59 protein-coding genes and 1 other RNA gene (2 of these 60 cut by a window edge) are annotated in these 57,671 nt (G+C 42.7%); 51 read left to right on the forward strand and 9 right to left on the reverse strand.

All coding sequences use genetic code 11. The features are described 5' to 3' along the window. The 14 genes from JJ692_RS05320 to JJ692_RS05385 all read left to right on the forward strand — a co-directional run. Positions 1–1,036 carry the 3' portion of a glycosyltransferase family 1 protein gene (locus JJ692_RS05320; RefSeq protein WP_034621438.1) on the forward strand. Its footprint begins 95 nt before the window's first position, so 1,036 of the gene's 1,131 nt are visible here — the last part of the coding sequence; the start codon falls outside the window, past its left edge; its stop codon occupies positions 1,034–1,036. A gap of 14 nt (positions 1,037–1,050) precedes the next feature. After that, positions 1,051–2,154 carry an EpsG family protein gene (locus JJ692_RS05325; RefSeq protein ID WP_024426091.1) on the forward strand — a complete coding sequence of 368 codons (1,104 nt, stop codon included), beginning with the start codon at positions 1,051–1,053 and terminating at the stop codon, positions 2,152–2,154. 27 nt (positions 2,155–2,181) lie between these two features. Beyond that, entirely contained in the window at positions 2,182–3,204 is a 1,023-nt protein-coding gene (locus JJ692_RS05330; RefSeq protein WP_206534302.1) for a glycosyltransferase family 2 protein, read from the forward strand. An 11-nt stretch (positions 3,205–3,215) separates the two neighbouring features. Beyond that, positions 3,216–4,238 (forward strand): polysaccharide pyruvyl transferase family protein, encoded by a 1,023-nt coding sequence (locus JJ692_RS05335; protein WP_241258049.1) that lies wholly within the window; start codon positions 3,216–3,218, stop codon positions 4,236–4,238. 28 nt (positions 4,239–4,266) lie between these two features. Beyond that, complete coding sequence (locus JJ692_RS05340; protein WP_206534304.1) at positions 4,267–5,781, forward strand: MATE family efflux transporter; 1,515 nt, start codon at positions 4,267–4,269, stop codon at positions 5,779–5,781. A gap of 20 nt (positions 5,782–5,801) precedes the next feature. After that, positions 5,802–6,395, forward strand: a complete 594-nt coding sequence (locus JJ692_RS05345) for a sugar transferase (protein ID WP_133744547.1) — start codon at positions 5,802–5,804, stop codon at positions 6,393–6,395. Then, entirely contained in the window at positions 6,358–7,044 is a 687-nt protein-coding gene (locus JJ692_RS05350; protein ID WP_206534305.1) for an acetyltransferase, read from the forward strand. Before JJ692_RS05345 ends, JJ692_RS05350 begins: the two co-directional genes overlap by 38 nt. Further along, complete coding sequence (locus JJ692_RS05355; protein WP_206534306.1) at positions 7,044–8,222, forward strand: DegT/DnrJ/EryC1/StrS family aminotransferase; 1,179 nt, start codon at positions 7,044–7,046, stop codon at positions 8,220–8,222. The genes JJ692_RS05350 and JJ692_RS05355 overlap by 1 nt, the downstream gene beginning before the upstream one ends. 149 nt (positions 8,223–8,371) lie before the next feature. Next, complete coding sequence (gene nikA / locus JJ692_RS05360; RefSeq protein ID WP_024423515.1) at positions 8,372–9,994, forward strand: nickel ABC transporter substrate-binding protein; 1,623 nt, start codon at positions 8,372–8,374, stop codon at positions 9,992–9,994. Positions 9,995–10,012: 18 nt separating this feature from the next. Further along, entirely contained in the window at positions 10,013–10,957 is a 945-nt protein-coding gene (nikB, locus tag JJ692_RS05365; RefSeq protein ID WP_024423514.1) for a nickel ABC transporter permease subunit NikB, read from the forward strand. Beyond that, positions 10,954–11,787: a nickel ABC transporter permease subunit NikC gene (gene nikC, locus JJ692_RS05370; protein ID WP_024423513.1), complete on the forward strand. Its 834-nt coding sequence runs from the start codon at positions 10,954–10,956 to the stop codon at positions 11,785–11,787. The genes nikB and nikC overlap by 4 nt, the downstream gene beginning before the upstream one ends. A 4-nt stretch (positions 11,788–11,791) precedes the next feature. Further along, positions 11,792–12,607, forward strand: a complete 816-nt coding sequence (locus JJ692_RS05375) for an ABC transporter ATP-binding protein (protein WP_187470515.1) — start codon at positions 11,792–11,794, stop codon at positions 12,605–12,607. A 13-nt stretch (positions 12,608–12,620) separates the two neighbouring features. Further along, entirely contained in the window at positions 12,621–13,436 is an 816-nt protein-coding gene (nikE, locus tag JJ692_RS05380; RefSeq protein WP_034621460.1) for a nickel import ATP-binding protein NikE, read from the forward strand. Between the two features lie 136 nt (positions 13,437–13,572). After that, positions 13,573–14,898 (forward strand): MATE family efflux transporter, encoded by a 1,326-nt coding sequence (locus JJ692_RS05385; protein WP_206534307.1) that lies wholly within the window; start codon positions 13,573–13,575, stop codon positions 14,896–14,898. A gap of 20 nt (positions 14,899–14,918) precedes the next feature. Here JJ692_RS05385 and yvfG read toward each other — a convergent pair whose 3' ends face one another. Next, complete coding sequence (gene yvfG / locus JJ692_RS05390) at positions 14,919–15,134, reverse strand: protein YvfG (RefSeq protein WP_024423509.1); 216 nt, start codon at positions 15,132–15,134, stop codon at positions 14,919–14,921. 70 nt (positions 15,135–15,204) lie between these two features. On the opposite strand from yvfG, the gene rpoN reads away from it, so the two are divergent. Together rpoN and JJ692_RS05400 are read left to right on the forward strand one after the other, a co-directional pair. After that, a complete protein-coding gene (gene rpoN / locus JJ692_RS05395; RefSeq protein WP_206534308.1) occupies positions 15,205–16,503 on the forward strand; it encodes an RNA polymerase factor sigma-54 in 1,299 nt (432 codons plus the stop codon). A gap of 171 nt (positions 16,504–16,674) precedes the next feature. Then, positions 16,675–17,412: a FadR/GntR family transcriptional regulator gene (locus tag JJ692_RS05400; RefSeq protein ID WP_034621467.1), complete on the forward strand. Its 738-nt coding sequence runs from the start codon at positions 16,675–16,677 to the stop codon at positions 17,410–17,412. A gap of 30 nt (positions 17,413–17,442) precedes the next feature. Here the strand turns inward: JJ692_RS05400 and JJ692_RS05405 are convergent, their stop codons facing one another. Next, positions 17,443–18,879: a sigma-54 interaction domain-containing protein gene (locus JJ692_RS05405; RefSeq protein ID WP_206534309.1), complete on the reverse strand. Its 1,437-nt coding sequence runs from the start codon at positions 18,877–18,879 to the stop codon at positions 17,443–17,445. 198 nt (positions 18,880–19,077) lie between these two features. On the opposite strand from JJ692_RS05405, the gene JJ692_RS05410 reads away from it, so the two are divergent. The 13 genes from JJ692_RS05410 (at position 19,078) to JJ692_RS05470 (ending at position 32,577) form a co-directional block, all read left to right on the forward strand. Further along, the gene (locus tag JJ692_RS05410; protein WP_122631931.1) at positions 19,078–20,271 is read left to right on the forward strand and encodes an ornithine--oxo-acid transaminase; all 1,194 of its coding nucleotides are present in this window, start codon (positions 19,078–19,080) and stop codon (positions 20,269–20,271) included. A 139-nt stretch (positions 20,272–20,410) separates the two neighbouring features. After that, positions 20,411–21,784: an amino acid permease gene (locus JJ692_RS05415; RefSeq protein ID WP_241258051.1), complete on the forward strand. Its 1,374-nt coding sequence runs from the start codon at positions 20,411–20,413 to the stop codon at positions 21,782–21,784. 309 nt (positions 21,785–22,093) lie between these two features. Beyond that, on the forward strand, positions 22,094–23,131 hold the full coding sequence (locus tag JJ692_RS05420) for a sugar-binding transcriptional regulator (RefSeq protein ID WP_024423502.1): 1,038 nt from the start codon (positions 22,094–22,096) through the stop codon (positions 23,129–23,131). Between the two features lie 31 nt (positions 23,132–23,162). Next, positions 23,163–24,170 (forward strand): type I glyceraldehyde-3-phosphate dehydrogenase, encoded by a 1,008-nt coding sequence (gene gap / locus JJ692_RS05425; RefSeq protein WP_024423501.1) that lies wholly within the window; start codon positions 23,163–23,165, stop codon positions 24,168–24,170. A gap of 213 nt (positions 24,171–24,383) precedes the next feature. Then, positions 24,384–25,568, forward strand: a complete 1,185-nt coding sequence (locus JJ692_RS05430) for a phosphoglycerate kinase (protein WP_024423500.1) — start codon at positions 24,384–24,386, stop codon at positions 25,566–25,568. Positions 25,569–25,598: 30 nt separating this feature from the next. After that, complete coding sequence (gene tpiA / locus JJ692_RS05435; protein ID WP_017359213.1) at positions 25,599–26,360, forward strand: triose-phosphate isomerase; 762 nt, start codon at positions 25,599–25,601, stop codon at positions 26,358–26,360. Continuing rightward, positions 26,353–27,888 carry a 2,3-bisphosphoglycerate-independent phosphoglycerate mutase gene (gene gpmI, locus JJ692_RS05440; RefSeq protein WP_024423499.1) on the forward strand — a complete coding sequence of 512 codons (1,536 nt, stop codon included), beginning with the start codon at positions 26,353–26,355 and terminating at the stop codon, positions 27,886–27,888. The genes tpiA and gpmI overlap by 8 nt, the downstream gene beginning before the upstream one ends. Before the next feature lie 30 nt (positions 27,889–27,918). Continuing rightward, the gene (eno, locus tag JJ692_RS05445) at positions 27,919–29,211 is read left to right on the forward strand and encodes a phosphopyruvate hydratase (protein WP_003212752.1); all 1,293 of its coding nucleotides are present in this window, start codon (positions 27,919–27,921) and stop codon (positions 29,209–29,211) included. A gap of 258 nt (positions 29,212–29,469) precedes the next feature. Continuing rightward, the gene (locus tag JJ692_RS05450) at positions 29,470–29,739 is read left to right on the forward strand and encodes a hypothetical protein (RefSeq protein ID WP_024423498.1); all 270 of its coding nucleotides are present in this window, start codon (positions 29,470–29,472) and stop codon (positions 29,737–29,739) included. Between the two features lie 58 nt (positions 29,740–29,797). After that, a complete protein-coding gene (locus JJ692_RS05455) occupies positions 29,798–30,565 on the forward strand; it encodes an ATP-binding cassette domain-containing protein (RefSeq protein ID WP_025094039.1) in 768 nt (255 codons plus the stop codon). After that, complete coding sequence (locus JJ692_RS05460) at positions 30,537–31,934, forward strand: hypothetical protein (protein ID WP_206534310.1); 1,398 nt, start codon at positions 30,537–30,539, stop codon at positions 31,932–31,934. The genes JJ692_RS05455 and JJ692_RS05460 overlap by 29 nt, the downstream gene beginning before the upstream one ends. Next, positions 31,931–32,299 (forward strand): zinc metalloprotease, encoded by a 369-nt coding sequence (locus JJ692_RS05465; RefSeq protein ID WP_044333909.1) that lies wholly within the window; start codon positions 31,931–31,933, stop codon positions 32,297–32,299. Before JJ692_RS05460 ends, JJ692_RS05465 begins: the two co-directional genes overlap by 4 nt. Further along, complete coding sequence (locus tag JJ692_RS05470) at positions 32,296–32,577, forward strand: hypothetical protein (protein WP_024426069.1); 282 nt, start codon at positions 32,296–32,298, stop codon at positions 32,575–32,577. Before JJ692_RS05465 ends, JJ692_RS05470 begins: the two co-directional genes overlap by 4 nt. A gap of 25 nt (positions 32,578–32,602) precedes the next feature. On the opposite strand, the gene JJ692_RS05475 is transcribed toward JJ692_RS05470, so the two are convergent. Next, on the reverse strand, positions 32,603–33,067 hold the full coding sequence (locus JJ692_RS05475) for a GNAT family N-acetyltransferase (RefSeq protein WP_122631927.1): 465 nt from the start codon (positions 33,065–33,067) through the stop codon (positions 32,603–32,605). 15 nt (positions 33,068–33,082) lie between these two features. Further along, positions 33,083–33,547 carry a hypothetical protein gene (locus JJ692_RS05480; RefSeq protein ID WP_206534311.1) on the reverse strand — a complete coding sequence of 155 codons (465 nt, stop codon included), beginning with the start codon at positions 33,545–33,547 and terminating at the stop codon, positions 33,083–33,085. A gap of 118 nt (positions 33,548–33,665) precedes the next feature. On the opposite strand from JJ692_RS05480, the gene JJ692_RS05485 reads away from it, so the two are divergent. Further along, a complete protein-coding gene (locus JJ692_RS05485; RefSeq protein WP_122631926.1) occupies positions 33,666–34,298 on the forward strand; it encodes a MarC family protein in 633 nt (210 codons plus the stop codon). 55 nt (positions 34,299–34,353) lie between these two features. On the opposite strand, the gene JJ692_RS05490 is transcribed toward JJ692_RS05485, so the two are convergent. Next, on the reverse strand, positions 34,354–34,890 hold the full coding sequence (locus tag JJ692_RS05490; RefSeq protein WP_024426065.1) for a GbsR/MarR family transcriptional regulator: 537 nt from the start codon (positions 34,888–34,890) through the stop codon (positions 34,354–34,356). A 268-nt stretch (positions 34,891–35,158) separates the two neighbouring features. Here JJ692_RS05490 and JJ692_RS05495 point away from each other — a divergent pair, with 268 nt between their 5' ends. From JJ692_RS05495 to JJ692_RS05510, 4 genes are read left to right on the forward strand one after another with little or no spacing between them, the layout of a single operon-like run. Then, entirely contained in the window at positions 35,159–36,307 is a 1,149-nt protein-coding gene (locus JJ692_RS05495) for a betaine/proline/choline family ABC transporter ATP-binding protein (protein ID WP_206534312.1), read from the forward strand. 13 nt (positions 36,308–36,320) lie between these two features. Further along, positions 36,321–36,974, forward strand: coding sequence for an ABC transporter permease (locus JJ692_RS05500; RefSeq protein WP_025094045.1), 654 nt, complete (start codon positions 36,321–36,323; stop codon positions 36,972–36,974). Between the two features lie 13 nt (positions 36,975–36,987). Next, on the forward strand, positions 36,988–37,905 hold the full coding sequence (locus JJ692_RS05505; protein ID WP_041107821.1) for an osmoprotectant ABC transporter substrate-binding protein: 918 nt from the start codon (positions 36,988–36,990) through the stop codon (positions 37,903–37,905). 21 nt (positions 37,906–37,926) lie between these two features. Next, positions 37,927–38,616 carry an ABC transporter permease gene (locus JJ692_RS05510; protein ID WP_024423486.1) on the forward strand — a complete coding sequence of 230 codons (690 nt, stop codon included), beginning with the start codon at positions 37,927–37,929 and terminating at the stop codon, positions 38,614–38,616. 80 nt (positions 38,617–38,696) lie between these two features. Here JJ692_RS05510 and JJ692_RS05515 read toward each other — a convergent pair whose 3' ends face one another. The 3 genes from JJ692_RS05515 to JJ692_RS05525 form a co-directional block, all read right to left on the reverse strand. After that, the gene (locus JJ692_RS05515) at positions 38,697–39,017 is read right to left on the reverse strand and encodes a catDE operon transcriptional regulator CatR (protein ID WP_073207472.1); all 321 of its coding nucleotides are present in this window, start codon (positions 39,015–39,017) and stop codon (positions 38,697–38,699) included. Between the two features lie 81 nt (positions 39,018–39,098). Beyond that, complete coding sequence (locus JJ692_RS05520; protein WP_073207468.1) at positions 39,099–39,500, reverse strand: helix-turn-helix domain-containing protein; 402 nt, start codon at positions 39,498–39,500, stop codon at positions 39,099–39,101. A gap of 130 nt (positions 39,501–39,630) precedes the next feature. Then, positions 39,631–40,035: a helix-turn-helix domain-containing protein gene (locus JJ692_RS05525; protein ID WP_024426060.1), complete on the reverse strand. Its 405-nt coding sequence runs from the start codon at positions 40,033–40,035 to the stop codon at positions 39,631–39,633. A gap of 154 nt (positions 40,036–40,189) precedes the next feature. On the opposite strand from JJ692_RS05525, the gene JJ692_RS05530 reads away from it, so the two are divergent. The 8 genes from JJ692_RS05530 (at position 40,190) to JJ692_RS18920 (ending at position 46,790) form a co-directional block, all read left to right on the forward strand. Further along, positions 40,190–40,420, forward strand: a complete 231-nt coding sequence (locus JJ692_RS05530; protein ID WP_145925725.1) for a helix-turn-helix domain-containing protein — start codon at positions 40,190–40,192, stop codon at positions 40,418–40,420. A gap of 32 nt (positions 40,421–40,452) precedes the next feature. Continuing rightward, positions 40,453–40,743 (forward strand): AbrB/MazE/SpoVT family DNA-binding domain-containing protein, encoded by a 291-nt coding sequence (locus JJ692_RS05535; protein ID WP_024426058.1) that lies wholly within the window; start codon positions 40,453–40,455, stop codon positions 40,741–40,743. Positions 40,744–40,928: 185 nt separating this feature from the next. Beyond that, on the forward strand, positions 40,929–41,162 hold the full coding sequence (secG, locus tag JJ692_RS05540; protein WP_003212746.1) for a preprotein translocase subunit SecG: 234 nt from the start codon (positions 40,929–40,931) through the stop codon (positions 41,160–41,162). 124 nt (positions 41,163–41,286) lie between these two features. Further along, complete coding sequence (locus JJ692_RS05545) at positions 41,287–42,033, forward strand: alpha/beta hydrolase (protein WP_024423480.1); 747 nt, start codon at positions 41,287–41,289, stop codon at positions 42,031–42,033. A 19-nt stretch (positions 42,034–42,052) separates the two neighbouring features. Then, complete coding sequence (gene rnr, locus JJ692_RS05550; protein WP_024426057.1) at positions 42,053–44,395, forward strand: ribonuclease R; 2,343 nt, start codon at positions 42,053–42,055, stop codon at positions 44,393–44,395. 139 nt (positions 44,396–44,534) lie between these two features. Further along, the gene (gene smpB, locus JJ692_RS05555; RefSeq protein WP_012011279.1) at positions 44,535–45,005 is read left to right on the forward strand and encodes an SsrA-binding protein SmpB; all 471 of its coding nucleotides are present in this window, start codon (positions 44,535–44,537) and stop codon (positions 45,003–45,005) included. 174 nt (positions 45,006–45,179) lie between these two features. Then, positions 45,180–45,542, forward strand: a transfer-messenger RNA (tmRNA) gene (gene ssrA, locus JJ692_RS05560). A 744-nt stretch (positions 45,543–46,286) separates the two neighbouring features. After that, complete coding sequence (locus tag JJ692_RS18920; RefSeq protein WP_073207462.1) at positions 46,287–46,790, forward strand: hypothetical protein; 504 nt, start codon at positions 46,287–46,289, stop codon at positions 46,788–46,790. Positions 46,791–47,163: 373 nt separating this feature from the next. On the opposite strand, the gene JJ692_RS05570 is transcribed toward JJ692_RS18920, so the two are convergent. After that, the gene (locus JJ692_RS05570) at positions 47,164–47,400 is read right to left on the reverse strand and encodes a hypothetical protein (protein WP_135031203.1); all 237 of its coding nucleotides are present in this window, start codon (positions 47,398–47,400) and stop codon (positions 47,164–47,166) included. Positions 47,401–47,639: 239 nt separating this feature from the next. On the opposite strand from JJ692_RS05570, the gene JJ692_RS05575 reads away from it, so the two are divergent. From JJ692_RS05575 to JJ692_RS05610, 9 genes are all read left to right on the forward strand, one after another. Further along, entirely contained in the window at positions 47,640–49,241 is a 1,602-nt protein-coding gene (locus JJ692_RS05575) for a histidine kinase N-terminal 7TM domain-containing diguanylate cyclase (RefSeq protein ID WP_024426055.1), read from the forward strand. 256 nt (positions 49,242–49,497) lie between these two features. Beyond that, positions 49,498–49,953 carry a DUF6376 family protein gene (locus JJ692_RS05580; protein ID WP_073207454.1) on the forward strand — a complete coding sequence of 152 codons (456 nt, stop codon included), beginning with the start codon at positions 49,498–49,500 and terminating at the stop codon, positions 49,951–49,953. A 106-nt stretch (positions 49,954–50,059) separates the two neighbouring features. Next, positions 50,060–50,365, forward strand: a complete 306-nt coding sequence (locus JJ692_RS05585; RefSeq protein WP_024423476.1) for a metal-sensing transcriptional repressor — start codon at positions 50,060–50,062, stop codon at positions 50,363–50,365. 72 nt (positions 50,366–50,437) lie between these two features. After that, on the forward strand, positions 50,438–50,644 hold the full coding sequence (copZ, locus tag JJ692_RS05590) for a copper chaperone CopZ (RefSeq protein WP_024423475.1): 207 nt from the start codon (positions 50,438–50,440) through the stop codon (positions 50,642–50,644). 80 nt (positions 50,645–50,724) lie between these two features. Beyond that, on the forward strand, positions 50,725–53,160 hold the full coding sequence (locus tag JJ692_RS05595; RefSeq protein WP_073207451.1) for a heavy metal translocating P-type ATPase: 2,436 nt from the start codon (positions 50,725–50,727) through the stop codon (positions 53,158–53,160). Beyond that, positions 53,157–53,291 carry a hypothetical protein gene (locus JJ692_RS19110; protein ID WP_257802443.1) on the forward strand — a complete coding sequence of 45 codons (135 nt, stop codon included), beginning with the start codon at positions 53,157–53,159 and terminating at the stop codon, positions 53,289–53,291. Before JJ692_RS05595 ends, JJ692_RS19110 begins: the two co-directional genes overlap by 4 nt. 375 nt (positions 53,292–53,666) lie before the next feature. Beyond that, positions 53,667–54,944 carry a cation:dicarboxylate symporter family transporter gene (locus tag JJ692_RS05600; RefSeq protein ID WP_024423473.1) on the forward strand — a complete coding sequence of 426 codons (1,278 nt, stop codon included), beginning with the start codon at positions 53,667–53,669 and terminating at the stop codon, positions 54,942–54,944. Between the two features lie 18 nt (positions 54,945–54,962). Next, positions 54,963–56,408, forward strand: coding sequence for an aspartate ammonia-lyase (aspA, locus tag JJ692_RS05605; protein ID WP_024426050.1), 1,446 nt, complete (start codon positions 54,963–54,965; stop codon positions 56,406–56,408). A 116-nt stretch (positions 56,409–56,524) separates the two neighbouring features. After that, positions 56,525–57,671, forward strand: the 5' portion of a protein-coding gene (locus JJ692_RS05610; RefSeq protein ID WP_206534313.1) for an ATP-binding protein. 170 nt of this gene lie beyond the right edge of the window; 1,147 of the gene's 1,317 nt are visible here — the first part of the coding sequence; it begins with the start codon at positions 56,525–56,527; the stop codon falls past the right edge of the window.

Here is a 57,671-nt window from a genome sequence, read left to right on the forward strand (position 1 = left end):
AAATGTCCTTCAATTCGATTTCATTACCCACCGACAGGACGTCTGTGATTATGATGAGGAAATTCGCCGGCTTGGGGGACGCATCTTTTACGTCCCAAGTATTGGGGCGTCCTCTCCGGTTGCTTTTGTGAAAACATTGACCAAGACAATTAGGCAAACAGGGCCCTATCAGGCAGTGCATGCACATACGGATTTTCAGACGGGTTTTTCCGCACTTGCTGCCAAACTAGCGGGTGTAAAGGTGCGCATTTGCCATTCACATAATACAGCGTGGAAGCAGTCGCCAAACTGGCTGGATCATATGATGCTCAAAGGATTTCGCCAGCTGATCTTTGCATTCTCTACACAGCTTGTTGCATGCGGCGAAGATGCCGGTGTCTTTTTATTTGGACAGAAAAAAATGCAGAACGGGCAAGTTGAGGTGCTTCCAAATGGGATAGATTTATCCCTTTTTTTTCAGCCTGATCCAGACGAAAAGGCAGAGATCAAAAAGCAGCTTCATCTTTGCGGAAAAAACATGGTCATTGGTCATATTGGGCGGTTCCATGAGCAAAAAAATCATGTTTTTTTTATAGAGCTGGCACAGACCTTAAAGAAGCAAGGGGTTTCATTTCAGCTTGTCCTCGTAGGAGATGGACCACTGAAGCAAGTAGTCGAATCGTATGCAGAGAAGGCAGGCTTGATGGAGGACATTGTCTTTACAGGCGTCGTATCAGACGTTCCACAATATATGAAAGCATTTGATGTATTTGTGATGCCTTCCCTGTTTGAAGGTCTTCCGCTTGTATTAGTGGAAGCACAGGCGTCTGGTCTGCCTTGTGTGATTTCAGATCATATTACAGAGGAAGTAGATTTAGGCTGCGGGCTTGTGAAAAGGATGTCTCTGCGAGATTCCGCGCATGAATGGATGAAGGCGGTGCTTGAAGCATATCATGCAGAACCTCCTCTTCAAGAGACCATTACCTCTCAGCTTGAACAAAGAGGATTTGATGTGAAACAGAATATTACACGTGTGATGAATCTATATGGACTGTAAGGAAGGAAGGGCAGATGGCGGTTTATTTGGTGAACATGATCATGGTCTATTTATGGTCGAGCTTTGCCGCATTTTACGGCAGGCGTGATGATACCATTCAAAGCGGATGGCGGCCTAATAAGCTTCTGGTGTTTTTTCCGTTTCTGTTTCTTTGTATCGTAGCTGGTATTCGCTATAAAGTAGGAACCGATTTTGTCACATACGGCCAGATGTATGAGTTCTCCATCAACTACGAAAAGCCTTGGCATATATTCGGCTTCGGTGTGGAGAAGGCCGCAACGGATCCAGGGTTTACGTTTATTTTATGGATGCTTAATCAACTGTCTCATGATCCGCAAATCATGTATATCTCAGTCGGAGCCATTACTTATTTTTTTATCATCAAGACGCTTATTCAATATGGCCGTCCATTTGAGCTGAGTATGCTGCTTTTTCTTGGAACCTTTCATTATTATGCGTCATTTAATGGCATGCGCCAGTATATGGTGGCAGCGATTCTTTTTTATGCCATCCGGTTGGTGATCAATGGTCAGTGGAAATTGTATTTTCCGCTCGTCCTTGTATGTTCATTGTTTCATTCATCCGCTCTCATCATGATTCCTGTGTATTTTATTGTGAGAACAAAGGCTTGGTCTTGGATGATGCTGGTCTTATGCCTGGTGTTCTTAGGCTTAACCGCTCTTTATGACCGTTTTGTCTCGGTGTTTGTCGTGATGCTGCAAGGCAGTTCATATGGTCATTACGAGGAATGGCTCACAACGAATACGAATGGAATGAATGTGACAAAAATCGGTGTCTTGATTTTGCCGCTTCTGCTTGCTTTCTTTTATCGAAAACGACTTCGTGAGCTGACGCCTGAGAGTGATTACATTGTGAATTTTTGTTTGCTTGGTTTCTTGTTTGGCATCCTTGCAACGAAGGATGTCATTTATGCAAGATTTCATATTTATTTTGGCTTGTATCAGCTCATTTTACTGCCATATTTCACACGCATTTTTGATCAGCGGTCTAATGTGTTTATGTATGTAGGGATTGCTGTTTGCTATATTCTGTACAGCATCATGCTGATGCCGTTCGATTCTTCGGTTTTGCCGTATAGAACGATATTTAATAAGTAGATTTGAAGAAAGGTGGGGCATGCTGTAATGCCAGCTATCAGTCTATTGGTCGCAGTTTACAATACGAGTCAATATGTGGAGCAATGTCTTCAATCAATTGCAGATCAAAGTTTTTCCGATATAGAAGTCATTCTTATCAATGATGGATCGACCGACCGCAGCGGTGAATGGCTTGAAGCATTTGCTGAGCGTGATGAGCGTTTCCGGGTAATCCATCAATCCAATCAAGGATTAGGCGCTGTGAGAAACCGGGGCATCGAGGAAGCGAAAGGGACGTATCTCGCCTTTGTGGATTCAGATGATATTCTCGCTCCTCATTACTGTGAAGCTATGTATGAAAAAGCCGAAATGACCGGGGCAGATCTTGTTGTGAGCGAGTATTGGATTCAATTTGAACAGTCAAAGCGAACGATAGCAACGACGCTGTTAGACAAGCGCTCAGCCGAAAAAACGGATGTAATCAAAGCGTTATTACACGGAGACTTGACTGGATTCTCATGGAATAAGCTGTATCGGCGTGCCTTTATGGAAAAACACCACATTCGATTTCCGCTGCGGGGTGAGCTTGAGAACATTGAAGATCAATATGTGACGCTGCGCTGTTTTTCTTTAGCACGCAGTATCGCTTTTGTTCATGAGCCTCTTTATTATTACAGGGTTCATCTGTCATCTATTGTACAGCGATATCAGAAGCAGTATTTTCATCATGGACTGATCTTTTATCATGCACAGCGCTCTTTTTTAAAAGAGCATGATGACATCTCTATGTATGAGAAAGCATTAGACTTTTTTATCGTCAATCATACGCTTCATTGTATGCTCAACGAATGGAAGAGCCAAAATGATCTCTCTCTTCAGGAAAAGCTTGATCACATGCGTGAAATGGTCACACATGATGCCTTTCAGCATGCCGTCAAACAAGTGGAACCATCGAAGCTCACAGTACGAAAACGAATGATTTTATTTCTTGCTAAGTGCCGATTGGTTTATCCGCTTTCTGCCGCGGCTTCTAGCTATCAAAAATGGATCGAATATCAGACAAGGAAATAGGGGTGATGGGATTGACAGTGCAGCAATTGAAGGCAAAAACCGCAGAGTGGCTGCTCTTAAAGGTCAAATATCCGCTTGAGTATAGACTGAGCCGCCAAAGGCTGCCAGAGCTGAGTCATCAGAAGAAAATCATTCTCACGCTGCTGCCGGGCCATGATAATTTAGGGGATCATGCGATTGCCTATGCGAGTTATTGTTTTTTAAAGAAACACTTTCCAGCCTATGACATCATAGAAGTGGACATGAAAGAGATCTACCGCCTTGCCCGTCCGCTAAAGCGCAGCCGGCATCCAGAAGACATCGTCTGTATGATCGGTGGGGGCAATATGGGGGATTTATACCGGTACGAAGAATGGACGAGACAATTTATCATCAAGACCTTCAAGTCCTATCCCATGATCCAGCTGCCTGCTACTGTACATTTTACAGAAACAAAGAGAGGGAAACGAGAGGAACAACGCGCCATTCACACGTATAGTCAGCATCCAAGACTGCTCCTCATGGCAAGAGATCAAACAACCTATGAATGGATGAAGCTTCATTTTCCTGATCAAGATGTGTGGAAACAGCCTGATATGGTGCTGTCATTAGACGAATCATCAAAGGATGAAACACGTGAAGGGGTTCTGCTTTGTCTGCGTGAGGATCAAGAAGCGTATCTCACAAAGGAGGAGCGCCAGCAGCTGCAGCAGCATATCCAAGAGACATATGATCAAGTCGGTTTGATCACAACGACAATTGGCAGACGAGTCGATCGAACAACTCGCTTAGAGGAGTTAACGTCTTTGTGGACGGAGTTAAAACAAGCGCAGGTCGTCGTGACAGATCGTCTGCATGGCATGATCTTTTGTGCGATCACTCATACACCGTGTGTTGTCCTTAGATCGTTTGATCATAAGGTGATGGAGGGTTTTGAGTGGGTGGCTCATCTTCCGTTTATGACCCTTTTAAAAGAACCAAATGAGGCCGCTGTGAAAGAGGCCGTTCATCAGTTGATGAAAACAAGCGGTCAAAAGGGAGAGGAAGCTGGATGAGGGCTCTTAAACGCTGCGTGAAAGCACAATGAATCGAGCATTTCTTTATAATGCCAGTGCGAACTTAATCACATTTGTCCTGATGATGCTTATGTCTGTTTGTTTAACACCTTATATTGTTCATACGCTTGGAGTGGAAGCATTCGGCTTAATCCATCTGACGCAAAATATGATCAACTATTTATCGGTCATTACGGCTTCGTTAAGTGCGGTTGTTGTGCGATTTTTTTCTGTGGCGGCTCATAAAGGAGAGATGGAGAAGGCGCAGCGCTATCTCGCTTCCTATTTCGTCAGTTCGTTTTTACTATCTATTAGTCTCTTTTTGCTTTGTCTTTTCGTGTCTCATCAGCTGGTTGAATGGCTTCATGTACCTGTTCATCTCGCAAAAGACACACAGACCGCCTTTATTTTAGGGGGTCTTTTATTTATGCTCAATTTCGTCATGTCTGGCATTGGGGCTGCACCGTTTTATGCGAATAAGCTCTATGTATCAAGTATTGGACAGGCGATTCAAATGTTTTTGAGGGCACTGATGATTGTCATCCTGTTTACATGGACGACACCAGCCATTTGGCATATCCCGCTTGCGGCCGTCATTGGAAGCTTAGCGGCTATGGGAATCGGTATCTATTATTTTAAGAAACTCATCCCTTGGTTTTCGTTTAAGTGGAGGCACGTCTCATTATCGTCTAGTCTCACACTTGTTCGATCAGGGGTCTGGCATTCATTTGAGCAAATGGGGATTTTGTTGTTTTTACAAATTGATTTATTGATGACCAACTTGCTCATTGGAGCGGAAGCAACGGGCCAATATGCGGCAATTTTACAGTTTCCATTATTATTACGCACACTGGCAGGGACACTGGCCGTTGTGTTTGCACCAACGATCACGAAATTTTATTCGAATCAGGACAAAGAGGGACTCATTCAATATGCTGCAAACGCCATTAAGTGGAGCGGCTTATTTGTTGCGTTCCCAGCCGCACTTCTAGGAGGTCTCGCTGGTCCACTCATGCTTTTATGGCTTGGGCCTGCTTTTGAGGAGCTGAAATGGCTTCTCATGATTCATGCGGCTTATTTATGTTTGACCTTGATGTTTTTACCGCTCACATATGTGCCGACCGTGTTTAATCGATTGAAAGTTCCTGCAGTTGTCACCCTTATATTAGGTGTATCTAATGTGCTTTTTGCCTATGGATTGACTCATATGCTGCAGCTTGGTTTATATGGCATTGCATCAGCGGGGGCAATGGTTTTATTGATTAAAAATATTGTGTTTCTGCCATTTTATACGGCCAGGATCACGAATCAGAAACGCACTATCTTTTATAAACATACACTGGTTCCACTTGCTGGAGGGCTATTTATTTGGGGCATCTGTGCGGGGATTCAGGCGGTATATAACGTGACTTCATGGTGGGAGCTGTTTTGTATTGGAGGGCTTTGTTTCATTCTCTATATGGGCTACTTGTATGTGTTTGCAGGAACGAAACGAGAGCGGATGCAGCTGATGCGTAAGGTAAAACATGCGGTCTCCCGCTAATATGAAAAGGAGATGCAATGATGAAAAGAATGATAGATGTGATGGTGGCATTGACGCTGCTCATCGCAGGCAGTCTTCTTTTACTTCTCATCTATGGACTGATTAGATGGAAAATTGGAACGCCTGTGGTGTTTCGGCAGAAGCGGCCTGGTCTGTATGGCCGGCCTTTTATGCTATATAAATTTCGGACGATGACAGATGAACGAGACGAACATGGGGTGCTGCTGCCAGATCATTTGCGATTAACAAAAACCGGTGCCTTGATTCGAAAGCTTAGTCTTGATGAATTGCCGCAGCTAGTCAATGTACTCAAAGGAGAGCTTAGTCTTGTCGGGCCAAGACCGCTTTTAATGGAGTATTTGCCTATGTATACAGAAGAACAAGCAAGGCGTCATCTTGTGAAGCCCGGCATAACAGGATGGGCACAGGTGAACGGCCGGAACACGCTTTCTTGGGAGGAGAAATTCACCTATGACCTTTGGTATGTCGAGCATCAATCGTTTTGGCTCGATATGAAAATTTTATGGATGACCTTGCTGAAAGTCATGAAAACAGAGGGGGTGCAGCAGCCGGATCATGCCACAGCTGAAAAATTTAAAGGAACCAATATGTAAGAAGCAAACCATTGGTTTAATTGGGGCCGGAGGACATAGCAAAGTCATTCAAGATCTCATTTTTGCACATGCCGATTACTCATTATGTGCGGTGTTAGATGATCAATTTGAAGAGACGGTCACTCAAAGCGGGATTTTGTATGGACCGATCTCCATGAGTGAGCAGCTGAAAGAGACAATGCCTCATATGAAATGGCTGATTGCGATCGGACAAAATGAGATCAGACAGCTCATGAAGGAACGCCTTTCATTTGAAGACACAGCATATGCCACATTGATTCACCCAGAGGCGGTCATGAGTCCGTCATCTGTCATTGGAAGGGGGACTGTTGTGATGGCAAGGGCAGTGGTTCAAGCAGATGCAGCCATCGGTGAGCATACGATTATAAATACAGGGTCTATCGCCGAGCATGACTGTATACTCGAATCGTTTGTGCACCTGTCACCAGGCGCGGTGCTGACTGGCGGTGTATCCGTGCGGGAAGGTGCCCATATTGGGGCTGGTGCCGTGGTGACACCGGGTATAACGATTGGAAGCTGGTCCGTCATTGGTGCTGGAGCAGCAGTGACAAGAGATATACATGATCAGAAGGTCGCTGTAGGAATTCCTGCAGTAGAAATCAAAGATCGGAGAGAAGGTGGGAAGTGATGAAAGAAAGGAAGCGAATTTACTTATCTCCTCCGCATATGAGCGGAAAAGAGTATCTCAAAATAGAGGAAGCCTTCAAGAGCAACTGGATTGCGCCGCTTGGACCGCTTGTGAATGAATTTGAACAGGCGGTGGCGGACTATGCAGGAGTGAAGACAGGAGCGGCTTTATCTTCAGGAACAGCAGCGATTCACCTTGCTTTAAAGCTGATAGGTGTGCAAAAAGGAGACATTGTCTTTTGTTCCACCCTCACGTTTGTTGCAACGGCAAATCCGATTTTATATGAACAAGCGGAGCCTGTTTTTATTGATTCTGAAAGGGAGACATGGAATATGTGCCCGCTTGCTTTAGAGAAAGCCTTAGTTGAATCAAAACGTCTTGGGAAAAAACCTCGCGCGGTCATCGTTGTCCATTTATATGGACAAAGTGCAAAAATGGACGAGATCATGGCTCTGTGTGAAGCATATGATGTACCAGTCATTGAGGATGCCGCTGAATCGTTAGGTGCGCTTTATAAAGGAAGAAAAAGCGGTTCAATGGGCAGGTTCGGTATCTATTCTTTTAATGGAAATAAAATCATTACAACATCAGGGGGCGGAATGCTTGTGAGTGATGATGAAGCTGCGATTGAACGATGCCGCTTTCTTGCTTCACAGGCCAGAGAAAAAGCGATGCACTATGAGCATCAAGAGATGGGATACAACTATCGCATGAGCAACCTCTTAGCAGGAGTCGGGATTGCTCAAATGGAAGTGCTGGACGAGCGTGTTGAACAAAAGCGCCGCATTTTTCAGCGTTATCAGGACGCTTTATCAGAAGCAGAGGGACTTCATTTGATGCCAGAATATCAAGAAACGAAATCCAACCGCTGGCTGACGGCATTGACCATTGATCGTGACACACAATTGTCTCCAGTAGATATCATTGGTGCTTTAGAAAAAGAACAAATCGAAGCAAGGCATGTATGGAAGCCGCTGCACCAGCAGCCGCTCTTTCGTCATTGCCCTTTTTATACTGCGGAAAAAGGCACTCCTGTATCTGAGCTGTTATTTGAGCGGGGGCTTTGTCTTCCGTCTGGAACGAGCATGACAGATGCAGATCAGGAACGTATCATCCATATACTCCATGACATGCTGCGAGAAAAAACATTTACCTCTTCACAGGCTGCTCATTCGTAAGCAGCCTGTCTCTCTTTCTATCAAATTCCTCAATTTATGGAATAAATCGGAATAAGTATTGTCATTTCGTTTCAAATATGATATTGACAACGGCTTCCTTCCTCCTTAAAATGAAAATGATTATCAGCATCAATTAGGAGGAGCAACTTATGTCTATTTGGAGAAATTTTCCGAAAATTAAAATAAATTCAGTATTACCATTCCTGCTTATTTTCTTTTTACTAGTAGGATGCTCTCAAACAAACAATGGAGCAGAAGGCAATAATGATCATCCTGATATGATCACAATGGCGTGGCCAAGAGATATTGGTGAAATGAATCCACACGTATACAACCCATCACAATTATTTGCGCAATCAATGATTTATGAGCCATTGGTCAGCTATCAAAAGAATGGTAAGCTGAAACCTGAATTAGCGAAATCATGGGATGTTTCAAAGGATGGCAAGGTGTATACGTTCCATTTAAGAGACGGAGTGACTTTCTCAGACGGCTCTGAATTTAATGCGGACATTGTCAAAAAGAACTTCGATACAATTTTAAAAAATAAAGATTTACATAGCTGGTTAGGTGTCATTAAGAAAATCAAAAAGACAGAAGCCGTTGATAAAAAGACATTTAAACTCACTTTAACAGCACCATACTATCCAACTGTGCAAGAATTAGCCGTTGTTCGTCCAGTTCGTTTCTTAGGTGAAGCAGGTTTCCCTAAAAACGGAGATACGTCAAAAGGAATTGAAAAACCAGTGGGGACAGGCCCTTGGGTTTTAAAAACATATAAGAAAGATGATTATGCCATTTTCGAACGAAACGATCATTATTGGGGAGAAAAACCAAAGGTAAAAGAAATCAAGGTAAAGGTCATCCCAGATGCGGAAACGAGAGTCATGGCATTTGAAAAAGGTGATGTGGATTTACTTTACGGAGAAGGAACCATTAGCCTTGATTCCTACAAACAGCTGGAAGCAAGCGGTAAGTATGAAACGAAAATGTCAGAGCCTGTTGCAACGAGACAGCTTGTTATGAACACAAAAGTGGATCAGCTGTCAGATGAGAAAGTGCGTCATGCCCTTCAATATGCCTTCAATAAAAAATCAATGGTAGAAGGGGTCACCTCAGGTTTAGAGGATGAAGCAGATCACATCCTGCCGACTAATATGCCGTATACGTCACACATTCAAGTGAAGTCTTTCAAATATGATGTGGACAAAGCCAAAGCATTGCTGGATGAAGCGGGCTGGACACTTCCAAAAGGAAAATCCGTTCGTGAAAAAGATGGGAAAAAGCTTGAGTTTAGTATGATGTATGACTCAGCGGAATCAATTCAAAAAGCGATGGCGGAAACGCTGCAAGCAGAATGGGCAGCCGTTGGTGTCGGCGTCAAGCTTGAGGGTGTGGATTTGGCCACACAGGTTCAACGCTTTAAAGCCAATAAGTTTGATATGAACTTCTTTAGCAACTACGGAGCGCCGTATGATCCGCATACATTTATGAACGTTCTTTCATCAGATGGTTTTGGATTCAAAGAAGCCATTTCAGCCTATCCAAATAAGGAAAAACTGATCAAAGAAATGACGGAAATTCCATCCACAACAAATGAAAAGAAACGCAAAGCACTGTATTCGTCTGTCTTATCCTCTTTACAGGATCAAGGGGCAATTGTGCCAATCTCTTATTTTAAAAAGACAGCCGTTTATCAAAAAGCTGTGAAGGACTTTGAATTCCCTGCAAATCGTGATGAACATCCTTTCACAGGCATGAAGCTGAAGTAACAGAAAGAAGGTAAGGAAATGGGCCGCTATATCGTCAAACGAGTGCTATCAATTATTCCTGTATTTTTATTAGCCACACTGCTCACAACTGGTATGATTCACCTCTCGCCAGTTGACCCGGCAGAGGCATATTTAGCAGCGGCTCATATCCAGCCTACGGATGAAATATTAGCGCAAAAACGAAGTGAATTCGGCTTAGATGAGCCGTTTTATATGCAGTATCTTCATACCATTGAAAAAGTCATTCACCTTGATTTCGGCCGGTCGTATATGTCCAATCAGCCTGTCGTTGATGAGGTGATTTATCGAATCCCGGCGACAATTCAATTGGCGCTTACCAGTCTGCTGATCGCTATTTGTGTCAGCATTCCGCTCGGCTTTTTCAGCGGCATGAGGAAAAATGGTGCCGTGGATCATGTGAGCCGGCTCATTTCTTTCTTAGGAGCATCTATCCCGACGTTTGTCTTGGGGTATTTGCTCATCTTCTTTTTTTCAGTGAAACTTGACCTCTTACCAGTTGAAGGGATTGGAACATGGGAGCATCTCATTCTGCCCTCGATCACACTTGCAGTCCCTTTAATTGCTACGTATACAAGGCTGTTACGGTCAAGTGTGAGTGAGGCGCTTCAAGAGCCTTTCGTTCAATATGCGAGAATCAGAGGTTTGAAGGAACAATCGATCATGTTCAAGCATGTGTTCAGAATTGCGATATCGCCGATGCTGACCGGACTAGGGGTGAACCTTGGCAAGCTGTTAACCGGAACCATTATTGTAGAGGCCGTTTTCTCATGGCCAGGGTTTGGCCGCTTTTTTATTGAAGCGATCTTTAACAGAGATCTGCCTGTCATTCAATTTTATGTCCTCATGTCGGCATGTATTTTTATCTTGAGCAGCTTGATCGTTGACTTAGTTCAGCTGATCATAGACCCCCGTATTTCTAGAAAGGAAGGCCGCCAGCAATGATGACAAAAGTAAAACATCTCTTCGTTCATCAAAAGATGATCTCGATCTGCGCTTTGCTGCTCGGTCTCCTGCTCATTGTCACAATATGTGCACCATGGATCGCTCCACATGATCCGGCTGCTGTCAATCTAGCAATGAAGCTAAAGGGATCTTCGTGGGAGTATCCTCTTGGAACAGATCAATTAGGACGATGCAATTTATCTCGTATTTTATATGGTGCGCGTGTTTCGCTCGGCTGTGCGTTATTAATCTTTCTTTCTTCGTTATTCATTGGATTAATTGTCGGCCTCTTTTCAGGATACAAAGGCGGCTGGATCGATCATGTTTTGATGAGAATCTGTGACGGCGTCATGGCATTTCCCAACCTGGTGCTGATTCTTGGATTAGTCGGCATCTTCGGTCCGGGACTTCCTCAAGTCGTACTTGCCTTGATGCTTGTGCAATGGGTATATTATGCCCGCGTCTTCCGAGGAATGGTGCTCAGTTTAAAAGAACAGAACTTTATTGCAGCTGCAAAAATCAGTGGGACCTCGCATTGGAACATTATGAGAAAGCATATGATTCCCAATGTCCTGCCGCCATTAGCAGTCATTGGAACACTTGAAATGGGATGGGCGATTATGGACATTTCTGCGATGTCTTTCCTCGGATTAGGGGTTCAGCCTCCTATGCCTGAATGGGGAGCGATGATTCATGAAGGGAAATCTTACATTCAAACGAATCCTCAGTTAATGCTGTACCCAGGTCTTGTGATCATGGCTGTGGTGGTTCTGTTTAATTTACTAGGAGAAGCCCTTTCAGAGAAATATGGCATCAAACGCCGTGTGTAAAGGAATGATCAATGTGCAAGAGTCCATTTTACAAGTAGAGAACCTGCATGTGCAGACGATAACTCCTCAAGGGACAACCCCTCTTATTCAAGAAGTCTCGTTTGAAGTAGGGCACGGTCAAATCCTTGGATTAATTGGTGAGAGCGGCTGCGGAAAAACAGTGACAAGTATGTCGATCTTGCATATGCTTGATCGAAAAACAACGGAAGTCACTGGCAGTATCACATTACAGGGACGAGAATTGATCGGTATAAGTGAAAAGGATATGCGTTCCATTCGGGGCAAAGACATCTCGTATATTATGCAAAATCCAATGAACAGCTTTACGCCGGTATGGACAATCGGCCATCAGCTGGTTGAAACGATCCGCCGGCATACGGCTGTCAGTAAAAGTCAGGCACGATCACAGGCAATAGATGCGTTAGCGCAAATGAATCTGCCGCAGCCAGACCAGCTGTTCAATAAGTATCCTTTTGAATTAAGCGGAGGGATGCTGCAGCGTGTCATGATCGCCATGGCTGCCTGTATGCACCCGCCCCTCATCATTGCAGATGAGCCGACAACTGCATTAGATGTACACAATCAGAAACGGGTGCTTCAGCATTTGAACCAAATTCGTCATGACTATGGAACGGCCATTTTACTCATTACCCACGATCTTGGTGTCATTGCTGAAATGGCAGATCAAGTTGTCGTCATGAAACAAGGAGAAATTGTTGAAAAGGCAGGAGTTCTTGAGATTTTTGAACAACCAAAACATGATTATACAAAAAAACTATTAGCAGCTCGTCCATCGATTCCAGCTGTTTGCCCGATTTGAGGTGAGAAGGCCCTTGCATTTATTAGAAGTGAAAGCAGTCAGTCATGCATACACGAACCGGTCGTTTCTAATGAGAAAAAAAGGAGCAGCCCCTGTCCTGAAAAGCGTCGATTTAACTATTGAAGAAGGCACCTGCCTTGGGCTGCTAGGGCAAAGCGGCGCAGGGAAAAGTACACTTGGCCGCATCATACTTGGTCTAGAGAAGCCAAGAGCTGGACAGGTTCTTTTCGAAGGTCAGGATGTCTATCGTGCAGATCAGCAAACACGTAAGCATTTTCGCCGGCATGTGCAAGCGGTGTTTCAGGATTCCTATTCGGCGGTAAATCCAAGGTGGACAGTCGAACAAATTTTATCTGAGCCGCTTGAAAACTACGAATCCATGAGCCGGAAGGAACGTAAAAATGTATTGATTCACTGGCTGGAAAGAGTCGGGCTCGGTGAAAAGGATTTGTGTAAATATCCACACCAATTCAGCGGCGGCCAGCTGCAAAGGATCAACATCGCTAGAGCTTTATTGCTCCAGCCAAAGCTCATTGTGCTTGATGAATCTGTCAGCAGCTTAGACATGGTGACGCAGGCTGTCATTTTAGATTTATTAGTAGAATTAAAGAAGGAGCTCGGTGTGGCTTACTTATTTATTACACATGATATAACAGCAGCCTATCACTTATGTGATCAATTGGCGATTCTTGATCAAGGAGAGCTTGCTGCTCAATTTCAATCAAAGGCTGACTTCTTTTCATCAGAAGAGGAAGCGGTGCGGAAAATGAGAGATGCAATGCTCGCAGACCATCCTTTGTCACGAACGATTGGCAGACCGGTTCGGTAAAACTTCATTTTATCAATGCCTCAGCGTGCAACCAAAGCGTCGCATTCGGTAAAAAGCAAAGAGCGAAAGCCTCTTTGCAGGCAATCTGCGCCTCTTTTAGAAAAGAGGCTATTTTTCATGAAAGGCAGGTGGCATCGTGAACCATCGAGCGTATTTAGCTTTGGCCATTCCTTTAACAATTTCTACGATGACCACTCCATTACTGGGAGCTGTTGATACAGCGGTTGTCGGTCAGCTCGCAAATCCCGCTTATATTGGAGGCGTTGCGGTCGGCAGTCTCATTTTCAGTACATTATATTGGCTGTTTGGTTTTTTGCGGGTAAGTACATCTGCTTTTGCCGCCCAGGCAAACGGTGCGCAGAATGAGGAACAGGGCGTTCTTGCTTTTCTAAGACCTTTTTTCGTCGCCATCATCGTCGGACTTTGTTTTATTGCCATGCAATGGCCGATCATTCAATCTGCTTTTCTAGTGATCTCTCCCGATGCTGATGTCCGTCAATTTGCCGCAGACTATTTTCATATTCGCATTTGGGGAGCGCCATTTACTTTAATGAATTATGTTATATTGGGCTGGCTGATGGGGATGGCTAAAATGAAAGAAGCTCTTTCATTGCAAATCTTGATCAATGTTATGAATATGGCGCTCGCATTTCTGCTTGTTCATGTGTTTTCGTTTGCGGTCAAAGGAGTTGCGGCGGCGACATTGATATCTGAACTAACCGCTTTTGTGTTGGGGGCATGGATTATTCTGAAGCATTCGTCAAACGGATTCCAGATGCCTTCCATCAAGAAAATCATGGATACTCAGGCAGTGAAGAAAATGTTTCATGTGAATAAAGATTTGTTTATCAGGACGATCTGTCTGCTAGTGGTCATCAACATGTTTACGGCAAAAGGTGCTTCTTTTGGTACAGAGCTGCTGGCAGCCAATGCCATCTTATTTCAAATTCACTACATCATGGCTTATTTGTTCGATGGTTTTGCCAATGCGTCCAGCATCCTTGTTGGCAGGTCAGTTGGTGCAAATGACCGCACCCTCTATGAAAGAACCTTAACCCTTTCGAGGCAGTGGGCACTTGTCATGGCATGTGTCATTGCGGCGGTTTATTTTCTATTAAAAGAGCCGATATTGAGCTTGTTTACAAATCTCCCTCAGCTGCTAGATGTGACATTACGCTATGCAGACTGGCTTGTTCTTTATCCGTTTGCGGCTTGCTTCGGTTTGGTCATTTACGGCGTATTTACAGGTGCGACAGAAATTGCCCCTGTTAGAAATTCGATGCTGTTTGCGATGATTTTGTTTATCGTCGTTCAAACCGCGGTCACGCCTATTTGGCACAATCATGGCCTATGGTTTGCCTTTATCATCTATACTGTAGGACGGTCTGGCTTTTTGATGATGTACAAATCGAGGCTGGATCAGAAGCTGTTCGCAAATGATCAACACCCTTTGCCCTCTTGACAAAGGGTGTTCTTTTTCGTTCATTCGCTTTCTTTTTTCACCTTTTGATAGGCTTCATCAAGATGCTGAATTCGCTTCAATACAACCGCATTTTTGGTCAGCTGGTCTTGAACAAGCGTTGACACTACTGAGCGGTAATAGGCATTCATGGCATGAACCTTGTCTTCATTTTGGTTCATGGCGATGTGCTGCTTCAAGTTGTCGACAAAGTATGGAACGGAAAAAAGTTCAGACATAGAAATCACTCCTATTTCGTATATACGGTCCGTCAATCTTCATGTAAAATGATGAGAGGGAGGGGAGACAATGAGCCTTAAACTGCAACAAGAACAGGTATTAAAGCAGGTGCTCACACAAGAACTTAGGCAGGCCATTACGCTGCTGCAGCTGAATTGCGCAGAGCTCGGCGAGTATCTTGACCAATTAGCGCTTGAGAACCCTCTGATTGAGCGGAAAGACACGGACAGCTATCAACCAGTTTATCATAAAAAATCACAAGATCGAATGACAGAGCCGTATCGAACGTATCAAAAAGAAAGCCTGCAAATGTTTTTAAAAAGACAGGCGATTGATTTGAATTTAAGTGAAAAGAATCAAAGAATCTTTCACTTTATGATTGAGTCCATTGATTCCAATGGCTATCTAAATGAACCGATTGACGCAATGGCAGCTGTCTTAGAGGTGCCAGCTGAAGAAGTAGAAGCTGTCCTTCATCAGCTGCAATCGCTGGAGCCTGCCGGGATTGGCGCAAGATCATTGCAGGAATGCATCCTCCTTCAGCTGAGAAGGAAAAAGAAGCGTTGGTATGAAGCCGAGCTGATCATCGAAGAGCATTTCTTTCTTTTTGCGAGGAAGGCTTGGAAGGAAATTGCGGCCAAAACAGGTGTTTCAATGAAAACACTCCAGGCGGTACAAGATGAAGTGTCTCAGCTTGAACCAAGACCAGGCCTTCATTTCTCATATGATGAAGAGCATGTGTATATAGAGCCTGATGTGACAATTACTGTGGTGCAGGATCACATCACATTTGAGCTGAATCAGCGCGCTTTTCCAGACGTAGAAATGAATGAAGGCTACTTCGCCATGATTCAAGACCAAAAGCGGCATGAAGCATATGCGTATTTAAAGGAAAAAGAGCAGCAGTACAATTGGCTTGTCCAAGCGCTGAAGCAAAGAAAGCAAACGATGACTCATGTCGTTCGTGAGATTATCTCACATCAGACCGATTTTTTTCTAACAGGGAAACATAAAATGAAACCGCTTACGATGAAGCGGATTGCAGATATACTGCAAGTCCATGAGTCAACAGTCAGCCGGACTGTAAAAGGGAAAATGGTGCAAACCCCTTATGGTCTTATGGAAATGAAACAATTTTTCCAAGCCAAATTAGAAGGGCATTCGCTAGAAGAGGCGTCCAGCTACACAGTCAAAACGCACATTGCAGAGCTCATCCAAAAGGAAAATAAGAAAAAACCGTATTCAGATCAGCAAATCATGACACTGCTTCAGCAAACCTTTGGTATCCGCGCGTCGCGCAGAACCATTGCAAAATATCGCGAACAAATGAATCTTCCGTCCTCTACGCTTCGGAAGCGATACGATTAAAAAGAAGTACTTGCCAGAACATGGCACGTGCTTCTTTTTTGTTGAAAGCAAGGCAGCTCGAAGATTTCTTGAAAATTAAAGAGGGGAGACGTGTGATCGGAAATTTTGGGGTAAAGTATAAGATAGGGCATGAGCCGATAGGGATAGACAACAGTGATGAGGTGAGACCAATTGAAATATAAACAAATTAAAACGAAAAAAATATATGAAGAAATTGCGGATGCATTAATTGAATCCATTCGTACAGGTGAGCTTCTTCCAGGGGAAAAATTAGATTCGGTTCAAGCGCTTTCAGAAAGCTTTCAAGTCAGCCGTTCCGCTGTAAGAGAGGCACTGTCTGCTCTCAAAGCGATCGGATTAATAGAGATGAAGCAAGGGGAAGGCACATATGTGAAGCAGTTCGATCCTGAGCAGCTCACATTTAGTCTGTCTCCTGCATTTTTGATGAAGCAGCATGATGTCACACAGCTCCTTGAATTAAGAACTATAATTGAGACGGGTGCTGTCAAAAAGGCAGCGCTCTTGCGAACGGACGATGACCTTCATCAGCTGCGTGAGGCACTCGAACAAATGAAACTCGCAGAAGCACATAAAGAAACTGGTGAAGAAGCAGACTTCTCCTTCCATCTCGCCTTAGCCAAAGCCTCAAAGAATGATTTATTAAAGGCGTTAATGAATCAGGTCTCCACCTTGCTGGTAGAAACAATGCGGGAAACGAGAAAAGTCGTCTTATTTTCAAGGAAAGCCTCCATTCGGCAGCTTTACAAAGAACATGAACACATTTACAAAGCCGTCATGGCAAGACAGCCAGAAGAAGCAGAAAGAGCGATGCTCACGCATTTAAAAAATGTAGAAAAACTGCTGAGTGATGTGAGTCAAGAACCGGCAGGACAGTCAGAACCACAGTAAGCTGTGCCGAATGAGGGCACAGCTCTATTATTAACGAGAAATATGCAGTTTTTTCATGCGATATTGCAGACTTTGCCTGCTCATGCCCAATAACTTTGCAGTCTGTGAAATATTATCGTCCATTTTTTCTAAGTAATGGACGATGTATTGTTTTTCGAATCGTTCCATTTGGGTTTGAAAATCAGTCGTATGTTCTGGGCTTGTATAAATAAACGTGTCAGCTGCGGTATGCTGCAAAGGGTTCGTCTGTAATTGCGCTGCAGGACGGCCTTCCCTATGTTTAAATCTAAAATGATATGGAAGGTGATGCATGCATAAGTAATCCTCATCCATCATCATATTCATCCCCGCTTCAATCACATGCTCCAGTTCTCGTACATTACCCGGCCAATCATACGCTTGAAAAAGGGCTAGTACCTCTTCGTCAGCCGCCTTCACCTTCATTTGAAACAGCTCATTATATTTTTGAATAAAATGACTGACAAATGTAGGAATGTCTTCTTTTCGCTCAGAAAGCGGCGGAATAAATAAGGTGACAATACCCAGCCGGTAAAATAAATCCTTGCGCATGCGTCCGCCTGCGATTGCATCTACAGGATCCTCATTCATATTGGCAATGACTCTTACATCAACAGCGATTTCTTTTGTGCTGCCAAGCCTTCTCACACGTTTCTCCTGTAATACACGCAGCAGTTTTGCTTGAAGACCAGGATTTAATGAGTTGATCTCATCAAGCAGCAGTGTACCTCCCTGCGCCTGTTCAAATAAGCCGGGCAGATCAGTTGCGCCTGTAAAAGCCCCTTTTTGTGTACCAAAAAGCAGACTTTCAATAAGATTATCAGGCAGTGCCGCGCAATTCTGGGTAATAAATGGTCCAGATGACCGGCTGCTGCCGTTATGAATACTTTGCGCAAATAGTTCTTTTCCTGTCCCTGTTTCTCCAACAATGAGCACATAGGAAGAGGTGCGTGTCGCTCGTTTTGCATGCTCAATCACCTCTAAAAACGCAGGGCTTTGTCCAATAATGGAATCAAAGGTAAAGCGCGTGCTTCCTTTTTTCTTCATATTGTGATGAATCAGCCGTTCCAGCTTGGTCACATCATTCGAAATTTCAACCGCTCCTTGGATGAGGCCGTCTCGAACGAGCGGGTATGTATGATTAATCGTTGTGATTTCTTTTCCATTGTAATTATGATACGTCTGCTTTGCATGAACGGTTTGTTTCCCGGTACGCAGCGCTTGGACAAGCGTACTGTGCATTTCGTCTTGGAAGACGAAGAGATCTAATACATTTTTATGGAGAACATCAGAGCGTTTCAAAGACTCAATCTCCATCATTTTTTTATTATAAACAACAGTATTGCCATTCTCGTCAATTGCATGAACCCCGACATCTATTAAATCAAGCATTTGTTTATACAGATCAATCTCATTTTCCAGCTTTGCAGTATACTGATTTTCTTTCATTGAAGCACCTCCAGACGTTACCTCTATTTTACATGAAAAATTTTGCGGTTTCCTCTAAAAAATTTGGCAGGTGCAAAGATATTTTGCATAAAGAACCAGATCAATCACCGCCACAATGCGGGCAGAAAGTTGGCACGATCCTTGCATATCATATGTGTGTAGATAAAAGAGGGTAGCTTATAGAAGGAGGAATAGACGATGACACAGACAAATGAATTGATTCAACAAACCGAACAATACGGTGCGGCAAACTATCATCCGCTGCCAATTGTGATTTCAGAGGCTGAAGGAGTTTGGGTGACAGACCCTGAAGGCAATCGATATATGGATATGCTGAGTGCGTATTCCGCGGTGAACCAAGGCCATCGCCATCCCCGCATTATTGAGGCGCTCAAAAAACAGGCAGACCGTGTGACACTGACTTCAAGAGCTTTTCACAATGATCAGCTTGGCCCTTGGTATGAGAAAATTTGTCAACTGACGAATAAAGAGATGGCACTCCCGATGAATACTGGCGCTGAGGCTGTAGAAACAGCTGTAAAAGCAGCAAGACGCTGGGGCTATGACGTCAAGGGAATCGAAGACAATCGCGCAGAAATCATTGCGTGCGTCGGTAACTTCCATGGCAGAACGATGACGGCTGTTTCCCTTTCTTCTGAGACAGAATATCAAAGAGGTTTCGGTCCAATGCTTCCAGGCATTAAACTGATTCCTTACGGAGATATTGAAGCGTTACGTGAAGCCATTACACCACAAACAGCGGCTTTTCTGATCGAACCTATTCAAGGAGAAGCGGGAATTGTCATGCCGCCAGAAGGCTTCTTGAAGGAAGCGAAAGCGCTTTGTGAAAAGGAACATGTGCTGTTCATTGCGGATGAAATTCAGGTCGGATTAGCGCGAACAGGCAAGATGTTTGCATGCGACTGGGAAGACATTGAGCCAGATATGCTGATTCTTGGGAAAGCTTTAGGCGGCGGTGTATTCCCAATCTCGTGTGTGGTCGCAAACCGCGATATATTAGGTGTGTTTAACCCTGGATCTCACGGCTCTACCTTCGGCGGAAATCCTCTTGCGTGTGCGGTGTCGCTGGCTGCACTGGATGTCTTAATCGACGAAAACCTTGCAGCGCGTTCTATGGAGCTTGGCGAATACTTAAAAGACAAACTCACGCGCATTCAAAGTCCTGTCATCAAGGAAGTGCGCGGCCGCGGATTATTTATCGGCATGGAGCTGACAGAGGCAGCGAGACCTTATTGTGAGAAGCTGAAACAAGCAGGGCTGTTATGTAAGGAAACCCATGAGACCGTCATCCGCTTTGCACCGCCTCTCACGATATCTAAAGAAGATTTAGACTGGGCGATTGGCCATATTGAAGCATTATTTCAAGCATAAATGTCAAAGGGGGAGAAACCTTCACTTTCTCCCTTTCTCTTTCAACGAACAGCGAATTTTGTCAAAGGATGATGAATAGAAGAGTGAAAGTGGGGAAGCGGATTTGAACCAAGAACAGCATAATGAACTAGAACGTTCCATGAAAAGCAGGCATCTCTTTATGATTGCCTTAGGCGGCGTCATTGGTACTGGTCTTTTCCTTGGGTCAGGACTCATTATCCATCAGGCTGGACCCGGGGGAGCCATTCTATCCTTTATCATTGGCGGATTGTTAATGTATTTGGTGATGCTCTGTCTTGGAGAATTAGCGGTGGCGATGCCTACAGCGGGTTCCTTTCAGGAGTATGCAACCAAATATATAGGTCCGTCCACAGGCTTTATGATCGGCTGGCTTTATTGGTTTAGCTGGGCATGTACAATAGGACTGGAGTTTACTTCAGCAGGAATTTTGCTCCAAAGGTGGTTCCCAGATATCCCTGTTTGGCTTTGGTGTCTTGCATTTAGCGTGATTTTATTTTCCGTGAATGCCATCTCAGCTCGCAGCTTTGCTGAAACCGAGTTTTGGTTTTCAGCCATTAAGGTCGCTGCCATCCTATTATTTATTATCATTGGAATTGGCGCAATTTTCGGAATGATTCATCTGAAAGATGGAGAACCAGCCCCTCTATTTCGTCATTTGACGGATCATGGCGGACTATTTCCTAACGGCGTTTTTGCTATTTTATTAACCATGGTCACGGTCAATTTCTCCTTCCAAGGAACAGAACTTGTAGGGATTGCAGCAGGAGAGAGTGAAAGCCCTGAAAAAACATTGCCTCGTTCTATACGAAATATTATTTGGAGAACGATGGTCTTTTTCGTTTTATCCATTGCGGTTCTGGCCGCGCTTCTTCCGTGGCAGACAGCAGGCACTGTCGACAGCCCGTTTGTCGTCGTTCTGGACAAGGTCGGTATACCATATGCGGCAGATATCATGAATTTTATCATCATCACAGCCGTCTTATCTGTAGCAAACTCAGGATTATATGCATCATCACGTATGCTTTGGTCGCTTTCGAAAGACGGGAAAGGACCTGAATTTACGAAAAAGCTGTCCAAGCGTAAAATTCCGATCAATGCACTATTGATGACAATGGGTGTATCTGCCCTATCTCTGCTGACAAGTGTTGTGGCACCAAAAACGGTGTATGTGTGGCTCATTTCTATTTCTGGTATGGTTCTTGTTGTGGTATGGATGTCTATTTGCTTGTCTCAGTATTTCTTTAGAAAACAATTCCTAAAGGCGGGCGGAGATGTAAAGGATCTCGTCTTCCGAACACCGCTCTATCCATTTGTTCCATTAGCAGGCTTTATCGCATTTGGCATCGTCCTCATCAGCTTATTTTTTATCGAGGATCAGCGGATCGGCCTTTATTGCGGAATCCCGTTCATGGCTGCCTGCTACATTATTTATTATCTCAAAATCAAACCGAAGGAAGAGGCCAAACAGTTTGGAACCATCACAAAAACATAAGCAGGTCCTGAAAAAAATGTGCATGCTCATATCACCAGCATGCACATTTTCCATCGTGAATACATTCTATATAAAAGAAAATAAATATTTTGAAAAGAAATATCATCGCAAGAACCTTGATGACAAGCAGGCTATCGGTGAAAATGTGTCTATTTTTTGTCTAAATGTGTTTGTAAGAGTTGAAAATGCAAGATTATCCTGTTAAAATAATTAAAGAAAGCAGGGATTGATTTTTTTTGGCTGTGGCGGGACGTTTTTTGTCACAGTGGGACGTTTTTAGTCCAACGTGAAAAGGAAGGGTCGTTAGCCATGAATCGTTTATTGGAAGCTCAAAAAAAATTATTGCCAGATCTTCTCATTGTTATGCAAAAACGCTACGACATTTTGCAGTACATCAGATTAGCTGAACCGATTGGCCGCAGAAGTCTTGCGACAAGTCTTGGTCTCAGTGAGCGCATCTTACGTGCTGAAGTTCAGTTTTTAAAAGAACAAAATCTGCTGGATGTGAAAACGAGCGGTATGATGCTGACGAGTGAGGGTCACGCTTTGCTCGAAATGCTTGAAGGAATGATGAAGGACGTTTTAGGTTTAACCTTTTTGGAAAATACATTAAAGAGAAAGTTAGGCCTGGAAGAAGTCATGATCGTTTCTGGAGACAGTGACGAATCCCCGTGGGTGAAGCAAGAAATGGGAAGAGCTGCTGTCCAATGCATGAAAAAAAGGTTTACTGGAAATAATATCGTCGCCGTCACTGGCGGAACGACGATGGAAGCCGTTGCCGAAATGATGACCCCTGATGCCAAAAACCGCGATACGATGTTTGTCCCTGCGAGAGGCGGTCTTGGGGAGAATGTAAAAAATCAGGCAAACACCATTTGTGCCCACATGGCTGAAAAAGCTTCCGGTACTTACAAACTGCTGTTTGTTCCAGGGCAGCTGTCAGAAGGTGCTTACTCTTCCATTATTGAAGAGCCGTCCGTCAAAGAAGTGCTTCAAACGATTAAATCGTCCACGATGCTTATTCATGGTATTGGTGAAGCAAAGACAATGGCGATGAGACGAAATACACCAGCTGAAGATTTAAAAAAGATTGATGAGCATGACGCAGTGACAGAGGCCTTTGGCTATTACTTTAATCGTGATGGTGAGGTCGTACACAAAGTGCACTCCGTCGGCATGCAGCTAGATGATCTAGAAAGCATTCCACACATCATTGCTGTTGCAGGTGGATCATCAAAGGCGGGGGCGATTGAAGCTTATTTCAAAAAACCGCGCCGAACGGTTCTCGTCACAGACGAAGGAGCCGCAAAAGAGTTATTAAGGGAGTCAATTGATCCCTCAATATAAAACATTGTGACCTATAAAAGGAGGAAACATCATGGCAGTAAAAGTCGGTATTAACGGATTTGGACGTATTGGACGTAACGTATTTCGTGCAGCATTAAATAATCCTGAAGTTGAGGTAGTAGCGGTTAACGATCTAACAGATGCTAACATGCTTGCACACCTTTTACAATATGACTCTGTTCACGGAAAACTAGATGCAGAGGTTTCTGTAGACGGTACAAACTTAGTAGTGAACGGTAAAACAATCGAAGTATCAGCTGAGCGTGACCCTGCGAAATTAAGCTGGGGTAAACAAGGCGTAGAAATCGTTGTTGAATCTACTGGATTCTTCACAAAACGTGCAGACGCTGCGAAACACTTAGAAGCTGGCGCTAAAAAAGTCATCATCTCTGCTCCTGCTAACGAAGAAGATATCACAATCGTTATGGGTGTAAACGAAGACAAATACGATGCAGCTAGCCACGATGTCATCTCTAATGCATCTTGTACGACAAACTGCTTAGCTCCATTTGCAAAAGTACTTAACGATAAATTTGGTATCAAACGCGGTATGATGACAACTGTTCACTCATACACAAATGACCAGCAAATTCTTGATCTTCCGCACAAAGACTACCGTCGTGCTCGTGCAGCTGCGGAAAACATCATCCCAACTTCTACAGGTGCTGCGAAAGCTGTTTCACTTGTATTGCCTGAACTTAAAGGTAAATTAAACGGTGGCGCTATGCGTGTTCCAACACCTAACGTTTCTTTAGTTGACCTTGTTGCTGAATTAAACCAAGATGTAACAGCTGAAGACGTAAATGCAGCACTTAAAGAAGCAGCTGAAGGAGAACTTAAAGGAATCCTTGGCTACAGCGAAGAGCCATTAGTATCTGGTGACTACAATGGTAATCCAAACTCTTCAACAATCGATGCTCTTTCTACAATGGTAATGGAAGGCAGCATGGTGAAAGTAATCTCTTGGTACGATAACGAGAGCGGATATTCTCACCGCGTTGTTGACCTTGCAGCTTACATTGCAAAACAAGGTCTTTAATTTCTCACACTGAAGGAACTCACTTGGTTCTTTCCTAGAGACACGATATAATGAAGACGGACAAGGGAAGGGGAAGCATCCCTTTCCCTTTTTCTCTGTTTTTATCCGTTCTGCACGATTTCTCGTTTTGATGAGGGCAAAATGGGAAAAGGATAAAGAGAGTCTTGTCCAATGCGTAAGGAAACCAGAATAAAGGAGGATCTCCTGACGAGCATGAATAAGAAATCAGTAAAAGACATTGACGTAAAAGGTAAAGTTGTGTTCTGCCGCGTAGATTTTAACGTTCCGATGAAGGACGGAGAAGTGACGGATGATACTCGTATCCGCGCAGCATTACCAACAATTGAGTATTTAACAGGACAAGGCGCAAAGGTACTGCTAGCTAGTCATTTGGGTCGTCCGAAGGGTCAAGTTACTGAAGAACTGCGTCTGACACCTGTGGCAAAACGTCTGCAAGAGCTTCTTGGAAAAGAAGTGAAAAAGGCAGATGAAGCTTACGGCGACAACGTGAAAAAGCAAATCTCTGACTTAAAAGATGGAGATGTGCTAGTGCTTGAAAACGTTCGTTTCTATCCTGGTGAAGAAAAGAACGATCCTGAATTATCAAAAGCATTTGCTGATTTAGCCGATGTGTATGTCAATGATGCGTTCGGTGCTGCACACCGTGCACATGCATCGACAGCTGGTATTGCAGCTTATCTTCCGGCTGTTTCAGGCTTCCTCATGCAAAAAGAGCTTGAGGTTCTAGGGAAAGCCATTTCAAATCCTGATCGCCCATTTACAGCGATTATCGGCGGCGCAAAGGTAAAGGATAAAATCGGTGTAATTGAAAGTCTTCTTGATAAAGTGGACAACCTCATCATCGGCGGCGGACTTGCTTACACATTTGTGAAAGCACTTGGCCACGAGGTAGGGAAATCTCTATTAGAAGAAGACAAAGTCGATTTAGCGAAATCCTTTATGGACCGTGCAAAAGAAAAAGGCGTGAACTTCCTGATTCCAACAGATGTTCTGGTAGCCGACGACTTTTCAAATGATGCGAATACAAGCATTGTGCCAATCTCTGAAATTCCAAGTGATCTAGAAGCACTTGATATTGGAACAGAGACAAGAGAAAAGTATGCTGACGTTATTAAAAACAGCAAACTTGTTGTCTGGAACGGACCAATGGGTGTATTTGAAATCGATGCATTCGCTAAAGGAACAAAAGCTATCGCAGAAGCACTGGCAGAAGCAAAAGATACATATTCTGTCATTGGTGGTGGAGATTCAGCAGCAGCTGTTGAGAAATTTGGTCTTGCCGATCAGATGAGCCATATTTCTACAGGCGGCGGCGCTTCACTTGAATTTATGGAAGGCAAAGAACTTCCTGGTGTTACTGCATTAAACGATAAATAAGACCAAAACTGCTATAAGGAAGTGTCAATCATGAGAAAACCAATTATAGCTGGGAACTGGAAAATGAACAAAACACTTGGCGAAGCAGTCAGCTTCGTTGAAGAAGTCAAGTCATCTATTCCATCTCCTGACAAAGTGGAATCCATTGTCTGTGCGCCAGCTCTTTTCCTTGAAAAGCTAAACAGCCTATCAAATGGAACAGACCTTAAAATTGGTGCACAAAACATGCACTTTGAAGAAAATGGTGCATTCACTGGTGAAATCAGCCCTGCTGCTCTAAAAGATTTAGGCATCGGCTATTCAGTGATTGGGCATTCAGAGCGCCGTGAATTCTTTGCTGAAACAGATGAAACAGTGAACAAAAAAGCACATGCTGCATTCAAGCATGGCATCGTTCCAATCATTTGTGTAGGTGAAACGCTTGAAGAGCGTGAAGCTGGCAAAACAAATGAACTTGTCGCTGATCAAGTGAAGAAAGCACTAGCTGGTTTAACGAAGCAGCAAGTTGCTGAATCTGTGATTGCATATGAGCCAATCTGGGCGATCGGTACAGGAAAATCTTCTACAGCGAAAGATGCAAACGACGTTTGCGCACACATCCGCCAAACCGTTGCAAGCGAATTTGGTCAAGAAGCGGCAGACAGCCTTCGCATTCAATATGGCGGAAGCGTGAAGCCGGCAAATATTAAAGAATATATGGCAGAATCCGATATTGACGGTGCTTTGGTAGGCGGCGCAAGCTTAGAACCTCAGTCTTTCGTTCAATTATTGGAGGAAGGTCAATATGAGTAAGAAACCAGCTGCATTAATCATCTTAGACGGGTTCGGTTTAAGAGGCGAAACAGTCGGTAACGCTGTCGCACAAGCAAAAAAGCCGAACTTTGACCGCTACTGGAACGAATTTCCGCATCAAACCTTAACGGCTTCAGGTGAGGCAGTAGGTCTACCGGAAGGTCAAATGGGTAACTCTGAAGTTGGGCATTTGAACATCGGTGCAGGACGCATTGTGTATCAAAGCTTAACAAGGGTGAATGTTGCCATTCGTGAAGGGGAATTTGAGAAAAACGAAACGTTCCTAGATGCAATGACGTATGCAAAAGAGAATGACAAGGCGCTTCATTTATTTGGACTCTTGTCAGACGGCGGTGTGCACAGTCACATCCAGCATCTTTTTGCCCTGCTGAAGCTGGCGAAAAAAGAAGGCTTAACAAAGGTATACATTCATGGTTTCTTGGACGGACGTGATGTTGGTCAGAAGACAGCCAAAGTGTACTTAAAACAGCTGGAAGAACAAATCAAAGAAATCGGTGTCGGTGAAGTGGCAACACTTTCAGGACGCTATTACTCAATGGACCGTGACAAACGCTGGGATCGTGTGGAGAAAGCGTACCGCGCGATGGCATATGGTGAAGGGCCAAGTTATCAAAACATCTATGATGTCGTTGATGACTCCTATGAAAATGGAATCTACGATGAATTCGTTATTCCATCTGTCATTACGAGAGAAAATGGTGAGCCGGTTGCCAAAGTAAACGACGGCGACTCTGTGATTTTCTATAACTTCCGTCCAGACCGTGCCATCCAAATCTCGAACACTTTCACAAATGCAGATTTCCGCTCGTTTGACCGCGGAGAAGCTCATCCGAAGAATTTACACTTCGTCTGCTTCACACACTTCAGTGAAACGGTTGATGGCTATGTTGCCTTCAAACCAGTGAATTTGGATAACACAGTAGGAGAAGTGCTTTCTCAAAACGGATTGAAACAGCTGCGGATTGCTGAAACAGAGAAATATCCTCATGTCACGTTCTTTATGAGCGGTGGACGTGAAGAAGAATTTCCTGGTGAAGACCGCATCTTAATCAATTCACCAGATGTAGCAACCTATGACCTCAAGCCGGAAATGAGTGCTTATGAGGTAAAGGATGCACTTGTTGCAGACATCAATGCTGACAAGCATGATGCGATCATTCTGAACTTTGCTAACCCGGATATGGTTGGTCATTCAGGTATGCTCGAGCCAACAATCAAAGCCATTGAAGCAGTAGATGAGTGCTTAGGAGCTGTAGTCGACGCAATCCTGGCAAAAGGCGGACATGCCATCATTACGGCAGACCACGGTAACGCAGACGTGCTGATTACCGAAGAAGGAAAGCCGCATACTGCACATACAACGAATCCTGTACCAGTCATCGTGACGAAAAAAGGTGCGACGCTTAGAGAAGGCGGCATTTTAGCTGATCTATCTCCAACGCTTTTAGACTTACTTGGTCTTGAAAAACCAAAAGAGATGACAGGAACATCATTAATTCAGAAATAAAAAAATTGATTCAAAAGGAGAGAAATAACGATGCCATACATTGTTGACGTATATGCACGCGAAGTATTAGACTCTCGCGGTAACCCAACAGTTGAAGTAGAAGTTTACACAGAATCTGGCGGCTTTGGCCGTGCGCTTGTTCCAAGTGGTGCTTCTACTGGTGAATATGAAGCAGTAGAACTACGTGACGGAGACAAAGACCGTTACCTTGGAAAAGGTGTTCTGACAGCTGTAAACAACGTAAACGAAATCATTGCACCAGAGCTTTTAGGCTTTGATGTAACAGAACAAGTAGCGATTGACAAAATGTTAATCGAACTTGACGGAACAGAAAACAAAGGGAAATTAGGCGCAAACGCAATCCTTGGCGTATCTATCGCTGTAGCACGTGCGGCTGCTGATTTCTTACAAATTCCACTTTATCAATACCTTGGTGGATTCAACTCCAAAACGCTTCCAGTACCAATGATGAACATCGTCAACGGCGGAGAGCATGCGGATAACAACGTAGACATTCAAGAATTCATGATTATGCCTGTAGGTGCTCCAAACTTCCGTGAAGCACTTCGCATGGGCGCTCAAATCTTCCATAGCCTGAAATCTGTATTAAGCGCAAAAGGCTTAAACACAGCTGTAGGTGATGAAGGTGGATTCGCTCCAAACCTTGGTTCTAACGAAGAAGCACTTCAAACAATCGTTGAAGCGATCGAAAAAGCTGGCTTCAAACCAGGTGAAGAAGTGAAGCTTGCTATGGATGCTGCATCTTCTGAGTTCTACAACAAAGAAGACGGTAAATATCATTTATCAGGCGAAGGTGTTGTGAAAACATCTGCTGAAATGGTTGACTGGTATGAAGATATGGTATCGAAATACCCAATCATCTCTATTGAAGACGGCCTTGATGAAAACGACTGGGAAGGTCACAAACTATTAACTGAGCGCCTTGGCAGCAAGGTTCAGCTAGTAGGAGACGACTTGTTCGTTACAAATACGAAGAAGCTATCTGAAGGAATCAAAAACGGCGTTGGTAACTCAATCCTGATCAAAGTAAACCAAATCGGTACATTAACTGAAACATTTGATGCAATCGAAATGGCGAAACGCGCAGGATACACAGCTGTTATCTCTCACCGTTCTGGTGAAACTGAAGACAGCACGATTGCAGACATCGCTGTTGCAACAAACGCTGGACAAATCAAAACAGGTGCTCCGTCTCGTACGGACCGTGTGGCGAAATACAACCAATTACTTCGCATCGAAGATCAATTGGCTGAAACAGCACAATATCACGGCATTGCAACATTCTATAACTTGAATAAATAATGTCAGCTATGCGCTGCGTTCCGCTCTTTCATGAGAGCGGGGCGCAGCGTTTTTTTTGTGTTAAGCGAAATCCGCTGGCTGATTCATTTGACTTATCCTATTTCTGTAAAAAATCCTTCTTCAGTTAGAGAAGAAGGCAAAATCCCCTCCATTTATAAGCACTAAATCATGAAAAATCGACTAAAAATATGATCTGAAATGAACTTATGCTTTCTGTAAGGGGGTGGTATCATTTTACATATATTAGGGGGTGATGAGATGCTGAATCCTTTTAGCCTTCGTTTTCCAGTAGGTGTATATATGTATGTTCTTCACCTATTGGCGGCATATGATGAAAGGAAGCAACGAATTCTAACTTCTAAGAATGTACAGAAAAATGCATTTTGGATTTATGTCCTTGCCGCTATACTGGGCATTATTTCACTTGGAGCATTGATTTGGGCATGCAAGACCTTCGGACGAGGCTCCAAATTTTTAGGAGAGTTCAAATTATTAGGCATGTACGTTAAAATCCAGTGCGGTTTTTAACAGGGATGAGAACAGATGCAAGGGCATCTGTTCTATCTGAAACAAACGGAGGGATATGATGCTGACATTACGATTAAAAGAAAAAACATATAGCCGCACCTTCTCTCTCCGAAATATTCAAATGAATGTCGAGAAAGGGCAGATGCTGTTGCTTTTGGGGCATAATGGTGCGGGAAAGACGACGATAATCCAATCCATGTTTGGGCTGACGCCATTTAAAGGATGCGTCACTTTACATGGTAAACAGCTGAATCTTCAATCCTCAGAACATATCTCCTTGTTGAAAAAACATGTGTCCTATATTCCTGACGAGCATTCGTTGTTCGATTATTTATCACCGAGGGAATACTTTCAATTACTTCAACTGCCAAATGAGCAAGATGTCACACGGGAAGAGACGTTCATCGATCTGTTTGAGCTGGGTTCGTATATGGATCAGCCTATCGCTCAGCTGTCTCATGGCAATCAAAAGAAAACGCAGATCATTTCACAGCTCCTCAGGCCATGTGATTATTATGTGTTTGATGAGCCAACGAACGGTCTTGATCCAGATATGATGATCATCTTAAAAAAGGTGCTCATGAAGCTGAGAGATCAAGGCGCTGGCATTCTCATTTCAACCCATCATTTGAGCTTTGGTGATACGCTTTATGACCATCTCATGATCTTAAGAAATGGGGACGTCAAGCTGGATATGTCCCGCCAAGAAACGACTCAGACATTTCCTCATCAGGCACTTGAAGAAATTTATAAAGAAGTGAATCGAGATTACTATATGCAGGTGGAGAGGTTGCTCAATGATCTGGACACGACACGTTCTTCATAAAATAGAATGGGGAATGCTGACAACGAAAGGAAAGCAGCTCGCAAAAAAGTACCCTATACAGCTTCTCGCAGCCGTGGTTTTTTTCTTGCTCATGTATGCGATATATGTCGTCATCAGCCTTCGCTTTTTCATGCAGGCAGGAGAAAGTGAGCCGGCTGCTTTATACCTCCAATTGATGAAAATGACGCTTTTACTTCTAGGTGCAGGTATTGTGTTATCCCGCAATAAATTAAAGCGTCAGGAATATCAATTTTACTTTTTGAATAGTGCGATACAAAGTGTGCCATTTGTCCTTTGTGTGTATTTCTTTCCAGTGCTCTTTTGTTTCCTTATGGTTGGACTGCTTTTTTTACCGATTGTATTAGGCCTTTTGATCAGCGGTGTTACGCCATCTTTGTATTGGATAACGGCTGTATGCATGACTTGCTGTGTACTGGCGCTGCTTGCACTTGCTTCTTGGATGGTGATGCGGATTGCTGTGAGCCATTTCGTATCAAAAACAAAAGAGCATTTGCTGCTGCAAACGCTCGGCTTTGCGGTGCTGAATCTATTGGTGTTTCTCCTTTTGAAAAAAGCAATGGAGATGATCCGAGTATGGCCATCAGTCTATCTCATATTTCTCGTGATCCTTCTAAGCGCTGGCTGGCTCTGGCTGAAGGGGTTAGCGGCTTCTTATGTCCATCAGATGTTTTTGCAGCTGAAAACAGAGGTAAAGTCGTTTTCTTACAAGAAAATCAGATCGCAATCTTCCTTTCTGACGCACCTGCGGCAGGAATTGGTCTATTTCAGCCGGTCAGCTGTTTTTAAAGAACAGGGCATTTTGTTTCTATTTCTCACTTGTTTGACGGCGGGGCTGCCATTTGTTTTTACACCGGTAGAAACCGGCTGGATGTATGCCTTTATTGTGCAGTATGCGTTAAAGGAAATATTGATCATGCTTCCGCTGATGATTGGCAGAGAATATCATATGAATCAAAGGGCCATTTTTATGTTAAATACATCAAAGGGTGCTTATTTATTGTCGAGAATTTTATTTTATTACGCTATTAATTTGTTGATATATTTTGTGTTTATTGGGCTTGCATCTATGGTGATAGGCATTGAAAGTGAAGGTCATGGCCTCGCAAGTTTGTCCATTTTGTTGATCACTGTCATGGCGGCCTGTACAGGGTTTATCGTAAAGATCAGTGAGTTTAATAAACTGTTTGTCATCGTGATGATGATTGCTGTATTTAGCTTCATCGATATGCTTTTGTTGAAGTGGCTTTCATCAGATGTGTATCTTCTCGCCACTGCTTATCTGCTAGGTTCACTTGCATTTTATAGCTGCATATATACGGTCATGTTAAAGAGGCCTGTCTTGCGATGATAGAGCTTGTGTGTAGTTTCCTAGCGGTTGTGGTGATACATGAACTCGGTCATATGCTGATGATCATGTTGTGTAACAAAATCGAAAAAAGGCCGCTCTTTGATTTTGTGATAACGATTGATTGGAAGCATGTGGCGGTCGTCCATGAGAAATTTGTCCGGCCGAGCTTCAATATGATGGTGGCACTTGCAGGCCCGCTCTTTCCGGTGCTTTGTTCGCTTGTGCTTTTTATGATATGGAAGTATCCGGTCAGTCATCAGCTGCTGTTTTTTTCTTTACTGAATACGGTGATGCTGCATCCAGCTTGCCCTGACGGAAAAAATATCACAGCCAGTTTAAAAGAAATGAAGGAGAGAAAGAGATGATCAAAGTATTTCATTCGTTTTCCAGCGGTATAACACTTGCGATGCTGTATGTATTTGCTGTGTTTATGACCCCTGTTTTTTTACTGCTGCTAGAGGTCAATCATGTTGAATCAAGCCCAACATTGTTTGGCATGCCATTTTATATCATGAAAATTGAAGAGTATCAATTCAGCTCAGAGGCGACGCTCTTTGGGTGTGTGGTCTGCTTTTTAGCTGGCGCCGTGCTTTATTTCTTCATTCAATATGTGAAGCATGTGGTAAAAAAACGCAGAACATAAAAAAGCAGACGGACGGAACAAAACATCAGTCTGCTTGCAAAGTGAGTGACAGCCGTACCATATCCATACACTGAATGCCATTTTCAAAAATCGGTTCATCATAATGCTTAAGAAAGAAATCGTGGTCAATAGATGTCATGCGGAAGCCGCATTTCTGATAAAGTGCGAGCTGCTGAATGCTCGAGTTGCCTGTGCCGATTTCAACCGTCTGAAAACCTGCGGCTTTCGCTTCAGCAATGGCATGGCGGATCAGCTGCTTCCCAATTCCTTTCCCTTGCCATGATTCCTTCACGGCGACATTGATGATTTCGACTGTCTGCTGAGACAGAGATAAAAGCACATAGACACCAATCACGTCCTGATCATGATACGCGGCATAACAAGAGCCGGATTGCACATAAGTAAGAACCTTTTCCTTTGAAGGATCAGCTAAGAGTAAAAGATCTATAGGGACGGATTGATCACCTGACAATGGCCGAATGTGTATCATATTTTTTCATCCTTTCTATTCTTTAATATATCCTTGTTTCACACCCCAATCATATTGATCCTGTACCCATTGTGAGGGCGGATTGTGAGTGACATTTGGGTCTTTTTTAACAGTTGGTTGCCTTGCAGCCTGTGCGCTCTGTTTATTCGCTTGAGCAGTGGCTTTCGCTGCTGTCAGCTCTTTTTGAAGCTGGTCAATTTTTGCCTCAAGTATTTTACGCTGCTTGACTTCTTTTTGATAGGCTTTCTTTTCGTTTTTGAGCTTTTTGGTGATGGTAGACAGTTTCTTTTTTTGTTTTTCGTTTTCATGCTTCATATCCGCTTGAACTGATTTTAACTTCGAAAGCTGCTCGTCGTTCGTTTTGCTTTCTTGCTGATGTTTTTCCTCAGCTGCTTTGATGGTCTGCTGCTGCCAAACCATCCAGCCGGCTGCTCCTAAAACCGCAACAGATAGAAGGATGATGGTGATCGTTTTCTTCATGTGTCATTCCCCTTTCTTTAAACCTTTATTATCATCGGTTAAATATATACAGGTTTTAACATCACAAGGGAATATTCACATCAGATTGGCAGACACTATGAAAAAAGGAGGGTGTCTGTTGATTTCCTTTATGATTCATGTTGTGGTCTCATTATTTGCTGTATCAAACCCTATTGGAAACGTGCCTCTTTTCATCACTTTAACAGAGGGATATACAGAAAAAGAACGCTCCCAGACAGCCAAAAAAGCCATTGTGGTCTCTTTCATTATTCTGGTTGCCTTTCTATTGGCAGGGAGGCTCATTTTCAAATTGTTTGGGATCGATATTCATGCACTCCGTATCGCCGGAGGTATTTTTATTTTTGGTATCGCTTACAATTTACTGAATGCAAAGGAGTCACATGTCCAAAATCCTCATTCTGAGGAAAAGGCAGAAAGCATAGAAAAGGCGGATGTTTCCGTTACGCCGCTGGCGATTCCGATCATCGCTGGTCCCGGTACAATCGCTACAGTGATGAGTTTAACCCCGGGAAGTCAAGGGATGCTTCACATGTTTGCGATTTTAATCGGCATTGTCATCGTTCTGGCAATGACCTTTTATGCCTTTCATTATTCAAGTTTCATTATGCGGAAAATGGGGAAAACAGAGATGAATGTCGTGACGCGGTTAATGGGATTAATTCTTGCTGTAGTGGCAGTTGAGATGATCGGCGCAGGCTTAAAAGGGATGTTTCCAATGTTTATGTCATAAGTGTATATAAAAAAGCTGTTTTTTTCTACAATGATGTAAAATAAAACAGCTTTTTTTAAGGTTTCGGCACATGCTTAAACACTTCTTCACTTTCAAAGAATTCAATTAAGCGGCTAATCCAATCATAGTAATCAAGACTTTCTTTGATTTCTGAAAGAAGCAGATTGATTTTATCCTCTGTCTCTTCTGGCAGGTCGTCCTGTTCCAGCAATTCCAGCAATTCCTTGCACGTTTTCTTATGTGCTTTGCGGTTTTTGCTGACAACTCGGGACCAATTGGCTGCAAACAAGGAAATAAACGTTTGGTATTGATCTTGCTCAACGTCATAAAGATCTTTACGTATTCCTTTTTCATAAACCTTTTCCGCAATATTCAAATCGAGCATTTCTCGAACGACTTGACTCATTCTCGTTTTGCTCATGCCTGTCGCCTCTGATAGCTCTCCAAGCGTCATTGGTTTACGGTTCATGTGAATGATACCAAGCACTCTACCTACTGTAGAAGAAAGACCAAAGGCATTCATGTTCTCGGCAGCTTTTTCAATATAATGATCCTGTGCTTTTTGAATGGCACCTAACGCTTGCTTGTCCACTCCCCGATTCATCCCTTCACGACTGACAATTTGTAACACAATATATCATATACCTGTTTGTTGATGAAAACAATAAATATTGAGTATTTGCTCGTAATTTGGAGGAAAAAGGAGAGATCTCTATCTAGCAGGCCGTTAACTGAAAATTTTAAATAAATGTTATGCAATACAAACACATCATAAACTTTTTATTTTATAAAGTTTGCACTATAATAAATAAGGTGTAAATTTTCTGAAAATATTGATCCGACTAATGGAGGTGTCTCATTTGCTGAAACTAGAGAATGTATCTAAGACGTATAAAGGCGGAAAAAAAGCTGTCAAAAATATTAATTTAGAAATAGCAAAAGGAGAATTTATTTGTTTTATTGGACCGAGTGGCTGTGGTAAGACAACAACCATGAAGATGATCAACCGACTCATCGAACCTTCCTCAGGAAACATCTTCATTGAGGGAGAAAACATTATGAAAAAAGACCCAGTTCAATTAAGAAGAGAAATTGGCTATGTGATTCAGCAAATTGGACTGTTCCCCCATATGACCATCGCACAAAACATTTCACTTGTTCCGAAGCTGTTAAAATGGCCGGAAGAAAAACGAAAAGAACGGGCACGTGAACTGCTGAAGCTTGTCGACATGGGACCGGAATATTTAGAGCGCTACCCTCATGAACTCAGCGGAGGACAGCAGCAGCGCATCGGTGTTCTTCGCGCACTAGCAGCGGAACCCCCTCTGATCCTCATGGATGAACCATTTGGCGCACTTGATCCAATCACACGAGATTCATTGCAGGAAGAATTTAAGAAACTGCAAAAAACGTTAAATAAAACCATCGTATTCGTCACACATGACATGGACGAAGCCATTAAACTAGCTGATCGAATTGTGATTTTAAAAGATGGAGAGATTGTCCAAGTAGGTACGCCTGACGATATTCTGCGGAACCCAGCCAACGAATTCGTAGAAGAATTCATCGGGAAAGAACGTCTGCTTCAATCGAATCCGAATATGGAACGTGTAGAACAAATGATGAACACGTCACCAGTCACCATTACAGTTGAAAAAACATTAACAGATGCCATCTACATCATGAGAGAAAAGCGGGTCGATTCCTTGCTTGTAGTAGATGAACATCATGTGCTAAAAGGCTATATCGATATTGAAACAATCGATGCGAACCGCAGAAAAGCAGCTTTCGTCGGTGATATTTTAAATACAGAGTTCTATACCGTACAAGAAGGGGCACTTCTAAGAGACACTGTCCGGAAAATCTTAATACGCGGCATTAAATATGTACCGGTTGTGGATGCAGAAGGACACTTAAAAGGCATTGTGACACGAGCAAGTCTTGTAGATGTTGTGTACGACTCCATTTGGGGAGACGATACGCCGGCGGCTGTCACTGAAATGAAGTAAGGGAGGTGTACACATGGATCAAATCATCGACTTTCTAGAGAAAAATGGTGGGGAACTCCTCACAAAAATGTGGGAGCATTTATATATTTCCTTAATTGCTGTTGTGCTTGGTATTATCGTTGCCGTTCCTTTAGGTGTGGTACTCACCCGAATGAAGCGAGGCGCAGGTTTTATCATCGGTATCGTGAATATCTTTCAAACACTCCCTAGTTTAGCGATTCTTGCCTTTTTTATTCCTATTTTGGGGGTTGGGAAAATACCTGCAATCGTTGCTCTCTTTTTCTATTCGGTTTTACCTATTTTAAGAAATACGTATGCCGGGGTCCAAGGTGTGAACAAAAACTTGCTTGAATCCGGTAAAGGAATCGGGATGACAACATGGGAACAAATTCGTCTTGTTGAACTCCCGCTTGCTGTACCGGTCATTATGGCAGGTGTCAGAACGTCAACGATTTATTTGATTGGCTGGACAACACTTGCAGCCTTTATCGGTGGAGGCGGTCTAGGTGACTACATTTTGATTGGACTTCAGCTGTATCAGCCGGAATTTATTATTGCGGGTGCGATACCAGTCACAATTTTAGCAGTCATCATCGACCTTTCATTAATGAAGCTGGAGAAAAAAGTAACACCAGAAGGCTTAAAAGGATTGAAGGAAGTTTCATAAGGAGTTGGCTTATGTGAAGAATCGAAAAACAAAATGGATCAGTGCACTGCTTGCAGGATGTTTGCTATTGATAAGCGGCTGTTCACTTCCTGGACTAGCCGGCTCCTCGGGGGGCACGCTACGAATTGGAGCACAAAACTTTACCGAATCAGAAATTATGGCCTATATGGTTGGCGATATGATCGAACATTACACAGATAAAAAGACGACCATTGTGAAAAACCTAGGCTCCAACACTGTGCAGCAGAAAGCAATGGAAAACGGAGATGTCGACATTTCTGCGACAAGATATTCAGGCACGGATTTAACAAGTACGCTTGGAATGGATGCGGAAAAAGACCCAGAGCGTGCGATGGAGATCGTCCAAAAAGAATTTAAAAAACGCTATGATTACAAATGGTTTGATTCTTATGGATTTGATAATACGTATGCCTTTGCTGTGACGCAGAAGATGGCGAAGGAAAACAAGTTAGAAACGGTATCTGATTTAAAAAAGAATGCGAACAATTACCGATTTGGTGTCGATAATATTTGGCTCAAAAAGAAAGGCGACGGCTATGACGGGTTCGTGAAAACATACGGAATCAAATTTGGCAGCACGTATCCGATGCAGATTGGTTTAGTCTATGATGCTCTAAAGAATGAAAAAATGGATATTGTGCTTGCCTATTCAACAGATGGACGAATCAAGGCCTATAACCTTAAAATCTTAAAAGATGATAAACGGTTCTTCCCGCCGTATGATGCATCACCAGTAGTCCCGGAGAAAGTCTTAAAAGAAAATCCAGGGCTTGATAAGGTGATCAACAGGCTGATCGGAAAAATTGATACAGAACAAATGCAAGAGCTGAACTATCAAGTCGACGGGGAGCTTCAAGAACCAGCAACCGTTGCGAAGAATTTCCTGAAAAAACACAATTACTTTGAGTAAGATGGGGAGGTGTCACGGCTGATGGACACACTGCAGCAATTATGGACGTATTATCAGCAGAACGGGTCATATGTGTTAGAAGAATTTTATCGCCATTTTCTCATGTCGGCGTATGGGGTGTTATTTGCGGCGATTGTCGGGATTCCAGTAGGCATCTTTGTCGCGCATTACCGCAAGCTGAGCAATTGGATCTTCGCCGTTACCAACGTCATTCAAACGATACCGGCATTAGCGATGCTTTCCGTATTGATGCTTGTATTAGGACTTGGCGCAAATACCGTCATCCTATCACTCTTTCTGTATTCGCTTCTGCCGATCATCAGAAACACGTATACAGGCATTGTCAGCATTGAACATGCTTATTTAGAATCAGGTAAAGCGATGGGCATGACGAAATGGCAAGTGCTGAGAATGGTTGAATTACCGCTTGCTTTATCAGTCATTATGGCTGGTTTAAGAACCGCACTGGTCATTGCCATCGGTATTACAGCGATTGGAACATTTGTGGGCGCGGGAGGACTTGGTGATATCATCATCAGAGGATCAAACGCCACAAACGGAACAGCTATCATTTTAGCAGGTGCGATTCCAACTGCACTCATGGCTATTATGGCTGACCTTGTCATGGGCTGGCTCGAACGCTATTTAAGCCCGACAAACAAGAAAAAGGAAAGAAAAGCGTTAGCTGAAAAAAACATCACATCTGCTTAAGCGGTTGAAAAGACAAAACCTCCCTTACATCTGTAAGGGAGGTTGTTTTATGATGATCAGGCGGTTCGCATGCTGGTATTTTATGATTCAAGCGTGATCCAGTCAGAGGACCACTTCGCAATTTCCTCAAAAACGGGTGCAAGTGAACGCCCCATATCTGTTAAAGAATACTCAATGCGCACGGGTGTTTCAGCAAAAACCTCCCGTTTTACAATACCTGCTGCCTCCAGCTCTTTTAATCTCTCAGATAAAACTCTTCCACTTAAATTTGTCAGAGCTGCCTCAATTTCGCTAAAGCGCTGCTGACCTGAGAGAAGCTGAAAAACAATCAGTGCCACCCAGCGTTTACTCAATAACTCAACTGCTTTTTCAAACCGCGGGCACATGTCAGATTGATTCATCTTTCTTCACTCCAATCTGAACCCATTATACCGTAAATCTGTCATAAATCGGCGCAAAAAGCTTGTCAATGATGAAAACATTTATGAGGACGAACGGCTGTTTAACATAAATAACAAATAGCGGTTGAGGTCCTCTATTTCTTTTTTCGAAAGGGTAGACCAAATGTCACCATCAAATATTTCTAGATCAGCAAGTTCATATTGCGCTGCGGCTTCCTTTATTTTGGATAAAGCAAGATCATCTTCATCGTGCTGATGGACAGAAGAGGCCTCCTCAATATAGCCCGCAGCCTGCATCATGTCTTCATAAGGTACCTTTAACGCACCAGCTAGCTTTTTAATCGTAGGAGGTTTCGGAATGCCGCGTTTCCCGTTTTCAATACGAGATATACCGGCAGCGCTGACCTCAGAATACATCGCTAATTGGTTCACCGACAGCTTCTTTTCCTCACGTAATGCTCTTAAATATGCACCAAAGTTCATCAACGCAAAACCTCACATGGTTATAGATTCGATATGTCTATTTTACTTGATTTGTTGACTATTGGCAATAAGCACACCATGAAAATATTGACATTAGTTAATGGTGGATGTACATTAGGTTTATGCCCCGCTATTTGTTCGCCTTTTTTTGGTCGATGAGTGTGAGAAAGTATTCATTCAGCTGGCTGATGTCTTGTGCGGAGAGCCTTTCCCATTTGTCTCCGTCAAAAATGGGGAGATGTTCTACATCCTTTTGAAGCGCCGTTTGATAGATTTTTAACATGGACTCATATTTCGGTTTCATTTCATGAACTTGTTCCTGTTCAATATGACCGGCAAGCAGCATTAAATCCTCATAAGGCACCTTCAAGGCGTGTGCTAATTTTTTTATGGTTAAAGGCTTTGGCACACCGCGCTTTCCATTTTCAATACGAGAAATACCAGCAGCGCTTACACCTGAATACATGGCAAGCTGATTGACCGACATTTTTCTATTTTCTCTTAAAATGCGTAATTGTTCACCAAAGTGATTCATGACATCGAACCTCACTTTTCAGTATATGACTTATTTTAGTATGATCATTGACCAAAGGAAATAGCAGAGGGGTAAAAGTGTTGACATAAGTTAATGAATCTGCTTGATGTGAGAGCCTTACATGTTGTACATAATGATTCCATAGGAGGTTGTAATGATGGTCGAAAAGATTCAGATCAGGCGGGCTTTTGTCATGCAGTATATGATCGAGAACGATATGTCGTTAAATCAGCTCGCTGATGAAATTGGCATCTCTCCTGCCACACTTAGCAGGGTATTAAATGGTCACCGAAAACCAGGACAGCTTGTCATTGGCAAAATGATTCATTACTTTGATAAAAAATTTGAAGATCTATTTTACTATGAAGATATTGACAAAAGTTAATAAATGATATCATCATCAAGGAGGAAATGTCATTGAAAAGGACTGGGATGGTCAGACACATTGATTCTCTCGGCAGAATTGTTCTGCCCTCAGAAATGCGCAAGGTACTCAATATTAAAGAAGAGCAGTTGTTAGAAATTTTCATTGAAGATCAAACCATTATGCTGAAAAAATATGATGCAGATAAGAGCTGCCTGTTAACAGGACAAGTGACGAAGTACAACAAAAGCTATGGAAATGGGAGCGTGATGCTGAGTCCTGAAGGAGCTGAACGCTTGTTAGTAGAATTAAAACAGCTATTGAAGGAAGAAGCAACTCATTAAAATGTGTTTTTAACCGAAAAATTGCATATAAAAATGCTGCAGCCAGCACTTTGGAACGAAATTGTATCAAAATAACGAATCAAGTCGACAATATATAGGAAATCTTTATTTTGATGTTTCGTGACATGCACCTTGTTTTCATGTAAAATAAAGTTATGTGTACCAGTTTGTCTGGAGGTGTTTTCATGCACGCATTTGTTATCACATTACTCGTAATTGTCAGTATCGCACTTATCATCGTTGTATTACTACAATCAAGTAAAAGTGCTGGACTGTCAGGCGCTATTTCAGGTGGAGCCGAGCAGCTTTTCGGTAAGCAAAAAGCGAGAGGCCTTGACTTGATTCTTCACCGATTAACGGTTATTTTGTCAGTGCTTTTCTTCATCTTAACACTTGCATTGGCATATTTAGGCGTGTAAAGCGCGAGTAACAGAAGGTCTGATCTTTTTTCAGACCTTTTTTTATTATCAGCACTCTTTTGTGTTTGTTTCATACATACAAGTGGAAAATATAAACCATATCAGAAGGAAAGGAAGTCACATCATGAAAGTTGTTACACCAAAACCATTTACGTTTAAAGGTGGAGAAAAGGCGGTGCTTCTTCTTCACGGTTTTACTGGGAATACAGCCGATGTTCGAATGCTTGGCCGTTATTTGAACGAAAGAGGATATACATGCCATGCACCTCAATATAAAGGACACGGTGTGCCGCCAGAAGAGCTTGTCCATACAGGCCCGGCTGACTGGTGGAAAGATGTAGAAGAAGGCTATCAATTCTTAAAAGATGAGGGCTATGAGGAGATTGCAGTTTGCGGACTATCCCTCGGAGGAGTTTTTTCATTGAAATTAGGTTACACTGTACCTGTAAAGGGAATTGTACCTATGTGTGCACCTATGTACATAAAAAGTGAAGAAGTCATGTACCAGGGTGTACTAGATTATGCCCGTAACTATAAGAAATTTGAGGGTAAGTCAGAGGACCAAATTGAACAAGAAATGGAAGCATTCAAGAAAACACCAATGGATACACTGAGGAGCCTGCAAGAACTGATTGCAGATGTCAGAAACAATGTCGACATGATCTATTCACCTACTTTTGTTGTGCAGGCACGTCACGATCATATGATTAATACAGACAGTGCGAATATCATTTATAACGAAGTAGAGACAGATGATAAGCATTTGAAATGGTATGAAGAATCAGGCCATGTCATCACGCTTGATAAAGAGCGGGAGAAGGTTCATCAGGATGTCTATGCATTCTTAGAATCACTTGATTGGTCAATTTAAATATATAGGGGGTTAGAGTGTGCAAAAAGAAGAATTTATGGATGAATTACTGGCTTTTATGAAAGAAGAAGCATATAAACCGTTAACTGTTCAAGAGCTGGAAGTCATGATGGAGATTACCAATCCTGATGATTATAAAGAGCTCGTCAAAGCACTTGTGACGCTGGAGGATCAAGGACTCATCGTTCGCACGCGCAGCGACCGTTACGGTGTACCAGAAAAAATGAATTTGGTAAAAGGAAAGCTGTCTGCTCATGCAAAAGGATTTGCATTTGTAACGCCTGAAGAGTTTGGACAGGATGATATTTTCATTCCGCCAAATGAATTAGGTACAGCGATGAATGGCGATACCGTCATGGTTCGTGTCAGCCACAAATCAAACGGCACGAAAAAAGAAGGAACGGTCATCCGTATTCTCGAGCGTAATACTCAGACGGTTGTCGGTACCTATACAGAAACGAAAAGCTTTGGCTTTGTCATCCCTGATGATAAAAAAATCACAAACGATATCTTCATTCCGAAATCCGCTAAAAACGGTGCGGTCGAAGGTCATAAAGTCGTTGTGACGCTGACAAGCTACCCTGAAGGAAGAATGAGTGCAGAGGGTGAAGTGACTGAAATCCTCGGTCATAAAAATGACCCTGGCATTGATATTTTGTCGATCATTCATAAACATGGTCTGCCAGGTGAGTTCCCAGAAGAAGCACTTCAGCAAGCAGTAGACACACCGGAAACGATTGATGAAAAAGACCTTGAAGGCAGACGCGACTTGCGCAATGAAACGATTGTGACGATTGACGGTGCAGATGCAAAGGACTTAGATGATGCCGTAACTGTGCAAAAGCTGGATGATGGCAAATATAAGCTTGGCGTGCACATTGCAGACGTTTCTCATTATGTCACAGAGAATTCCCCGATTGATCAGGAAGCTTATGAACGTGGAACGAGTGTGTATCTCGTCGACCGCGTCATTCCGATGATTCCGCATCGTTTGTCAAACGGTATTTGTTCATTAAATCCAAAGGTCGATCGTCTCACCCTGTCTTGTGAAATGGTTATTGATCGTAACGGGAAAGTCGTCAAACATGAGATTTTCCAAAGTGTGATCAAAACGACAGAGAGAATGACCTATTCCGATGTGAATAAGATTTTAGTCGACCAAGATGAAGAGCTTCTAAATAAATATGAGCCACTCGTGCCGATGTTCCAAGAGATGGAGAAGCTTGCAGAGATTCTTCGTGACAAACGAATGGAGCGTGGAGCTGTAGACTTTGACTTCAAGGAAGCAAAAGTACTTGTAGATGATGAAGGCGCTGCGAAAGACGTTGTCATTCGTGAGCGTTCCGTTGCAGAGAAATTAATTGAAGAATTCATGCTTGTTGCAAACGAAACGGTTGCCGAGCATTTCCACTGGATGAATGTTCCGTTCATTTACCGAATTCATGAAGAACCAAATCCTGAGAAACTTCAGCGCTTTTTAGAGTTCGTGACGACGTTTGGCTACATTGTGAAAGGGACGTCAACGAACATTCACCCGCGTGCACTTCAAAGTGTCCTCGATGCTGTCAGGGATCAACCGGAAGAAGTCGTCATTCAAACTGTGATGCTTCGTTCTATGAAACAGGCGAAGTATGATCCAGAAAGCATTGGCCATTTTGGATTATCAACGGAATTCTATACACACTTCACATCACCGATCCGCCGTTATCCGGATTTAATCGTGCATAGACTGATTAGAACCTATTTGATTCAGAAAAAGACAGATGAAGCAACCCTAGAGAAGTGGGGCCAGCTGCTGCCTGAAATCGCAGATCATGCATCGACAATGGAGCGCCGCTCAGTCGATGCAGAGCGTGAAACAGATGACCTGAAAAAGGCAGAGTTTATGCTAGATAAAATCGGTGAAGAGTTCGATGGTATGATTAGTTCCGTGACGAACTTCGGACTATTCGTTGAACTGCCGAATACGATAGAAGGTCTTGTCCATGTCAGCTACATGACTGACGACTACTATCGCTTTGATGAACAGCACTTTGCTATGATCGGTGAACGTACAGGAAATGTCTACCGTATCGGTGACGAAATCACTGTCAAAGTCGTGAATGTCAATAAAGATGAGCACTCAATTGATTTTGAAATCGTCGGTATGAAGGGCACTCGCCGTAAATCACCAAAAGATTTCAAGTTCAAAAAACGAACAGATCCACCAGCGAAAAAAGGGCGTGGAGGTCAAAAAGCCTCTGGGGAAAAAGGCAAAGAGGATAAAAGCGGAAGTGACTGGTTCACAAGCCGTAAAAAGAAGAAAAAGAAAAAACGCGTATTTGAAAACGCACCGAAACAAAAACGCAAAAAGAAAAAGTAACGTGCCAAAAAGCAAATGGGGCATCACGCTCTATTTGCTTTTTGACCACATGGCGTCAGCATTGTCGAAAGCTGGATTGTTTGATAAAATAATCCGTACGATTTGGACCGTGTTTGTGTCAAAAGGAGGGTGTACGCCAATGCCAAAGGGAGAGGGAAAGGTTGTTTCCCAAAACAAAAAAGCAAATCATGATTACTTTATAGAAGAAACGTATGAAGCTGGTCTTGTGTTGCAAGGAACTGAAATCAAATCGATTCGTGCTGGAAAAGTGAATTTAAAAGATTCCTTTGCCAAAATCGAACGAGGAGAAGTGTTCCTTCATAACATGCATGTGAGCCCATACGAGCAGGGGAACCGTTATAACCATGATCCGCTGAGAACGAGAAAGCTGCTTCTTCATCGCAAGCAAATCAGCAAATTGATTGGTGCGACGAAGGAAGAAGGCTATTCACTTGTGCCTCTGAAACTCTATTTGAAAAATGGCTTTGCCAAAGTGCTGATTGGAATCGGAAAAGGGAAGAAGAAATACGATAAACGTGAAGACTTGAAGAAAAAAGATGCAAAACGTGAAATCGAACGTGCCTTCCGCGATCGTCAAAAGCAATTCTAGGCTGATGCTGATGGCTTGCTGAGAGCGGAAGCATTATGCTACAATATGTTATGCAGTAAACAATTATCGCTGTTTTGACAGAAACCACCAGTTGTTTCGAGCAGTGAGATTGTTATAATAGTTATATACGGAAGCAGTGAAGCTGAACTTCCATCCCGTATATCCCTTTTACAAGGGGACGTTACGGATTCGACAGGGATGGTTCGAGCTTAGGCTGCGAGCCGAGAGGCGATCTCGTTAACACGCACTTAAATGTAACTGGCAAAACTAAAAGTTTTAACCAAAACTTAGCACTAGCTGCCTAATAAGCGCAGCGAGCTCTTCCTGACATCGCCTATGTGTCTGTGAGGAGCCCAATGAAGTAGGCTACGCTTACGTTTCCGTCTGAGAACGTAAGAAGAGATCCATCAGACTAGCTCTCCAAGCGCCCGTCAGCAGGCATGCGGATGAGTGAACACGAAATATGTTGACTACGCTCGTAGACGCTTAAGTAATCGATGTCTCTGGACGTGGGTTCGACTCCCACCGTCTCCATCAAAACTTTTAGAATGCAGTCGCATCAAGGGTTTGAAAGCCCTTGATGCGGGTCTGGCAACATTTTGGCAACATTTTAAAAAACTTCTTCTTTCATAAAAGCTACAACTTCCTTTTGTGTGGAAGGGTATATATGGCTATAATTGTTTAGTGTTTCTGAGAACTCCTCCATTTTTTTTGAGGGGTTTTTTGTGTTAATTCAGTTACTTCAAGTACACCTATCTATCATCCGTATTTTTGGAAAATCAAAAAACAAGTAGAGAAAGGAGGGATAGATCTATCTTGTGTAATGCTTCTTATTACTTATTTTTACATAAATGTTGGAAGACGAAAAGGAAATTTGAGATAATAAATTGAAATTACCTTGGATATACATGAAAAGTAGATGTGTAGAATGTTTGATTTTTCTCTAATTTGGGAGGTGAACTATAATGAATGGTATAGATATATTAGAGAACGCTTCAAGACTTGGTCAATTAATTCTTTTCTTCTCTGGATACGCTCTTTATTGGAAACTAGTCAAAACAAAAAAAGAGCGCCCTCTCACAAAGTACGAAAATTTCCTTAAATTTTTTGTAATGTTGGGCATGGTCATTTATTTTCTCTCGTTTTTATGTTTAAACTTGTGGGCGTAATATGTCGATTTATGTATGATTGTGTCTAATGGGTTTAACTCTCTCTTAAAACCCTTTATTTTACATAAATGTATGATAAAGTAATTTTAAGTTAAAAAAAGGGGGAGTTAATATGAAAAGATTGGCTTTTTTAATGTTAGCATTAGTTCTGGCTGTGACTGCCTTTGTTCCAGCTGCTGCTGCAAAGACACAAAGCACAAAGGGATTAGAAGGTTTGACAGAAGAGCAAATTGAGAAGTCTTTAAAAGAAATTGAATACATCTTCACAAAGATTATCATTTCTGATAAAGAAAAAGGCTACACCATTAATGAAGAAGAGCTTGCAAAATCACATTATACAGATGCAGAGAAAAATGGCATGATCGCTTTCGCAAAATTAATGAATCAAGAAGCGACCACGAAAAGTAACACGGTAACTCGCTGTGTCGAGGATGCAGTTGGTATCGCTAAAGGTACTTTAAAGCATCTGCAAAAAGCAATAGATAAGGGAGATTGGATGACAGTGGCAGTATACCTAGGCGGTATGGGCCTTGCAATTAAGCCGAGCGTGTTATTCGTATTCATGCTATTTTGTGGTGCGCCAGTAGCCAAAATTGCTCCTGCTCAATATGAATAAGAGTAATATGTAAAATTGGCCGTCCACCTGGGCGGCTTTTTTACATTACTTAAGCCACCATTCCTTCTTCTCTTTATCCCCATTCTAATTCATTTCTTGACACAAGATTTTTAACTCCTTTAGGATCGTCGGCTCATCTTTACCAGCTTTTCGTTTAAGTTCATCCAACGAAGGATTCTTGAGTATTAGAATAAATGGACCATGCAAAAGCAGAAGTTAGTAAAATTGAAGATGAGAAAGCTAAAGCTAAAGATACACCAAAGGACAAATCAAAACCTTGATTTAGAAAAATAATGCTGGAACTTTTTAAGGGATGATTAACTGAACTTGTTTCACAGCAGAAAAAGAGATGTCAGATCTGGCATCTCTTTTCTTATGTACGGTTTCTCAAAGAAGACACCAACCGAACAAACAAAGGAAAAACGACAACCACCGCAATCATCATCAAAAATCCATCCGGCACAAGTTCCACAAACGTTGTCTGAATCACATAAACCGCAATCAGCAGTAAATAACTGATCAAAAATAACAATCCAGAACTTCTCTTTTTAAACGGTTTTTCCAAAAGAATCAGCATAAACAGCCCCGTCATAATCATCCAAAAAGTCATATTCCTTTCGAGTCTCCTCTCCATTCATCCCCACATTGTACATATATTTCTCCAGATGCAACATACTTCTCCCTCAAATTAAGCAAAAAGTAGTGAAAATATAAGGAATCTCGAACCGATAACGCCTGAAATTTTACAAAAAATCTCCAACCAATTCAAAATCACATCTTCCCATTTGAGACGTCCTCATATATAGTAAGATTAGACTAGTTCTAAATAACTGAAATTGGGGCGTTTACATGGATTCGATTGTTTTACATTTTATTGTGATCATGAGTGTTTCTGGCATTCTGTCCGTGATATTATCAATCATTGCTCATGCAAACCGCCATCGATATATTGGCTGTCAATTGTTTATGTACATGTCTGGAGCAACTGCGATTTATATCTTTGGGCATACGTTTGAATTATTGGCTCGTACTCCTGGAGAAATCATGTTCTGGGTTTGTTTTCAATACATAGGTCTTCCGTTTATCGCACCGCTCAGTCTGCTGATTGTGCTGCAATTTACGGGGTTCCATCAATATTTAACAAAGCGCCGCGTGCTTCTCATCTTATTGATTCCAACTCTCACAACCATTATGGTGTTCACCAACTCTTTACATTCACTCTTTTATCGAAGCATCACGATGAATCCAGTAGATGGGTTTTTATTGGCTGATTTTACGATTGGCTATTGGTATATCATTCATGGCGTTTATACGTTTGGCTGTTCGATGCTTGCTATCTTTATGCTGCTTTGGTTTTTACGTGTCACAAAAAAAGAATATTTAAAGCAGATTCTGATACTGTTAGTGGGAATGTCATTACCAATTTTGACTTCTTTTATTTATTTATTAGGTGTTACACCCCTACATATTGATCCGGTTCCTGTGGTGATGTTTATCACTAACGCACTCTATTTATGGGCAATTATGTCGTTCCAGCTCTTTAAGCTGTCTCCCATTGCAATGGAGCGTGTGTTTGAGCATATGTCTGAAGGGGTTCTGATTTTAGATCGATATCGGACACTCATTGACTACAATCCCGCTGCTGCATCGATCATTCCAGCACTTGCGAATAAAAAGGGAATTGGCCATAAAATCGACGATATTTTCTCAGCAATCATCAAAGATTCAGCGTTCATTCAATGGCTGCGCTCTCCACAGGATCATTCGCAATATGATTTAATGTGGAAAAAGGAAAAAGACCAGTCCTGCTATTATCATTTGACCGCTTCGTCTCTATTTAATAGAAGAGGAGAGATCGAGGGCAGGCAAATAGTGATCAGTGATGTAACAGAGCAGCGTTTGCTGCAGGAAGAGCTGGAGCGTCGTGCGTATATTGATGGTTTGACGAATATCTTCAATCGTTCTTCTTTCATCGAACGAACGCAGATGATCCTGGAAGAGGATGCACAGGATACGGCTGTTATGCTGTTTGATATTGATTTCTTTAAACAAATCAATGACACACACGGACATCATATTGGGGATGAAGCGCTGCGTCATGTTGTCTCTATTTGTCAGGAGCATTTACAAATGGATGATTTATTTGGACGATATGGGGGAGAAGAGTTTGCCATTTGTCTGCCTCATCAGTCATTTAAAGAGGCATGTCATATCGCGGAAAAAATAAGACATTCGTTTGAAGCAAGTTTCTTTACGAATGATGAGGAAAAAGTGCGAGTGACAGCGAGTTTTGGAATTGCTCACACAGCCAATGATCCTTGTGTATTAGAGACACTTCTATTTGAAGCGGATCAGGCCTTGTATATGTCAAAACGCCAAGGGCGGAACCGGATTTATGCATCCACTGGTAAGGGCCATGTGCTGTATCAAGAGCAGGATCTTCCGAATTGACTGTTGTCCTGACATTCGATATGATAAACATAACATTTGAACGGTTTCCTAAAGGGGAGTAGCTTTTACGGTTTGGTCGTCATTACAGAAACATCCGTTGTTTCTCGGCTATTCCGGCATGAACAATGTTAGCCAGACCTTTGCCTATCACACATGAGGCAAAGGTCTGGCTATTTTTAAGGTCTTTTTGCATCTGTGTGATAGAGAAGCGGAACAAATGATGCTTTTAATCCTACAGATGAAAGGATGATCGATCTTGAAAAAATATGTGATGGCTTTCCTATTTTCTGGAACGCTTGTATTAAGCGGGTGCTCCGGCTTGCTTGATCAGGTCAACGATACAACGACATATGTCACTGAGGCAAATGACTATGTGACAGACATTCAGCAATTTACAGAGGACTTTCCAAAACTCGCTGAAGAAGCTGTGCAAAATGCCGCCAAAAAAGCAGAATTAACGCAGCAGCTTGAATCATTGAAGGCAGACATTCAAGATTTTAATGATGTCACAGCGCCAAAAATGGCAGAAGATCTGCATGCGCAAATCATTGAAAAAAATAAAGTGCTGTCAGAGGAAATCCAAACGTATTTACAGCAATTGAAAGCAGGCGATATCGATGTTGCCTCCATATTGGAGGATCAGCAGGGATTGATGAAACAGCTTCAGCAATCCGTCAATCTTTTGCAGGATATCGAACAATTAACAAATTAGGACAAACATAGCTTTATATGCGATGCTCAGCATATCTTTGCCTTTTCCGGTGGAGATATGCTTTAATTTAGGTACAGACAAGTCATAATGGAAAAAAGGTGATTACATGACAGAACATGAAGAAAGACATAAGGCTTCGCCTAGAGCTGAGAAGGAAAAGGACCAATTGATCAATCGCTTGAAACGAGTGGAAGGACAAGTGCGCGGGATTCAGCAAATGATTGAAAACGATCGTTACTGTATAGATGTTGTGAATCAAATCTCCGCAGTCAATGCGGCTTTGAAAAAAGTCAGTCTTCATTTGATGGAAAAGCATACACACCATTGTGTTGCAGATGCTATCAAAAGCGGCAATGGGGATGAAGCCATTGAAGAGTTAATGACGGTCTTTACGAAACTGACAAAATCGTAGCATTTATGTTTACATTGATACCCTACTAGGGTATAGTAAATTGTAGAAAATGATTGATGGAGGCGATGAGAAGTGGAACAAGCAACACTTCAAGTGCAGGGCATGTCTTGCGGACATTGCGTGAAAGCAGTCGAAGGAAATGTAGGAGAATTAGCAGGTGTTGAATCTGTGAAAGTCCATTTAGACAAAGGACAGGTGGAGGTTTCATTTCACCCAGATCAAGTCACGTTACACCGTATCTCCGATGTGATTGAGGAACAGGGATATGATGTTGTATAAATAAGTAGACGTGCTGCAAAACAGCACGTATTTTTTTCAAAATATAATACCCCCATGGAGTATGTGGAGAGGTGAGATCAATGAAAAAGGAAATTGATTTTCAAATTACGGGGATGACCTGTGCTGCCTGTGCAGGCCGCATCGAAAAAGGATTGAACAGGCTGGAAGGTGTGGAGAATGCCAGTGTGAATTTGGCGCTTGAAACTTCCCATATCGTCTATGAAACAGAGAAGTTAACCCAAGATGATTTGAAGCGAAAAGTTCAATCTCTTGGCTATGATGTGGTGATGGAGCAAGCAGAATTTGATATAGAGGGAATGACCTGTGCAGCTTGTGCAAACCGAATCGAGAAAAAAATTAACCGAATGGACGGTGTCGATCACGGGTCTGTAAACTTTGCCCTTGAGACACTTCAAGTCACATATCATCCGGGCCAAACGTCTGCAAATGACATAAAAGATGCGGTGCAGTCTATTGGGTATTCTTTAATAGAACCAGATGCAGATCAAGCGGAGGAAGGAAAAAAAGATCACCGGCAAGCTGCAATAGAAAAGCAAACGGCACGCTTTTTATTCTCGATGATTTTATCACTGCCGCTACTTTGGGCAATGGTCAGCCATTTTTCTTTTACGTCCTTTATTTGGCTGCCAGAAGCTTTTATGAATCCATGGGTACAGCTGGCGTTAGCAGCGCCGGTGCAGTTCATTGTCGGCTGGCCCTTTTATGTAGGGGCTTATAAGGCTTTAAGAAATAAAAGTGCCAACATGGATGTTCTTGTCGCACTTGGGACATCTGCCGCGTTTTTCTATAGTTTATATGAAAGCATTCAGTCAGCGATTAGGGGCACACATGAGGCAGCCCTCTATTATGAAACAAGTGCTGTCCTCATTACGTTGATCGTGCTCGGAAAATTAATGGAAGCAAGAGCAAAAGGAAGATCATCAGAAGCGATTCAAAAGCTGATGGGCTTACAGGCGAAAGAAGCGGTTATCGAGCGAGATGGCAAACAGATGACTGTGCCTATTTCTGACGTGAAAGTGAATGATCTTGTGTTTGTCAAACCCGGGGAAAAAGTGCCGGTAGATGGAGAAATCATAGAAGGGACAACCGCAATAGATGAGTCCATGATTACAGGAGAAAGTCTGCCTGTTGATAAAACAGCAGGAGATATGGTCATCGGGGCAACGATCAATAAAAATGGATTTATCAAAATAAAAGCGACAAAAGTCGGAAAAGAGACCGCTCTTTCACAGATTATCCGAGTCGTAGAACAAGCGCAGGGCTCAAAAGCACCGATTCAAAGAATGGCAGATCACATATCAGGGATATTTGTTCCTATTGTTGTAGGAATTGCTGTGCTCACATTCCTCATATGGTTTTTCTTTGTTGATCCAGGAAATGTGACGTCAGCACTTGAAACCTTTATAGCCGTCATTGTCATCGCATGTCCGTGTGCGCTCGGCCTTGCGACACCAACCTCTATTATGGCTGGCAGCGGCCGTGCGGCTGAATCAGGCATTCTGTTTAAAGGCGGGGAGCATTTAGAAGTGACTCAATCACTCGATACGGTGGTGTTAGATAAAACAGGGACTGTGACAAAAGGGGAGCCTAGTCTGACAGATGTGCTGGCATATGCCGATTGGACAGAAGAGGCGCTGCTGCAGCTAGCAGGATCGGCAGAGCAGCAGTCGGAACACCCGCTTGCCCAAGCGATCACAGACGGTATGAAGAAACAAGGTCATGAAGCGGTCGAGATTGAAGCCTTCCAAGCAGATCCAGGTCATGGAATTGAAGCAATAGCCGCTGGGCACAAGCTTTTCATTGGCACACGGAAGCTATTACAGAAACATCATATCCAATATGATCAAGTTGAAGCATCTGTCACAACGCTGGAGGAACAAGGAAAAACGGCTATGCTCGTTGCGATTGACGGCGAAGTCGCCGGCATTGTAGCAGTGGCAGATACGATCAAATCATCCTCTCCTCAAGCCATCGCTCGTCTGAAAGAGCAGGGGATTCACGTTGTGATGATGACAGGTGATAATAAACTAACAGCAGAAGCGATTGCGAAACAGGCGGGCATTGATCATGTCATTGCTGAAGTGCTTCCTGAAGAAAAAGCGGCTCACATTGCGGCACTTCAGGAACAAGGAAAAAAAGTCGCCATGGTCGGAGACGGTATCAATGATGCCCCAGCTCTTGCAACAGCGAATATTGGGATGGCTGTGGGAACAGGGACAGACGTTGCCATGGAAGCAGCAGATATTACGCTCATGACAGGAGATCTCCATGCCATTGCAGATGCGCTGGAATTTAGTAAAAAAACAATGAGAAACATTAAACAAAACCTATTTTGGGCGCTTGCCTATAACTGTATTGGGATACCGATTGCTGCATTTGGTTTCCTTGCGCCATGGCTTGCAGGAGCAGCAATGGCCTTTAGTTCCGTGTCCGTTGTGCTGAATGCGCTCAGATTGCAGCGATTGAAGCCAGTTAGAGAGGGAGTGGCAGAATGAAGCTGAATGTCAAATGGATTTGGACCGTTAGTGCATTGTTCTACGTTGCTCTTGTGCTCATTGGATATACGATTTATGATGAATCTTATCAAAATCAAAATTCACCAAGTGAACAGATGCAAAATCATTAAGACTTCGCTTTTGGCGAAGTCTTAGAATATATAGACAACGTGTTAAAATGATTTTGTTTTAACACGTTGTCTTCTTTTCAGCGTGATAGAAAAAACCTTGAAGTCTAGGAAAGGTCGAGCACCAGCGCGGAGCGAATAGACATTCGTGAGCACTGACGCACAGACCTGACAAAGAATGCGAGGGTTTGTCTACACGCTGGGACTTCGCTTTTGGCGAAGTCTTTTTTTTACAATATTGTGGAAAAACCCACCTTTTTAAAGATTTTTCATAAAAAATTCACTTCTTTTTGTTCCTTTTTGTCGTTTTTTGTAGGTTCGTCGTTAAGATGCGATTAAGCAACAAAGAAAGCGTTATCAAAAAAAGGGGGTTCACGTATGAAAAAGTTAGGGTTAGCTTCTCAAATACTCATTGCACTTGTTCTGGGTGTTGTCGTGGGAGCGCTGTTTTATCAAAATGAAACCGTTATTAATGTGTTAACGCCGATTGGCGATATATTTATCCATTTAATTAAAATGATCGTTCTTCCAATTGTTATTGCTGCATTGATTGTAGCAGTTGCAGGTGTTGGAGATATGAAAACAATCGGAAGACTCGGCGGAAAAACCATTCTTTACTTCGAGATTGTGACAACGATTGCATTAGCAGTTGGACTGCTTGCAGCAAACGTCTTCCATCCTGGTACAGGAATTGATATGAGCAACATGGAGAAAGGCGATATCTCTAAATATGAAGAGACATCTAAGGCTTCTTCTGAAAAAGCGACTTTCTCTGAAACGTTGGTGCATCTTGTACCAACAAACGTTTTCCAATCTATTGCAGAAGGTGATCTATTACCAACCATCTTCTTTACAGTCTTATTCGGATTAGGAATTGCCGCAGTAGGAGACAAAGGAAAACCAGTATTAGGATTCTTTGAGGGGATACTCGAAGCGATGTTCTGGGTGACCAATAAAGTGATGAAGTTTGCACCATTTGGTGTATTCGCGCTCATCAGTGTGACGGTGATCAAATTCGGGGTCGGAGCGCTTCTCCCGCTAGGTAAACTGGTACTTGTTGTTTACGGTACAATGGCATTCTTCGTCATTGTTGTACTTGGAATTATTGCGAAAATGGCTGGAACAAGCGTCTTTACACTATTTAAAGTATTAAAAGAAGAAATCATTCTTGCATTCTCAACAGCAAGTTCAGAAGCTGTACTGCCTAGATTAATGGACAAAATGGAGAAGTTCGGCTGCCCGAAAGCGATCACGTCGTTCGTTATTCCAACAGGCTACACCTTTAACTTAGATGGAAGTGCCATCTATCAATCCATTGCTGCGATATTTGTTGCACAAATGTACGGCATGCCGCTTTCAATCTATGAGCAAATTACGTTACTATTAATTTTAATGCTGACATCTAAAGGAATGGCTGGTGTACCAGGTGCATCAATCGTTGTTGTCATCACAACTCTTGGTGCTATGGGACTGCCGCTTGAAGGACTTGCCTTCATCGTTGGGATCGACCGACTTCTTGACATGGTTCGTACAACAGTGAACGTATTTGGTAACTCACTTGCAGCCATTGTCATGTCTAAGTGGGAAAAAGTTTTTGATCAAGAGAAATCGAAGAAGTATATTGAGGAATTAAAACAACAAACAAAAGCAGCGTAAAAAAGGAGATCTTTTCAAATGACGAAGCTACAGGACAAGCAAGTTCGAATCGAACGTGACTTTCTAGGTGAAAAGGAAGTAGACACTCAAGCATATTATGGAATTCAAACATTACGTGCAGTGGAGAACTTTCCAATTACAGGCTACCGTATTCATGAGGAACTCATCAAAGCATTAGGGATTGTCAAAAAGGCAGCCGCACTTGCAAATATGGATACACAGCGACTATATTCTGGTCTTGGAGAAAAAATTGTTCAAGCCGCAGATGAGGTCATCGAAGGAAAATGGAACAATCAATTTATTGTCGATCCAATTCAAGGCGGGGCTGGCACTTCAATGAATATGAATGCCAATGAAGTCATTGCAAACAGAGCGCTTGAACTACTAGGAAAGGAAAAAGGCGCTTATACTGAGCTAAGTCCAAACACGCATGTGAACATGTCGCAGTCAACAAACGACGTTTTCCCAACAGCGATTCATATTTCAACATTGAATATGATTGAAAAACTACTTTATACGATGGAAAACATGCATCAAGTCATGACCGAAAAAGCGCAGGAATTCGATCATGTCATCAAAATGGGACGCACGCATCTTCAGGACGCTGTTCCAATCAGACTTGGACAAGAGTTTAGTGCGTATGCAAAAGTTCTTGCTCGTGATATTAAACGTATCAAGCAGTCTAGACAGCATTTATATGAAGTCAATATGGGTGCAACAGCAGTCGGAACTGGATTGAATGCAGATCCTAAATATATTCGCCAAGTGGTTGGCTACCTATCTGACATTAGCGGATTACCGTTAGTTGGCGCTGAAGACTTAGTCGATGCAACGCAAAATACGGATGCTTATACAGAAGTATCGGCTGCACTTAAAGTATGTATGATGAACATGTCCAAAATGGCGAACGATATTCGTCTGATGGCTTCAGGTCCAAGAGCAGGCTTTGGTGAGCTGCACCTGCCGCCGAGACAGCCAGGTTCATCTATCATGCCAGGGAAAGTTAACCCAGTTATGCCTGAGGTCATGAACCAAGTGGCTTTCCAAGTCATTGGGAATGATCACACAATCTGTCTTGCATCAGAGGCTGGCCAGCTTGAACTAAATGTTATGGAACCAGTGTTAGTGTTCAACCTGCTTCAATCTCTCAGCATGATGAAAAATGTATTCGAGTCCTTCGTGGACAACTGCTTGCGTGACCTAAAAGCAGATGAATCTAGATTAAAAGAATATGTAGAAAAGAGTGCCGGTGTCATGACGGCGGTGAACCCGCATATTGGTTATGAAGCGGCTGCACGAATTGCAAGAGAAGCTATCCTTACAGGCGCATCTGTACGTGAGCTTTGTCTGCAAAATGATGTGTTAACAGAGGAAGAGCTTGATGTCATCTTAAATCCTTTTGAAATGACAAAACCAGGTATTGCTGGCGCATCACTTTTAGAAAAGGATCGTTTAGAAGATTAAGCGGCATCATGAGAAGCGCACACCGGCAAAGTTCCGGTGTGCGCTTTTTCATGGAGGTTTGTTTTTCTTTAGCTCACATAGTATACTATCGTCAATTATTAGGGATGTGACTGCGTTTGAATCTACTGAAAAAATGGCTGAATACAGAGCCTTATTTAATTGTGCTGCTCATTGTACTGACGCCGATTGGCGGAGAGTTTAAATTTTATCCGTTTGAGGACAGCTTTCGGGTCAGCTTTGGAACCGTTGTCTTTTTCTTTATCCTGCTTCAAATGAAAAGATTTCCGGCATGGGCAAGCGGCATCATCGCTGGGATATCTGTTTTTGCGTTTCGCGTGCTGCTTGATACAGCTGTGACAGGGCATCTTCCGCTGGAAGAGGCAGTTTCATTAAGATTTCCTTCCCTGCTTTATTATGTTGTCTATGGCACACTCTTTTATTTATTGAAGGTCAGACGTTTCCGCGATCAGCCATGGCTGATTGGAGCAACAGGCATCGTCATGGAGCTGTGCGCAAGCGTTGTTGAAATCATCGCACTTCGAGGCACGATGGATGAAATTTTAACGGTGAGGACGCTGTTTCAATTATTTGTTTTGGCGATATTCAGAAGCTTTTTCGTGTTGGCTTGTTATACAATGATTCGCTTATATGAAGAGCAGGCGAGAGAGCGTCAGATGAAAAAGGAAAAGGAACATCTGCTGATGCTTCTGTCTAACCTTTACACAGAATCTACATATTTTCATAAAACACTCGCACATGCTGAGCATATTACGGCCACATCCTATCAATTGTATCAATCCCTTCACCACGCAAAGGATGCGGAATCATTGGATTTGAAAAAGCTCGGTAAAACCGCCTTGCAGATTGCAGGAGAGGTGCATGAAATCAAAAAGGATAACCAGCGGATTTTTTCTGCCTTATCAAAGCTGATTCATGAGGAAAACTTCCAGGCTTATGAGAGTCCTTCTCATATCGCTGGGCTTGTTATTCGCATTCATGAAAATTATGCAGAATCTCTTAAAAAAAACATCGTCTTTCATTATGATGAAGATGGAAAGCATCCCGCCTATCACGTGTATACCATTCTATCTTTGTTAAATAACATCGTATCCAACGCTGTTGAAGCCATTCCTGTAGAAGGAGAGGTGTCACTTTCTATTTCACAGAAAGAAAACCACGTGATTTTTCAAATCAGCGACAACGGGCCTGGCATAAAAGAACGTAATCATCATGTGATTTTTAAACCGGGCTTCACTTTAAAAT

This window comes from Bacillus sp. 3a, from assembly GCF_017161885.1.
GTDB classification, from domain to species: Bacteria; Bacillota; Bacilli; order Bacillales; family Bacillaceae; genus Bacillus; species Bacillus safensis.

Bases quoted from the DNA above. Each gene is read 5' to 3' on its own strand.
- JJ692_RS05595 (WP_073207451.1), top strand. From the start codon at position 50,725: ATGAAAAAGGAAATTGATTTTCAAATTACGGGGATGACCTGTGCTGCC.
- JJ692_RS05375 (WP_187470515.1), top strand. From the start codon at position 11,792: ATGATCAATGTGCAAGAGTCCATTTTACAAGTAGAGAACCTGCATGTG.
- JJ692_RS05405 (WP_206534309.1), bottom strand. From the start codon at position 18,879: ATGAAAGAAAATCAGTATACTGCAAAGCTGGAAAATGAGATTGATCTG.
- JJ692_RS05525 (WP_024426060.1), bottom strand. From the start codon at position 40,035: ATGAATCACTTTGGTGAACAATTACGCATTTTAAGAGAAAATAGAAAA.
- JJ692_RS05350 (WP_206534305.1), top strand. From the start codon at position 6,358: ATGCCACAGCTGAAAAATTTAAAGGAACCAATATGTAAGAAGCAAACC.
- aspA (WP_024426050.1), top strand. From the start codon at position 54,963: ATGACGAAGCTACAGGACAAGCAAGTTCGAATCGAACGTGACTTTCTA.
- JJ692_RS05480 (WP_206534311.1), bottom strand. From the start codon at position 33,547: ATGAAGAAAACGATCACCATCATCCTTCTATCTGTTGCGGTTTTAGGA.
- JJ692_RS05345 (WP_133744547.1), top strand. From the start codon at position 5,802: ATGAAAAGAATGATAGATGTGATGGTGGCATTGACGCTGCTCATCGCA.
- JJ692_RS05460 (WP_206534310.1), top strand. From the start codon at position 30,537: ATGATCTGGACACGACACGTTCTTCATAAAATAGAATGGGGAATGCTG.
- rpoN (WP_206534308.1), top strand. From the start codon at position 15,205: ATGAGCCTTAAACTGCAACAAGAACAGGTATTAAAGCAGGTGCTCACA.
- JJ692_RS05510 (WP_024423486.1), top strand. From the start codon at position 37,927: ATGGACACACTGCAGCAATTATGGACGTATTATCAGCAGAACGGGTCA.
- gpmI (WP_024423499.1), top strand. From the start codon at position 26,353: ATGAGTAAGAAACCAGCTGCATTAATCATCTTAGACGGGTTCGGTTTA.
- JJ692_RS05330 (WP_206534302.1), top strand. From the start codon at position 2,182: ATGCCAGCTATCAGTCTATTGGTCGCAGTTTACAATACGAGTCAATAT.
- eno (WP_003212752.1), top strand. From the start codon at position 27,919: ATGCCATACATTGTTGACGTATATGCACGCGAAGTATTAGACTCTCGC.
- JJ692_RS05355 (WP_206534306.1), top strand. From the start codon at position 7,044: ATGAAAGAAAGGAAGCGAATTTACTTATCTCCTCCGCATATGAGCGGA.
- nikC (WP_024423513.1), top strand. From the start codon at position 10,954: ATGATGACAAAAGTAAAACATCTCTTCGTTCATCAAAAGATGATCTCG.
- JJ692_RS05470 (WP_024426069.1), top strand. From the start codon at position 32,296: ATGATCAAAGTATTTCATTCGTTTTCCAGCGGTATAACACTTGCGATG.
- JJ692_RS05575 (WP_024426055.1), top strand. From the start codon at position 47,640: ATGGATTCGATTGTTTTACATTTTATTGTGATCATGAGTGTTTCTGGC.
- JJ692_RS05340 (WP_206534304.1), top strand. From the start codon at position 4,267: ATGAATCGAGCATTTCTTTATAATGCCAGTGCGAACTTAATCACATTT.
- gap (WP_024423501.1), top strand. From the start codon at position 23,163: ATGGCAGTAAAAGTCGGTATTAACGGATTTGGACGTATTGGACGTAAC.
- JJ692_RS05420 (WP_024423502.1), top strand. From the start codon at position 22,094: ATGAATCGTTTATTGGAAGCTCAAAAAAAATTATTGCCAGATCTTCTC.
- JJ692_RS05325 (WP_024426091.1), top strand. From the start codon at position 1,051: ATGGCGGTTTATTTGGTGAACATGATCATGGTCTATTTATGGTCGAGC.
- JJ692_RS05520 (WP_073207468.1), bottom strand. From the start codon at position 39,500: ATGAACTTTGGTGCATATTTAAGAGCATTACGTGAGGAAAAGAAGCTG.
- JJ692_RS05500 (WP_025094045.1), top strand. From the start codon at position 36,321: ATGGATCAAATCATCGACTTTCTAGAGAAAAATGGTGGGGAACTCCTC.
- JJ692_RS19110 (WP_257802443.1), top strand. From the start codon at position 53,157: ATGAAGCTGAATGTCAAATGGATTTGGACCGTTAGTGCATTGTTCTAC.
- JJ692_RS05515 (WP_073207472.1), bottom strand. From the start codon at position 39,017: ATGAATCAATCTGACATGTGCCCGCGGTTTGAAAAAGCAGTTGAGTTA.
- nikA (WP_024423515.1), top strand. From the start codon at position 8,372: ATGTCTATTTGGAGAAATTTTCCGAAAATTAAAATAAATTCAGTATTA.
- JJ692_RS05600 (WP_024423473.1), top strand. From the start codon at position 53,667: ATGAAAAAGTTAGGGTTAGCTTCTCAAATACTCATTGCACTTGTTCTG.
- JJ692_RS05450 (WP_024423498.1), top strand. From the start codon at position 29,470: ATGCTGAATCCTTTTAGCCTTCGTTTTCCAGTAGGTGTATATATGTAT.
- JJ692_RS05430 (WP_024423500.1), top strand. From the start codon at position 24,384: ATGAATAAGAAATCAGTAAAAGACATTGACGTAAAAGGTAAAGTTGTG.
- JJ692_RS05585 (WP_024423476.1), top strand. From the start codon at position 50,060: ATGACAGAACATGAAGAAAGACATAAGGCTTCGCCTAGAGCTGAGAAG.
- JJ692_RS05455 (WP_025094039.1), top strand. From the start codon at position 29,798: ATGCTGACATTACGATTAAAAGAAAAAACATATAGCCGCACCTTCTCT.
- JJ692_RS05475 (WP_122631927.1), bottom strand. From the start codon at position 33,067: ATGATACACATTCGGCCATTGTCAGGTGATCAATCCGTCCCTATAGAT.
- yvfG (WP_024423509.1), bottom strand. From the start codon at position 15,134: ATGTCTGAACTTTTTTCCGTTCCATACTTTGTCGACAACTTGAAGCAG.
- JJ692_RS05415 (WP_241258051.1), top strand. From the start codon at position 20,411: ATGAAAAGCAGGCATCTCTTTATGATTGCCTTAGGCGGCGTCATTGGT.
- JJ692_RS05570 (WP_135031203.1), bottom strand. From the start codon at position 47,400: ATGACTTTTTGGATGATTATGACGGGGCTGTTTATGCTGATTCTTTTG.
- nikB (WP_024423514.1), top strand. From the start codon at position 10,013: ATGGGCCGCTATATCGTCAAACGAGTGCTATCAATTATTCCTGTATTT.
- JJ692_RS05465 (WP_044333909.1), top strand. From the start codon at position 31,931: ATGATAGAGCTTGTGTGTAGTTTCCTAGCGGTTGTGGTGATACATGAA.
- secG (WP_003212746.1), top strand. From the start codon at position 40,929: ATGCACGCATTTGTTATCACATTACTCGTAATTGTCAGTATCGCACTT.
- JJ692_RS05545 (WP_024423480.1), top strand. From the start codon at position 41,287: ATGAAAGTTGTTACACCAAAACCATTTACGTTTAAAGGTGGAGAAAAG.
- JJ692_RS05530 (WP_145925725.1), top strand. From the start codon at position 40,190: ATGATGGTCGAAAAGATTCAGATCAGGCGGGCTTTTGTCATGCAGTAT.
- smpB (WP_012011279.1), top strand. From the start codon at position 44,535: ATGCCAAAGGGAGAGGGAAAGGTTGTTTCCCAAAACAAAAAAGCAAAT.
- JJ692_RS05410 (WP_122631931.1), top strand. From the start codon at position 19,078: ATGACACAGACAAATGAATTGATTCAACAAACCGAACAATACGGTGCG.
- tpiA (WP_017359213.1), top strand. From the start codon at position 25,599: ATGAGAAAACCAATTATAGCTGGGAACTGGAAAATGAACAAAACACTT.
- JJ692_RS18920 (WP_073207462.1), top strand. From the start codon at position 46,287: ATGAAAAGATTGGCTTTTTTAATGTTAGCATTAGTTCTGGCTGTGACT.